At 66.4% G+C, this 56,723-nt stretch carries 53 protein-coding genes (1 of these 53 running past the window's edge); 15 read left to right on the forward strand and 38 right to left on the reverse strand.

Annotation, left to right across the window (positions count from 1 at the left end; genetic code table 11):
- Positions 1 to 482, forward strand: a 482-nt coding sequence (locus IP86_RS26230) for a DUF6101 family protein (RefSeq protein ID WP_245290744.1), incomplete at its 5' end; no start/stop codon positions are given.
- Positions 483 to 803: 321 nt separating this feature from the next.
- The gene (locus tag IP86_RS26235) at positions 804 to 3,368 is read left to right on the forward strand and encodes an HWE histidine kinase domain-containing protein (RefSeq protein ID WP_245290745.1); all 2,565 of its coding nucleotides are present in this window, start codon (positions 804 to 806) and stop codon (positions 3,366 to 3,368) included.
- A 15-nt stretch (positions 3,369 to 3,383) separates the two neighbouring features.
- Here the strand turns inward: IP86_RS26235 and ubiA are convergent, their stop codons facing one another.
- Both ubiA and IP86_RS26245 read right to left on the reverse strand, forming a co-directional pair.
- Entirely contained in the window at positions 3,384 to 4,337 is a 954-nt protein-coding gene (gene ubiA, locus IP86_RS26240) for a 4-hydroxybenzoate octaprenyltransferase (protein ID WP_054165389.1), read from the reverse strand.
- Positions 4,334 to 5,038 (reverse strand): hypothetical protein, encoded by a 705-nt coding sequence (locus IP86_RS26245; protein WP_082364271.1) that lies wholly within the window; start codon positions 5,036 to 5,038, stop codon positions 4,334 to 4,336. The genes ubiA and IP86_RS26245 overlap by 4 nt, the downstream gene beginning before the upstream one ends.
- A 233-nt stretch (positions 5,039 to 5,271) precedes the next feature.
- Between IP86_RS26245 and IP86_RS26250 the strand changes: the two genes are divergently transcribed.
- Positions 5,272 to 6,033, forward strand: coding sequence for a 16S rRNA (uracil(1498)-N(3))-methyltransferase (locus IP86_RS26250; protein WP_054165390.1), 762 nt, complete (start codon positions 5,272 to 5,274; stop codon positions 6,031 to 6,033).
- A gap of 58 nt (positions 6,034 to 6,091) precedes the next feature.
- On the opposite strand, the gene IP86_RS26255 is transcribed toward IP86_RS26250, so the two are convergent.
- Positions 6,092 to 6,415, reverse strand: coding sequence for a helix-turn-helix domain-containing protein (locus IP86_RS26255; protein ID WP_156332627.1), 324 nt, complete (start codon positions 6,413 to 6,415; stop codon positions 6,092 to 6,094).
- Positions 6,416 to 6,611: 196 nt separating this feature from the next.
- Between IP86_RS26255 and IP86_RS26260 the strand changes: the two genes are divergently transcribed.
- The 5 genes from IP86_RS26260 to IP86_RS26280 all read left to right on the forward strand — a co-directional run bounded on the left by IP86_RS26260 (position 6,612) and on the right by IP86_RS26280 (position 11,755).
- Positions 6,612 to 7,757: an ATP phosphoribosyltransferase regulatory subunit gene (locus IP86_RS26260; protein ID WP_054165391.1), complete on the forward strand. Its 1,146-nt coding sequence runs from the start codon at positions 6,612 to 6,614 to the stop codon at positions 7,755 to 7,757.
- The gene (hisG, locus tag IP86_RS26265; protein WP_054165392.1) at positions 7,754 to 8,731 is read left to right on the forward strand and encodes an ATP phosphoribosyltransferase; all 978 of its coding nucleotides are present in this window, start codon (positions 7,754 to 7,756) and stop codon (positions 8,729 to 8,731) included. The genes IP86_RS26260 and hisG overlap by 4 nt, the downstream gene beginning before the upstream one ends.
- Positions 8,732 to 8,843: 112 nt before the next feature.
- The gene (locus tag IP86_RS26270; RefSeq protein WP_054165436.1) at positions 8,844 to 9,887 is read left to right on the forward strand and encodes a glycosyltransferase family 2 protein; all 1,044 of its coding nucleotides are present in this window, start codon (positions 8,844 to 8,846) and stop codon (positions 9,885 to 9,887) included.
- Positions 9,884 to 10,765: a ChbG/HpnK family deacetylase gene (locus tag IP86_RS26275; RefSeq protein WP_054165393.1), complete on the forward strand. Its 882-nt coding sequence runs from the start codon at positions 9,884 to 9,886 to the stop codon at positions 10,763 to 10,765. Before IP86_RS26270 ends, IP86_RS26275 begins: the two co-directional genes overlap by 4 nt.
- 117 nt (positions 10,766 to 10,882) lie before the next feature.
- Positions 10,883 to 11,755: a DUF2076 domain-containing protein gene (locus IP86_RS26280; protein WP_054165394.1), complete on the forward strand. Its 873-nt coding sequence runs from the start codon at positions 10,883 to 10,885 to the stop codon at positions 11,753 to 11,755.
- Positions 11,756 to 11,832: 77 nt separating this feature from the next.
- On the opposite strand, the gene IP86_RS26285 is transcribed toward IP86_RS26280, so the two are convergent.
- Positions 11,833 to 12,624 (reverse strand): L,D-transpeptidase, encoded by a 792-nt coding sequence (locus tag IP86_RS26285; protein ID WP_054165395.1) that lies wholly within the window; start codon positions 12,622 to 12,624, stop codon positions 11,833 to 11,835.
- Positions 12,625 to 12,915: 291 nt separating this feature from the next.
- Between IP86_RS26285 and IP86_RS26290 the strand changes: the two genes are divergently transcribed.
- Positions 12,916 to 13,701, forward strand: coding sequence for a protein phosphatase CheZ (locus IP86_RS26290; RefSeq protein ID WP_054165396.1), 786 nt, complete (start codon positions 12,916 to 12,918; stop codon positions 13,699 to 13,701).
- 90 nt (positions 13,702 to 13,791) lie between these two features.
- On the opposite strand, the gene IP86_RS26295 is transcribed toward IP86_RS26290, so the two are convergent.
- Together IP86_RS26295 and IP86_RS26300 are read right to left on the reverse strand one after the other, a co-directional pair.
- Complete coding sequence (locus tag IP86_RS26295; protein WP_054165397.1) at positions 13,792 to 14,997, reverse strand: MFS transporter; 1,206 nt, start codon at positions 14,995 to 14,997, stop codon at positions 13,792 to 13,794.
- A gap of 55 nt (positions 14,998 to 15,052) precedes the next feature.
- Positions 15,053 to 15,574, reverse strand: a complete 522-nt coding sequence (locus IP86_RS26300; protein WP_054165398.1) for a hypothetical protein — start codon at positions 15,572 to 15,574, stop codon at positions 15,053 to 15,055.
- Positions 15,575 to 15,882: 308 nt separating this feature from the next.
- On the opposite strand from IP86_RS26300, the gene groES reads away from it, so the two are divergent.
- The 4 genes from groES (at position 15,883) to IP86_RS26320 (ending at position 21,189) form a co-directional block, all read left to right on the forward strand.
- Positions 15,883 to 16,179 (forward strand): co-chaperone GroES, encoded by a 297-nt coding sequence (gene groES, locus IP86_RS26305; protein WP_054165399.1) that lies wholly within the window; start codon positions 15,883 to 15,885, stop codon positions 16,177 to 16,179.
- Positions 16,180 to 16,209: 30 nt separating this feature from the next.
- Complete coding sequence (gene groL, locus IP86_RS26310) at positions 16,210 to 17,856, forward strand: chaperonin GroEL (RefSeq protein WP_054165400.1); 1,647 nt, start codon at positions 16,210 to 16,212, stop codon at positions 17,854 to 17,856.
- A 532-nt stretch (positions 17,857 to 18,388) separates the two neighbouring features.
- Positions 18,389 to 19,585, forward strand: coding sequence for a hypothetical protein (locus IP86_RS26315; RefSeq protein ID WP_054165401.1), 1,197 nt, complete (start codon positions 18,389 to 18,391; stop codon positions 19,583 to 19,585).
- A gap of 89 nt (positions 19,586 to 19,674) precedes the next feature.
- The gene (locus tag IP86_RS26320) at positions 19,675 to 21,189 is read left to right on the forward strand and encodes a phytoene desaturase family protein (RefSeq protein ID WP_054165402.1); all 1,515 of its coding nucleotides are present in this window, start codon (positions 19,675 to 19,677) and stop codon (positions 21,187 to 21,189) included.
- Positions 21,190 to 21,543: 354 nt separating this feature from the next.
- On the opposite strand, the gene IP86_RS26325 is transcribed toward IP86_RS26320, so the two are convergent.
- A complete protein-coding gene (locus IP86_RS26325) occupies positions 21,544 to 21,891 on the reverse strand; it encodes an META domain-containing protein (protein ID WP_054165437.1) in 348 nt (115 codons plus the stop codon).
- Between the two features lie 205 nt (positions 21,892 to 22,096).
- A complete protein-coding gene (locus IP86_RS26330) occupies positions 22,097 to 23,761 on the reverse strand; it encodes an L-lactate permease (RefSeq protein WP_054165403.1) in 1,665 nt (554 codons plus the stop codon).
- Positions 23,762 to 24,017: 256 nt separating this feature from the next.
- Here IP86_RS26330 and IP86_RS26335 point away from each other — a divergent pair, with 256 nt between their 5' ends.
- Positions 24,018 to 25,769, forward strand: a complete 1,752-nt coding sequence (locus tag IP86_RS26335; protein ID WP_054165404.1) for an ABC transporter ATP-binding protein/permease — start codon at positions 24,018 to 24,020, stop codon at positions 25,767 to 25,769.
- Between the two features lie 401 nt (positions 25,770 to 26,170).
- Here the strand turns inward: IP86_RS26335 and IP86_RS26340 are convergent, their stop codons facing one another.
- The 25 genes from IP86_RS26340 to IP86_RS28350 all read right to left on the reverse strand — a co-directional run bounded on the left by IP86_RS26340 (position 26,171) and on the right by IP86_RS28350 (position 51,978).
- Entirely contained in the window at positions 26,171 to 27,196 is a 1,026-nt protein-coding gene (locus IP86_RS26340; protein ID WP_054165438.1) for a TorF family putative porin, read from the reverse strand.
- Positions 27,197 to 27,628: 432 nt separating this feature from the next.
- Positions 27,629 to 28,669 (reverse strand): hypothetical protein, encoded by a 1,041-nt coding sequence (locus IP86_RS26345; RefSeq protein ID WP_156332628.1) that lies wholly within the window; start codon positions 28,667 to 28,669, stop codon positions 27,629 to 27,631.
- A gap of 71 nt (positions 28,670 to 28,740) precedes the next feature.
- Positions 28,741 to 30,054: a glycolate oxidase subunit GlcF gene (glcF, locus tag IP86_RS26350; protein WP_054165406.1), complete on the reverse strand. Its 1,314-nt coding sequence runs from the start codon at positions 30,052 to 30,054 to the stop codon at positions 28,741 to 28,743.
- Positions 30,051 to 31,292 carry an FAD-binding protein gene (locus IP86_RS26355; RefSeq protein ID WP_054165407.1) on the reverse strand — a complete coding sequence of 414 codons (1,242 nt, stop codon included), beginning with the start codon at positions 31,290 to 31,292 and terminating at the stop codon, positions 30,051 to 30,053. Before IP86_RS26355 ends, glcF begins: the two co-directional genes overlap by 4 nt.
- Positions 31,293 to 31,456: 164 nt before the next feature.
- The gene (locus IP86_RS26360) at positions 31,457 to 32,950 is read right to left on the reverse strand and encodes an FAD-linked oxidase C-terminal domain-containing protein (RefSeq protein WP_054165408.1); all 1,494 of its coding nucleotides are present in this window, start codon (positions 32,948 to 32,950) and stop codon (positions 31,457 to 31,459) included.
- Positions 32,951 to 33,088: 138 nt separating this feature from the next.
- Positions 33,089 to 33,763, reverse strand: coding sequence for a TetR/AcrR family transcriptional regulator (locus tag IP86_RS26365; RefSeq protein WP_054165409.1), 675 nt, complete (start codon positions 33,761 to 33,763; stop codon positions 33,089 to 33,091).
- A 189-nt stretch (positions 33,764 to 33,952) separates the two neighbouring features.
- Positions 33,953 to 34,270, reverse strand: coding sequence for an AzlD family protein (locus IP86_RS26370; protein WP_054165410.1), 318 nt, complete (start codon positions 34,268 to 34,270; stop codon positions 33,953 to 33,955).
- Positions 34,267 to 35,004: an AzlC family ABC transporter permease gene (locus tag IP86_RS26375; RefSeq protein WP_054165411.1), complete on the reverse strand. Its 738-nt coding sequence runs from the start codon at positions 35,002 to 35,004 to the stop codon at positions 34,267 to 34,269. The genes IP86_RS26370 and IP86_RS26375 overlap by 4 nt, the downstream gene beginning before the upstream one ends.
- Before the next feature lie 144 nt (positions 35,005 to 35,148).
- The gene (gene ftsH, locus IP86_RS26380; protein WP_054165412.1) at positions 35,149 to 37,065 is read right to left on the reverse strand and encodes an ATP-dependent zinc metalloprotease FtsH; all 1,917 of its coding nucleotides are present in this window, start codon (positions 37,063 to 37,065) and stop codon (positions 35,149 to 35,151) included.
- Positions 37,066 to 37,255: 190 nt separating this feature from the next.
- Complete coding sequence (tilS, locus tag IP86_RS26385; RefSeq protein WP_054165439.1) at positions 37,256 to 38,317, reverse strand: tRNA lysidine(34) synthetase TilS; 1,062 nt, start codon at positions 38,315 to 38,317, stop codon at positions 37,256 to 37,258.
- A 49-nt stretch (positions 38,318 to 38,366) separates the two neighbouring features.
- Positions 38,367 to 39,407 (reverse strand): tol-pal system protein YbgF, encoded by a 1,041-nt coding sequence (ybgF, locus tag IP86_RS26390; protein WP_054165413.1) that lies wholly within the window; start codon positions 39,405 to 39,407, stop codon positions 38,367 to 38,369.
- Positions 39,408 to 39,587: 180 nt separating this feature from the next.
- The gene (gene pal / locus IP86_RS26395) at positions 39,588 to 40,085 is read right to left on the reverse strand and encodes a peptidoglycan-associated lipoprotein Pal (protein ID WP_054165414.1); all 498 of its coding nucleotides are present in this window, start codon (positions 40,083 to 40,085) and stop codon (positions 39,588 to 39,590) included.
- A gap of 275 nt (positions 40,086 to 40,360) precedes the next feature.
- Positions 40,361 to 41,092 carry an N-acyl amino acid synthase FeeM domain-containing protein gene (locus IP86_RS26400; RefSeq protein ID WP_054165415.1) on the reverse strand — a complete coding sequence of 244 codons (732 nt, stop codon included), beginning with the start codon at positions 41,090 to 41,092 and terminating at the stop codon, positions 40,361 to 40,363.
- 144 nt (positions 41,093 to 41,236) lie between these two features.
- On the reverse strand, positions 41,237 to 43,570 hold the full coding sequence (locus IP86_RS26405) for a putative bifunctional diguanylate cyclase/phosphodiesterase (protein ID WP_054165440.1): 2,334 nt from the start codon (positions 43,568 to 43,570) through the stop codon (positions 41,237 to 41,239).
- Positions 43,571 to 43,737: 167 nt separating this feature from the next.
- Complete coding sequence (tolB, locus tag IP86_RS26410) at positions 43,738 to 45,093, reverse strand: Tol-Pal system beta propeller repeat protein TolB (RefSeq protein WP_054165416.1); 1,356 nt, start codon at positions 45,091 to 45,093, stop codon at positions 43,738 to 43,740.
- 23 nt (positions 45,094 to 45,116) lie between these two features.
- Positions 45,117 to 46,097, reverse strand: coding sequence for a cell envelope integrity protein TolA (gene tolA / locus IP86_RS26415; RefSeq protein WP_054165417.1), 981 nt, complete (start codon positions 46,095 to 46,097; stop codon positions 45,117 to 45,119).
- A gap of 48 nt (positions 46,098 to 46,145) precedes the next feature.
- On the reverse strand, positions 46,146 to 46,613 hold the full coding sequence (locus IP86_RS26420; protein WP_054165418.1) for an ExbD/TolR family protein: 468 nt from the start codon (positions 46,611 to 46,613) through the stop codon (positions 46,146 to 46,148).
- A gap of 34 nt (positions 46,614 to 46,647) precedes the next feature.
- The gene (gene tolQ / locus IP86_RS26425) at positions 46,648 to 47,361 is read right to left on the reverse strand and encodes a protein TolQ (protein WP_054165419.1); all 714 of its coding nucleotides are present in this window, start codon (positions 47,359 to 47,361) and stop codon (positions 46,648 to 46,650) included.
- Between the two features lie 288 nt (positions 47,362 to 47,649).
- On the reverse strand, positions 47,650 to 48,552 hold the full coding sequence (locus tag IP86_RS26430; RefSeq protein WP_054165420.1) for a sigma-70 family RNA polymerase sigma factor: 903 nt from the start codon (positions 48,550 to 48,552) through the stop codon (positions 47,650 to 47,652).
- Positions 48,536 to 49,000: a carboxymuconolactone decarboxylase family protein gene (locus IP86_RS26435; protein ID WP_054165441.1), complete on the reverse strand. Its 465-nt coding sequence runs from the start codon at positions 48,998 to 49,000 to the stop codon at positions 48,536 to 48,538. Before IP86_RS26435 ends, IP86_RS26430 begins: the two co-directional genes overlap by 17 nt.
- Before the next feature lie 129 nt (positions 49,001 to 49,129).
- Positions 49,130 to 49,600 (reverse strand): DUF2852 domain-containing protein, encoded by a 471-nt coding sequence (locus tag IP86_RS26440; RefSeq protein ID WP_054165421.1) that lies wholly within the window; start codon positions 49,598 to 49,600, stop codon positions 49,130 to 49,132.
- 143 nt (positions 49,601 to 49,743) lie between these two features.
- Positions 49,744 to 50,448: a TetR/AcrR family transcriptional regulator gene (locus tag IP86_RS26445; protein WP_054165422.1), complete on the reverse strand. Its 705-nt coding sequence runs from the start codon at positions 50,446 to 50,448 to the stop codon at positions 49,744 to 49,746.
- Positions 50,449 to 50,648: 200 nt separating this feature from the next.
- A complete protein-coding gene (locus tag IP86_RS26450; RefSeq protein WP_054165423.1) occupies positions 50,649 to 51,062 on the reverse strand; it encodes a YciI family protein in 414 nt (137 codons plus the stop codon).
- Positions 51,050 to 51,241: a hypothetical protein gene (locus IP86_RS29200; protein ID WP_197279995.1), complete on the reverse strand. Its 192-nt coding sequence runs from the start codon at positions 51,239 to 51,241 to the stop codon at positions 51,050 to 51,052. The genes IP86_RS26450 and IP86_RS29200 overlap by 13 nt, the downstream gene beginning before the upstream one ends.
- Positions 51,242 to 51,801: 560 nt before the next feature.
- A complete protein-coding gene (locus IP86_RS28350; RefSeq protein WP_082364275.1) occupies positions 51,802 to 51,978 on the reverse strand; it encodes a DUF2934 domain-containing protein in 177 nt (58 codons plus the stop codon).
- Positions 51,979 to 52,251: 273 nt separating this feature from the next.
- On the opposite strand from IP86_RS28350, the gene IP86_RS26455 reads away from it, so the two are divergent.
- A complete protein-coding gene (locus IP86_RS26455; protein ID WP_054165424.1) occupies positions 52,252 to 53,040 on the forward strand; it encodes an SDR family NAD(P)-dependent oxidoreductase in 789 nt (262 codons plus the stop codon).
- 241 nt (positions 53,041 to 53,281) lie between these two features.
- On the opposite strand, the gene IP86_RS26460 is transcribed toward IP86_RS26455, so the two are convergent.
- The 5 genes from IP86_RS26460 to IP86_RS26480 form a co-directional block, all read right to left on the reverse strand.
- A complete protein-coding gene (locus tag IP86_RS26460; protein ID WP_054165425.1) occupies positions 53,282 to 54,538 on the reverse strand; it encodes an RNA polymerase sigma factor in 1,257 nt (418 codons plus the stop codon).
- On the reverse strand, positions 54,535 to 54,903 hold the full coding sequence (locus IP86_RS26465) for a YciI family protein (protein WP_054165426.1): 369 nt from the start codon (positions 54,901 to 54,903) through the stop codon (positions 54,535 to 54,537). Before IP86_RS26465 ends, IP86_RS26460 begins: the two co-directional genes overlap by 4 nt.
- A 144-nt stretch (positions 54,904 to 55,047) precedes the next feature.
- Complete coding sequence (locus tag IP86_RS26470) at positions 55,048 to 55,482, reverse strand: VOC family protein (protein ID WP_054165427.1); 435 nt, start codon at positions 55,480 to 55,482, stop codon at positions 55,048 to 55,050.
- A 310-nt stretch (positions 55,483 to 55,792) separates the two neighbouring features.
- Positions 55,793 to 56,368 carry a TetR/AcrR family transcriptional regulator gene (locus IP86_RS26475; RefSeq protein ID WP_054165428.1) on the reverse strand — a complete coding sequence of 192 codons (576 nt, stop codon included), beginning with the start codon at positions 56,366 to 56,368 and terminating at the stop codon, positions 55,793 to 55,795.
- 168 nt (positions 56,369 to 56,536) lie between these two features.
- Positions 56,537 to 56,723 carry the 3' end of a nuclear transport factor 2 family protein gene (locus IP86_RS26480; RefSeq protein ID WP_054165429.1) on the reverse strand. The gene runs 281 nt beyond the window's last position, so the window shows 187 of its 468 coding nt (coding positions 282-468); its start codon lies beyond the right edge, outside the window; it ends in the stop codon at positions 56,537 to 56,539.

Genomic DNA, 56,723 nt, shown 5'->3' on the forward strand with positions numbered 1-56,723 from the left:
CGAGCCGTGCTCTGCGGCTCGACCCTCTCACACTGCCGATCCGCTACGACGCGCACGATATTCGCGCCGACGGCGGCGTCCGGCAAATCGAATTGCATCGTGAACGGGTGATCCTGCACCGCGCCGTGGCCGGCATGCGGATGGCCATCAAGGTGCAGGTCAGCGACTTCCGCGGCATCGTCTGCCGCGGCCTCGACGACGCCCGCATCCTGATGCTGGTGCATCGCGATCCGTCGCTGTCGGTGCCGCTGTATATCAGCGAGGATGCCGAGGAGATCGAGCGCGTGCGGGAGCTGTGGAGCGAGATCCTGTCGCTGCCGCTGCTCCCGGACGACACGCCGCGGCTGCCGGCGCCCCGTCGCCGCCGCCGCTGCGTCATCAGTCGGCGCCGTCCGCGCTTCCTCGTTCGCCGACGCGTCGGCGCGCTACTCGAGCCGGCGCGCTGCTACGCGGGTGAACGCGAGATCATCGCGCGTAGCTGAGACGTTTTACGATTAGAAGCCGCGCCGAGTTCCTGAACGGAACCAGCGCGGCTTTTTTGTGCTTGCTGCCGCAACGGCTTGGCGGGAACTTCCCCCCGGCCTCTGCCGTTATCAGCCGCGATCAAATCTCGGCCTCCGTCGGCGCATTGCTGCTGCGGGTTGTTTACCTTGCGCCACGTCGCCAGATGGGAGCGTCGGCAGTCGCCGAACATCCGAGTGCGGGGCCTCCCACCCAAGAGGCACTGAATCAGACAAACGACGGCAGGCGAGGACGCACGGGCAATGTGCGAACCCGTCGGCGTGGGCATGCAAAGGTTGAGTGTGGCGGACAGCACGGACCATTTCGACGTCGACCTGACCAACTGCGATCGCGAACCGATTCACCAACTCGGCGCCATCCAGCCTTTCGGGTTCCTGCTCGCGCTCTCCACCGATTGGCTGGTGCAGCGTGCCTCGACCAATGTGGTCGACTTCTTCGGCATCCCTGCGGAGGAGATGCTCGGCACCCACGCGGCCGATCATCTCGGTATCTCCACGGTCCACACGCTGCGCAATCGATTGACGCTGCTGCGCGGTCTCGACGCGGTCGAGCGCGTGTTCGGCTACGAACTGCCCGGCAAGGGCAAGCGCTACGACTTCGCGGTTCACGTCTCCGGCCGCAGCGTCATCGTCGAAGCCGAGCCCTGCGTCGAGGAAACTCAGCCCGACACCGCGAGCACCATCCGAGCGATGATCTCGCGGCTCGACGCCACCACCGACGAGAAATCCTTTCTGCACGAGGGCGCCCGCCAGGTTCGTGCGCTGACCGGCTTCGACCGCGTCATGGTGTATCGCTTCGATGCCGACGGCTCGGGCACCGTGGCGGCGGAATCCGCGCGCGCCGGGATCGGCAGCTTTCTCGATCTGCGCTACCCTGCGTCCGATATCCCCGAACAGGCGCGGCAGCTTTATCTGCGCACGCCGTTCCGGATCATCGCCGACGTCGACGCGGTGCCGGCGCCGGTCTATCCGCGGCTCGACGAGCGCGGCAATCCGATCGACCTGTCGCTCTCGGTGCTGCGCTCGGTGTCGCCGATCCATATCGAGTATCTGAAGAACATGGGCGTCCGCGCCTCGATGTCGATCTCGATCGTGATCGAAGGCAAATTGTGGGGCCTGTTCGCCTGCCACCACTACGATGGCCCGCGCCTGCCCGGCTTCGAGCGTCGCTCGATCGCCGAACTGTTCGGCCAGATGTTCGCGCTGAAGCTGGAGGGCCGCGAGCGCAAGGCGATGGCCGGCTATGAGAACAACGCGCGCGCGGCGAGCGACCGGCTGCTCGCCGCGATCGCCGGTGATTCCACGCTGCTGGAAAATCCCGACTGGCTCGGCTCGATGCTGCACGACACCGTGCCGAACGACGGCATCGCGATCTGGATGGACGGCCGCGTCGCCCAGTACGGCCTCACCCCGCCGGCCGGCGAACTCCGCACCATCGTGCGCCGCCTCAACGCCATGGCGGCGGGCCGGATCTACGCGACCGATCACCTGGCCGCGACGATTCCCACCGCCCAGGCCTATGACGACGTCGCCGCCGGCGTGCTGGCGATTCCGATCTCGCGCACGCCGCGCGACTACGTGCTGCTGTTCCGTCAGGAGAAGATCCGGACCGTGACCTGGGCGGGCGATCCGCAGAAGCCCGCCAGCTACGGGCCGCACGGCGCCCGGCTGACGCCGCGGCAGAGCTTCGAGGCGTGGAGCCAGGAGGTGCGCGGCCGTTCGCAACCGTTCTCCGAAGCGGAACTGCGCGTCGCCGAGATGCTACGGATCTCGCTGATCGAGATCATCCTGCGTATCACTGACGAAGCGCAGGAAGAGCGCCGCCGCGCCGCCGAGCGACAGGACCTGCTGATCGCCGAGTTGAATCACCGCGTCCGCAACATCCTCGCGCTGATCCGCGGCCTGCTGCGGCAGTCGCGCGAACCCGGCGAGTATCACCCGGCGCTCAACATGCTGGACGGTCGGATCCAGAGTCTGGCGCGCGCGCACGATCAGATCACCAAGGACAATTGGAGCCCGGCGCCGCTCGGCCTGCTGATCGAGACCGAGGCCGCCGCTTATCTGGGCGGCAAGAGCGACCGCGTGGAAGTCGCCGGCCCCGACGTGCTGCTGCAGCCGCAGGCCTTCACCACGCTGGCGCTGGTGTTCCACGAGCTGATGACCAACTCGGCGAAATACGGCGCGCTGTCGGACAGCGGCCGCGTCACCGTCGATTGGCGGTTCGACATGGATGGCGATCTGCGGATCGAATGGCGCGAGCGAGGCGGTCCGCCGGTGCGGCCGCCGAGCCGCGAAGGCTTCGGTTCGACCATCATCAACCGCTCGATCCCCTACGATCTCGGCGGCGAGGCCCGCGTCCGCTACGAGTTGATCGGTCTCGAAGTCGACCTCTGCGTGCCGGCACGGCACGTCAGCGAGCACAGGCATCCCAAGCCGGTGGTGGTGCAGAGCGCCCCGCCGATTTTCGCGGACGGCACCGAGCAAAAGCCGCTGCTCAGCGGCGCCGCGCTGCTGGTGGAGGACAGCCTGATCATCGCGATGGACGCGGAGGACATCCTGCTGCGCCTCGGCGCCGCGCGCGTCGCCACGGCGGCGACGGTCGCGCAGGCGCTCGCCGAAATCGATCGCGATACGTTCGAGATCGCGCTGCTCGACGTCAATCTCGGCCAGGAAAGCAGCCTGCCGATCGCCGAGCGGCTGGCCGAACGCGGCGTGCCGTTCATGTTCACCACCGGCTACGGCGAACAGATGCAGCGGATCGAGCAGCACAAGGACGTCGTGGTGGTCAACAAGCCCTACGACCTGACGGGCATCGGCGCTGCGGTCGGCAAGGTGCTGCGGAAGTAACTGCGTCGTCTCGGCTTACGCCGTCATGGTCCGGACGACCGCGTCGCCGACCAGGCCGATGAACAGCAGCAGCCCGGCGTCGCGGTTGGACTTGAACAGCTTCAGGCACAGCGGCGAGTTGCGGATATCGAGCCGCACGATCTGCGAGGCGAGGTGCGCGGCGAACACCGCGAGCCCGATCCAGGCGAACCAGCCCGACCCTGCGAGCCACAATGCGGTGCCGATCAGCGTCACCGCGATCCCATACAGCACCGACAGCGCCGTGTGGGTCTTGGCGCCGAACAGCAGCGCGGTCGACTTGATGCCGACCAGCAGGTCGTCCTCGGCGTCCTGATGCGCGTACATGGTGTCGTAGCCGACCACCCAGGCGATCGATCCGGCGTACAGCGCGAAGGGAACGAGATCGAGCCGCGCGAAGGTGACGGCGAAGCCCATCAGCGCGCCCCACGAGAACGCCAGACCGAGCACGATCTGCGGCCAGTAGGTGATCCGCTTCATGAACGGATAGGCGGCGACGATGATCAGCGAGGCGATTCCGGTGGCGATCGCGAAGGCGTTGAACTGCACCAGCACGGCGAGGCCGATCAGGCACAGCGCCACCATGAACACGGCGGCCTGCTTGGCGGTCACCTGACCGGACGGGATCGGCCGCGACCGGGTGCGCTCGACTTTGCCATCGAGATCGCGATCGGTGATGTCGTTCCAGGTGCAGCCGGCGCCGCGCATCACGAAGGCGCCGACGAAGAACAGCGCACAGACCAGCGGCAGATGGCTGAGGTCGCGGGCGATGCCGGCGGCCAGCGCGGCCGCCCACCAGCACGGCATCAGCAGCAGCCACGAGCCGATCGGACGATCGAACCGGGCGAGACGGAGATACGGCCGCGACCATTCCGGCGCATGGCGATCGACCCAGTTGCCGGTGGAGTCGGCAACCGGCGCCGTCGCGCCGGTGATCGGGATGCCGGTCATCGCTGCAGCACGTTGCCGTTCAGCGTGTCGAAGGTGGTGCCGCCGAACTTCTTGGCCGAGGCGTTGGCCTCGGGGGCCGCCGTGGAGGAGCCGAGCACGTCGGCGAGGCTCGGACCGGCGGGACCACGCTGCTGCTGCTGGGCCGCGATGTCGCAGACCTTCTTCTGCATGCCGCTGGTGTTCTGATGGCCCTTCTTCAGCTGATCGGCGATCTCGCCCGGGATGCCGCAGCGTTTCGCATTGGTCACCACATAGCTGATCATCTTGGTTTCCGAGGCCGCAAAGGCGGTGATCAGCTTACAGGCCTCGGCCGCCGGCGCCTTGCGCTTGCCAGCCGCCTGAATCGCGGCGCCGCGCTTCTCGGCTTCCTGACGCAGCTTGACGAATTCGTTCATGCAGGCTTCGCCGCCGGCCTGCTGCCCCATCGGGGCGGCCTGCGGCGGCGGTGCGAAGCCGCCTCCGCCCCCGGCAATCGGCGCTGCGCCGGCGGCCGGGAAGGCGCCCGACGCTCCGACCGGCGGAAATGGCGAGGGCTCGGCCGCGGCGGGAGCCGCAGACTGGTTCGGAAGCGGCGCCGGGAACGGCGAGGACGCCGCCTGGTTCGGCAGCGGCGCCGGAAATGCGCTTTGCGCGTGAACCGGCAGGCTGTGCATCGTGAAGACGGCGGCGACCGTCGGCACAATCAAACGGCGGATGATCAAGGCTGCTCCTCCGGCAAGGTTCGATGGTCCCCAAGTGTCCCCAAAAATCGGAAAGGATCTCGGACGAGACCCCGACGAATCCGTCAGGCGCGGTGCCAAATGGCCGCCCCGCGCCTTTTACGATTCCCGTCAGGCCTTAACAACCCGTGGAATAGGGCGGCAGCGCGGCGCTTCGCCACGTTTAGCTGCTGATTTTGCTGGACCTTTGGACTAGAACGGCGCTGAGAAACGCCATGTCACGCTATGAATTTCGCAGCCCCCGGCTGTTTGTCGACGCCGACCTCGCCGCCGGGACCCGCGTGCCGCTGGGGCGCGACCAGAGCAATTACCTTGGCAACGTGCTCCGGCTCGGCGCCGGCGCCCCCGTGCTGGCCTTCAATGGCCGTGACGGCGAGTGGCGCGCCGCGGTGGCGGGCCGCAAGCGGCCGGAGGAACTGGAGGTCGGCGAACGGACCCGACCGCAGGACCGGCTGCCCGACGTGACCTATGCGTTCGCCCCGCTGAAGCATGCGCGGCTCGACTATATGGCTCAAAAGGCTGTGGAAATGGGCGCAGGCCGGCTGCAGCCGGTGCTCACCCAGCACACCCAGGTGCATCGCCTCAACACCGAGCGGATGCGGGCCAATGTGATTGAGGCCGCCGAGCAATGCGGCATCCTCAGCCTCGCCACCGTCGAAGAGCCGGTCGCCCTCGACCGGTACCTGGCGGCGCACGCCGACGGCCCGCGCCTTCTGGTGTTCTGCGACGAGGACGCCGAGATCGCCGATCCGGTCGCCGCATTGCAGGGCGCCCGCGCCGCAGCGGCCGCGGGGGTCGATCTCCTGGTCGGCCCGGAAGGCGGCTTCTCCGCCGACGAGCGCGACCTGCTGCTGCGCCAGCCCCGGATTCTCCGCCTGGCCCTCGGCCCCCGGATCATGCGAGCAGATACCGCCGCAGTGGCGGCGCTGGCGCTGGTGCAGGCGATCGTGGGGGATTGGGGGGAATTGTCCCAGTAAGTGAGGAAGTGCAATGCACGAGCGGCGGCAACTTCCTCTCTTGAGGAACGTCTTCTGACTACAGAGGCTGAGGCTCTCGATTCTTGCCACCCAGCTTCTCCCAAGCGTGGAAGCGATGAGTGGCAGCCCCGTAGCTGATATCCAAAGCCTCAGACACGGCATAACGGGTGCGACCGGCATCAAACATCCGATATGCGACCTCCACACCGCGCGGCGTCAGATTGACCCCATTTTTGTTCAGCGGACTCTTCGGATCCAATTCATCCTCAGGCTCCGCAGGCGCCGGTCCTCGGAGGATAGACTCTACGCGATCGAGATTGGCTCTAGCCTCGGCGACGAGCGAAAGGACCGCGTCAATTTCCATAGCGGAAGGAATGTTCATGTTCATCTCCATTATACAACCAATGATAGCTATATAGACTATATATACATACATAATCAATATGCATTCTTATGATACGTACACCCCCTTTTGTAGCGTTGGCTCAATGACGGTCGAAACTGTCATTCCGCCATGCTAAGGGCTCCGCCGACACCGTTTTGACCCTCCCCTGCCCGGGATCGCAGGAAATTCGACAATGACCAAGACCGCCGCCGCTGGCGCGACCGGATCCGCCGCGTGGGCGGAGGCGCTGCTGCAATCGTTCGCCCAGGCCGGCTATGTCCGGGCCGAGCCGCCGATCCTGCAGCCCGCCGACCCGTTTCTCGACCTCTCGGGCGAGGACATCCGCAAGAGCCTGTATCTGACCACGGACGCCAGTGGCGAGGAGCTTTGCCTGCGGCCCGACCTGACGATCCCGGTGGCGCGCGACTATCTGGCGTCGACCGAGGCCGGCCGCCCTGCCGGGTTCTGCTATCTCGGGCCGGTATTCCGCCAGCGCAGCGGTAAGCCGACCGAATTCCTCCAGGCCGGCCTGGAATCCTTCGGCCGGCAGGACCGCGCCGCGGCCGATGCCGAGATGCTGGCGCTCGGCCTCGAAGCCACCGCCGCATTTGCGGTCGGCGAAGTCGACATCCGCACCGGCGATGTCGCGCTGTTTGCGGCGCTGATCGATGCGCTCGACCTGATGCCGGTGTGGCGCCGGCGGCTGATGAAGGATTTCAACCGCAAGGTCAGCCTCACTCAGGATCTCGAGCGGCTGACGCTCGCACCCTCCGGCGGCAACGAATACGAGGGCGTGCTGGCGGCGCTGGCGGGCTCCGACCGCAAGGCGGCACTGGCGCTGGTCACCGACCTGATGTCGATCGCCGGCGCCACCACGCTCGGCGGCCGCTCGGTTGCTGAGATCGCCGACCGCTTCCTCGAACAATCGACGCTGAAGAGCGGCGCGCTGCCCCGCGACGCGCTGCAGAAGATCCAGCGCTTCCTGGCGATCAGCGGCGCCCCGACGGACGCGCTGAAGCAGCTCCGCGCCCTGGCGGCCGACGCCAAGCTGGCGATCGATCCGGCGATCGATCAGTTCGAGGCCCGCATCGGCTTCATGGCCGAGCGCGGCATCGATCTCGCCAAGGTGCGGTTCTCGACCTCGTTCGGCCGCGGCGTCGATTACTACACCGGCTTCGAATTCGAACTGCACCGCCTCGGCAACGGCGAAGACCCGCTGGTCGCCGGCGGCCGCTATGACGGGCTGATGAGCCAGCTCGGCGCCGCCGATTCGATCCCCGCCGTCGGTTTTTCGATCTGGATCGAGGCGATGACCCAGACCACCGGAGGTGCCGCATGAGCGCGCCGTTCGTTCTTGCCGTCCCCTCCAAAGGCCGTCTGCAGGAAAACGCCGAAGCCTTCTTCGCCCGCGCCGGCATGGCGCTGACCAAGCCGGGCGGCGCGCGCGACTATCGCGGCACGATCGCCGGCCTCGACAATGTCGAAGTGGCGTATCTGTCGGCCAGCGAGATCGCCGCCAATCTGGCGCGCGGCGCGGTGCATTTCGGCGTCACCGGCGAAGACCTGCTGCGCGAAAACATCGCCGAGGCCGACAAGCGCGTGCTGCTGATCGACGGGCTCGGCTTCGGCTACGCCAACGTCGTCGTCGCGGTGCCGCAGGCGTGGATCGACGTCCGCACCATGGCGGATCTCGACGACGTCTCGACCGGCTTCCGCGCCCAGCACAATCGCCGGATGCGGGTCGCCACCAAGTACATCAACCTGACGCGTGGCTTCTTCGCACAGCACAACATCGTCGACTACCGCATCGTCGAGAGCGCCGGGGCCACCGAGGGCGCGCCCGCGGTCGGCACCGCCGAGATGATCGTCGACATCACCACCACCGGTGCGACGCTCGCCGCCAACGGCCTCAGGGTGCTGGACGACGGGGTGATGCTGCGCAGCCAGGCCAATCTGGTGGCTTCGCGCGAAGCCGACTGGTCGGACGCGGCCCGCGAGACTGCGCGCGTGATCCTCGACCAGATCGCCTCGCGTGCGCGCGCCAGCAAGTACAAGGAAGTCCGCACCCGCTTCGCCGGCTGCAACGACGCGCTGCTGGCCGAGGCGCATCAGCGCTTCGGCGTGGTGTCGCCGTTCGGCGGCCCGACGTCGTCGGGCATGCTGACGCTGCACTGCCCGCCGGCGCAGCTCTACGGCCTCGGCAGCTTCCTGCGCGAGCACGGCGCCGACACCGTGTCGGTCGCCTCGCTGGACTACGTGTTCGACAAGGACAATCCGCTGTTCAGCAAACTTGAAGCTTTCCTGCGTCAATAATGCCGGCCGCGCGGTTCCGCCGCCGATGGCGACAGAGCCGCGTGGTCACCATATGATGCTGGATAGTCAGACCTCCGACGAACTGGACACAGAGCGAAGCCGGAACCGACCGATGAAGCTGGGGAGCGACCTGTCAGGCCTGAACGCCGGTGCGAACTCCGTCGCGCTCGGGCTGTCGATCGTGGTGCCGGTGTTCAACGAAGCCGGCGGGCTGCAGGCGCTGCACGAGCGGCTGGCGGCGCTGTCCGCGACGCTGCGCAAGCGCTACGGCCTCGTCTGCGAAGTGGTCTATGTCGACGACGGCAGCGCCGACGCGACGCTGAGCATCGCCCGCAATCTTCCGGCCGACGGCATCGACGTCCAGGTGGTGTCGCTGTCGCGCAATTTCGGCAAGGAGGCGGCGCTGCTGGCCGGCCTCGACCACGCCCGCCGCGGCGCCGTGCTGTTCATGGACGGCGACGGCCAGCATGCGCCGGAGCTCGCCGAGAAGCTGGTGTCGCACTGGGTCGACGACGGCTACGACGTCGTCTACACTGCCAAGGCGCATCGCGATAACGAGCCGCGGCTGCGCCGCGCAGCGGTGCGCAGCTTCTACGCGCTGATCAATTGGGGCGCACGGCAGCCGATTCCGGAGGACGCCGGCGACTTCCGCCTGCTGTCGCCGCGTGCGGCGGCGGCGCTGAAGCAGCTTCCCGAGCGCAACCGCTTCTTCAAGGGCCTGGCGAGCTGGATCGGCTTCCGCCAGTTCCGCGTCGACTACGAACCCGAGCCGCGCTCGCACGGCTTCAGCACCTTCAGCACCGGCCGGCTGATCGGCCTGTCGATCGAAGGCCTGACCTCGTTCTCGGTGGCGCCGCTGCGGATCGCCAGCCTGCTCGGCGCCCTGCTGGCGCTCGGCGCGTTCCTGTTCGGCTTGTCGATCCTGTGGGAGACCTGGGCCAACGGGAAATCGGTGCCGGGCTATCCGTCGCTGATGGTCGGCATGATGACGATCGGCGGCGTGCAGCTGCTGATGATCGGCATCGTCGGCGAGTATATCGGCAAGATCCTGTCCGAGTTGAAAGCACGGCCGATCTACTTCGTGGCCGAGCACAGCGTCCGGCAGTCGGGCCCGAGCGAAGGCGCCGCACATTCCGAACAATCCGCCGCCGAATGAGCGAGGCTGCGCCGCGGCGGATCTGGCTGTGCGCCGACGACTACGGCATCAGCCCCGGCGTCAATCGCGCGATCCGCGAACTCATCGCTGAGCGCCGACTCAACGCCACCTCAGTGATGATGGTGGGGCCGGCAATCGATCGCGAAGAGGTTCAGGCTCTGCAGGCAGTGGCAGAAGCGGCCGATTGCGCGATCGGGCTGCATGCGACGCTGACGGCGCCGTTCTCGCCGCTGACCATGCACTATCACCCGCTGCACGGCGGCATCTTCCTGCCGCTCGGCCGCAAGCTGCGCGGCAGCCTGCTGCGCCGGCACGACCGCGCTATCATCGCCACCGAACTCACCGCACAGCTCGAAGCCTTTGCCGATCGGTTCGGCCGGATGCCGGACTACGTGGACGGCCATCAGCACGTCCAGCTGTTTCCGCAGGTGCGTGACGCCTTCGTCGGCGTGGTCAAGGCGCTGGCGCCGCACGCCTGGGTCCGGCAATGCGGCCGAGTGCAGCCGCTGGCGCAGCGGCTCGGCGCACCGAAGGCACTGCTGCTGGATACGCTGAGCGGGCCGTTCCGCAAGCGTGCGGCACATGCCGGCCTCACCACCAATCCGGGGTTTGCGGGCGCCTATGATTTTTCCCGCGAGACCGACTTCGCGGCGCTGATGGCGTCGTTTTTCGACGGGCTGCCGGACGGCGGCCTGCTGATGTGCCATCCCGGTTTCGTCGACGATCTGCTGATCAGCCTCGATCCGTTCACCGATCAGCGCGAGCGCGAACATGAGTTTCTTGCCAGCGATCGCTTTCCCGCCCTGCTCGCGGCGCACAATGTGACGCTGCTGCGACGTTCCGACGCCGCCGCGGCACCGTCTCCTACCGAAAATTAATCCGGCCCAGGGCTTATTGCTGCCCAGCCACCTCCCTACATTTTTCAGCACTCATGCCTGCTGCGCCGCATCGTGCGGATCGCGCCGCTTGAGCAACGGATCCTGAGGGAGACCATCATGACACCGCAAGAACGTCAGCTTGTGGACGATCTGTTCGAACGGCTGGCCCGCCTCGAATCCGCGCCGCGCGATCCGGATGCGGCGGCTGCGATCTCGCAGGGGCTGCGGCTTGCGCCCAATGCGGTCTATGGCCTGGTGCAGACGGTGCTGGTGCAGGACGAAGCGCTGAAGCGCGCGCACGAGCGTATCCAGGAGCTGGAAGCCGGCGACCGCCAGCCGGACGGCAACCACGGCGGCGGCTTCCTCGACACCATGCGCGATGCGATCTTCGGCCAGAACCCCGGCCAGCCGCAGCAGCGCGGCTCGGTGCCGAACGTGCCCCCGCCGGGGGCCGGCGCTCGCCCGGCCTGGAATACCGGGCAGGTGCTCGGCCAGCAGCAGATGGGCCAGCCGGCACCCGGACAATACGCGCCGGGCCAGTATGCACCTCAGCAAGGCGGCTACGGCGGACCGTTCGGCGGCGGTGCCCCCTCGCCGGTTGGCGGCGGTGGCGGCTCGTTCCTCGGCACGGCGGCGGCGGCGGCAGCGGGCGTGGTCGGCGGTTCACTGCTGCTCTCCAGCATCCGCGGCATGATGGGCGGCGGCGGTCATCAGAGCATGGCCGATCAGTCCGGCCTCGGCGGCCTCAATCCGTGGGGCGGCAGCGGCGATCAGTCCGGCGGCAACCTGGCTCAGCAGGCCGGTCTCGGTGACATCGGCTCGCAGCGCGGCGGCGTCGATGACGGCTCGCGCTACGGCGCGATGGACCCTGCACAGAACGACGATTCCGATCGCGGCGGCGACTACGACCGCATGGCCGATGCCGGCTACGATCAAGACGACATGGACGACGGCTTCGACGATGGCGGCGGCGACAGCGACTTCGCCTGAGCCTCAATAACGACTACTTGACGCAACGGCCGCCCATCGGGCGGCCGTTGTCGTATCAGCGACAGATGAGCGGGCGCTCAGATCACTACGACGCGTGCGCCGACATTGACGCGGCCGTAGAGGTCGATGACGTCCTCGTTGCGCATCCGGATGCAGCCGGACGAGACGTTGGTGCCGATGGTCCACGGTTCGTTGGAGCCGTGGATGCGATACAGCGACGAGCCGAGATACATCGCGCGGGCGCCGAGCGGATTCTCCGGGCCGCCTTCCATGAAGCGCGGCAGATCGGGACGGCGCGCCAGCATTTCCTTCGGCGGCGTCCAGGACGGCCATTCGCGCTTGGCCGAGATGGTCTTGACGCCCGACCAGGTGAAGCCCGGCCGGCCGACGCCGATGCCGTAGCGCAGCGCCCGGCCGTCGCCCTGCACCAGGTACAAGAACTTGTTGGGCGTATCGACCACGATCGTGCCCGGCTTCTCCGCGCCGTGATACTCGACCACCTGCTTCTCGTATTTCGGATCCATCGCCGGCCGCGCCGGGTCGATCTCCTCGGGTTGCCGCGCCCCCTGCATCTGCGGGTCCATCGGCGGCAGGCCCTGGCGACGCTGTTGATAGTAGGACGGCTCCGGCTCGTAGTATTGCGGCCGCGATGGCTGATCGCCGTCGCTGAACAGAAACTCGATGAAGCCGCCGCCCATGTTGCCGCGCTGGGCGGACGCGGTCCGCACCGGCACCGGCTGCGGCGCCTGCGGCGCGCCGTAGATCACGGTCGGGGCGGAGGATTGCATCTCGTAGGCCGAGGCGATCGGCAGCCCGGCGGCGAGGCACGACACACTGGTCAGCAAGGTAAGCGTGGTTTTCCTGAACATCGACGTACTCTGAACTGTTTCGTCGGAATGCGCCCAAAGGCGCCGGTGAACGCAACGGATCAGAAACCAAAACCGGATCGGTTTGGTAAACGAAACCGCCTCGAGGATTCACCACGACGCGAAACAGCCGCAAAGCTGCGCTTAACGTTTATTTTCGGTGAAGGCCGAAGCACGATGGTTAACGTCGAGTATTTGCGCTTGCGATCTCAACCAACTGTTAGTTCCAACCGGCAACGCACCGTTAAAGAGATGGCACTACAAAGAAGTATTGCCTGAAAACGGGATGAGCCGATGTCAATCCAACGCAAGCGCTTCCGGATCGAAGAACTCACGCTCGGTAGCGCTCCGCCGCTTGCACCGATCGACTGTGACTCCGGTCCGACTCACCACGATATCATGTCGGAACTCCGCGCGATCCGCGCCCAGATCGTCGGCGGCGGCCAACCGATCGTCGCCAGCGGCATCGGCACCCAGGAGATCGAAGCGTCCACGGCGGACGAGGTCGCCGAGGCCCGCGCGCTGCTGGCGCAGTATCGCGCCCAGATTGAACAGTGCGAGAAGCTCAAGGTCGAACTCGACCTGATCCACAACGCGATCGACCAGACCAAGCGCGAGATCGCGGTGCTGCACACCAAGAGCTTCAGCGGCGAGGAGATGGCCAGGGTCAACGGCGAACTCGGCGCCGTGGTCGGCGGCACCGAAGAGGCGACGCAGCAGATCCTCGAAGCCGCGGAGGCGATCGACCAGGCCGCCACCGCACTCGGCAAGGTCACCTCGGCCGATCAGCAGAAGGCGCTCAGCGAAGAAATCCAGGAGCGGGTGATCTCGATCTTCGAAGCCTGCAACTTCCAGGATCTCACCGGCCAGCGCATCAGCAAGGTGATGCAGACCATGAAGTTCATCGAGCACCACATCGTGGTGATGATGGACATCTGGGGCGGCGTCGATGCCATCAAGGCCCACGTGCCGCCGGTGGTCGACAATCGCGAAGGCGACGCCAAGCTGCTGAATGGTCCGCGCGCGCTCGGCGACGAAGGCCACGCCTCGCAGGACGACATCGACGCGATGTTCAACTGATCGGTCGCGATCGATCTCGCAGGTTCAAGAGCCCCGACTTCGCCGAGCGGAGTCGGGGCTCTTCTGTTTTTCAGGGACTGTCGAGAGCCGCTATCGATCCGCCGTCCGCGGCGCGCGGATCAGCATGAAGCAGCCAACGCCGATCAGCGCCGCCACCATGCCGAACTCGATCACCGCCGCGTCCGAGAACCGCTCCACCGCCGCGGCGACGACGAAAGGCGCGGAGGCCTGCACGAACAGCGCCGGCCGCGCGATCCGCCCGATCACCCGGCCGTAGCCCTGGGGCCCGAACATCAGCAGCGGCAGGCTGCCGCGTGCGATGGTCATCACCCCGTTGGCGGCGCCGAACGCGATGCAGAACAGGCCGGCGACGCCGACCGACACGCCGACGAAGGCCAGCGTCGCGAACGCCGCGCCCATCAGGGCGAGAGCGCCCCGCGCGATCCACAGCGGATGGGTACGGCCCGCCAGCAGGAAATCGATCAGCCGCGCGGCGACCTGCGCCGGCCCGAACAGCGCACCCAGCGTGACCGCCGTGGCGCCGCTGAGCCCGCCGCGCTCCAGCATCGCCAGCAGATTCGAGGTGACGCCGGACAGGATTAGCGCGTGCAGCGCGAAGCCCATCGCCAGCAGCAGAAACGGGCGCCCCTCCGGCCGCAGCGGCTGCTGCGGCACCAGATGCGGCCCGGGCGGCACCGCTCCCTCCGCCCGTGCCGCTGCGCGCGGCAGGGCGAAGCCGTGCAGCGGCGCGACCACAAAGGCCATGACGGCCGCGAACACCAGATAGGTCCCGCGCCAGCCGAAATGCTCCAGCAGCAGATGCGTCGCCGGCCAGCCGATGGTCGAGGCGAAGCCTCCCGCGAAGGTCACGAAGATGATCTGCCGCCGCGCCGAACTGCCGAACAGCCGGGCGAGCGTCGCGAAGGCCGGATCGTACAGGCTCGACGCCATGGCGGCGCCGAGCAGCACCCAGCCGGCGAAATACAGCGGCCACGCATCGGTGACGGCCAGCAGCAACAGACCGAGCGCGCCGATCAGCGCCCCGGGCGCCATCACCACATGGCCGCCGTGGCGATCGATCAGACCGCCGACGATCGGCGACACGATCCCGGAAATCACCAGCGCGAGCGAGAAGCCGGCCATGCCGAACGCCAGCGACCAGCCGCGGTCGGCGACGAGGTGCGGCATGGTCAGAACCGGCGGGTAGATCAGAATGCCCCAGCCGAGGATCTGGGTCACCGCCAAGACCACGACCGCGCGTCCGGGGCCGGCCAACAGGCCGCGCAGGGCGATCATGACGTCATGGCGTCAGCCAGTCTCCGGGGCCGCTTCGGCCCTCTTTATTCGGCGATCAGGCGCGCGGGGAGCAGCGCACATACACCATGTTGCCGTAGCGGGTGGCGGCGTCCTTGTCGAGGAACCGCGTCACCAGAACCCGGCCGTCAAACGAGACGATCTCGCGGTCCTGCTCGCCGATCGGCCCGGCCGGACCGATATAGTTCTTGCCGCCCGGCGAACCCTTGAGGCGCAATTCCTGCGGCGTCGCCTGGTCGGCCAGATGCATGATCACGCCGCCGGTGGCGCCGGCGCCGATCACATAGGGATTCTTGCACTGCGACAGCGCCGCCTTTTCGGTGCGGGCGCGGTCGGCCGGGTTCTGGTACGATGCCAGCCCCCAGCGCCCGACGATCTCTTCGGAACGAATGGTCGCCGGAACTTCCGGCGGCGGCGCCGGCTCCGCGATCTCGGCCGGCTGCGAGCCGCCCCCGAATCCGCCGAACCCACCGAAGCTGCCGCACGCGCCCAGGCCGAGAGCCATCAGGGACGCCATCGCCAGATTGAAAGGCGCGCGTGCGTTGCTTGAATTGATCATAACTTCTCCCCGAGACAACATCCCCATGCGCCCCTTCGCCACACAACCGCAAAATGCCGCTTCAGGCAATGCGTTCGAAAAAGATCCCGCGCATCGATTCAGGCGCGAGAATCCATCATTCGCCTCACCAAGCTCTTAAGCTTTGAAGGCGGCGCCCTCAGCTTGACAGGAACTGCATCAAGCCATATTCGGGACGCACAATTAGCACTCTCGCAGCACGATTGCCAACACGCGGACTACTCTTGAACCGCGCACCGACTCGGCACGGCAAGCCGAGCACCTCCAGCACACAGCACAGGATCTCTTCCATGGCTAAGCTCAATTTTCGTCCACTCCATGACCGTGTCGTGGTGAAGCGCATCGACGCCGAGACCAAGACCAAGGGCGGCATCATCATCCCGGACTCCGCCAAGGAGAAGCCGCAGGAAGGCGAAGTGGTCGCCGTCGGCCCGGGCGGCCGCGACGAAACCGGCAAGCTGACGCCGATCGACGTCAAGGCGGGCGACCGCGTGCTGTTCGGCAAGTGGTCGGGCACCGAGATCAAGCTCGACGGTCAGGAACTCCTGATCATGAAGGAGTCGGACATCATGGGCGTGGTCGGCTGATCCGCCTCTATCAGACATCAGGAGAGTTGAATGGCAGCCAAAGACGTTAAATTCGCCGGCGACGCACGCGACCGCATGTTGCGCGGCGTCGACGTTCTCGCCAACGCCGTGAAGGTCACGCTGGGTCCCAAGGGCCGCAACGTGCTGATCGAGAAGAGCTTCGGCGCTCCGCGCATCACCAAGGACGGCGTTACCGTCGCCAAGGAGATCGAGCTCGAGGACAAGTTCGAGAACATGGGCGCGCAGATGCTGCGCGAGGTCGCCTCCAAGACCAACGACCTCGCCGGTGACGGCACCACCACCGCGACCGTGCTGGCCCAGGCGATCGTGCGCGAAGGCGCCAAGGCCGTCGCCGCCGGCATGAACCCGATGGACCTGCGCCGCGGCATCGAGATCGCGGTCCAGGCCGTGATCAAGGACATCCAGAAGCGCGCCAAGCCGGTCGCCTCCTCGGCCGAAGTCGCCCAGGTCGGCACCATCTCGGCCAACGGCGACGCGCCGATCGGCAAGATGATCGCCCAGGCGATGCAGAAGGTCGGCAACGAAGGCGTCATCACGGTCGAAGAGAACAAGTCGCTCGACACCGAAGTCGACATCGTCGAGGGCATGAAGTTCGACCGCGGCTACCTGTCGCCCTACTTCGTCACCAATGCCGAGAAGATGACCGTCGAACTCGACGACGTCTACATCCTGCTGCACGAGAAGAAGGTCTCGGGCCTGCAGTCGATGCTGCCGGTGCTCGAAGCGGTGGTGCAGTCGGGCAAGCCGCTGCTGATCATCGCCGAGGACGTCGAGGGCGAAGCGCTCGCCACCCTGGTGGTGAATCGCCTGCGCGGCGGCCTCAAGGTCTCGGCCGTCAAGGCGCCGGGCTTCGGCGATCGCCGCAAGGCGATGCTGGAAGACATCGCGATCCTGACCGCCGGTCAGCTGATCACCGAAGAACTCGGCATCAAGCTCGAGAGCGTCACGCTCAAGATGCTCGGCCGCGCCAAGAAGGTGGTGATCGACAAGGAGAACACCACCATCGTCGGCGGCGCCGGCAAGAAGCCCGACATCGAGGCCCGCGTCTCGCAGATCAAGGCGCAGATCGAGGAAACCACCTCGGACTACGACCGTGAGAAGCTGCAGGAGCGTCTCGCCAAGCTGGCCGGCGGCGTCGCGGTGATCCGCGTCGGCGGCGCCACCGAGGTCGAGGTCAAGGAAAAGAAGGACCGTGTCGAGGACGCGCTCAACGCGACCCGCGCCGCGGTGCAGGAAGGCATCGTGCCGGGCGGCGGCGTCGCGCTGCTGCGCGCCAAGAAGGCCGTCGGCCGTATCAGCAACGACAATCCGGACGTCCAGGCCGGCATCAACATCGTGCTGAAGGCGCTCGAAGCCCCGATGCGGCAGATCGCCGAGAACGCCGGCGTCGAGGGTTCGATCGTGGTCGGCAAGATCCTCGAGAACAAGTCGGAGACGTTCGGCTTCGATGCGCAGAGCGAGGACTATGTCGACATGCTCGCCAAGGGCATCGTCGATCCGGCCAAGGTCGTGCGCACCGCGCTGCAGGACGCCTCGTCGGTCGCCTCGCTGCTGGTCACCACCGAAGCGATGGTCGCCGAGCTGCCGAAGGCCGACGCCCCGGCGATGCCGGGCGGCGGTGGAATGGGCGGCATGGGCGGCATGGGCGGTTTCTAAGCCCCCGCCTCGTCCCCCAACGACTGACGCAAGGCCGCCTCCGGGCGGCCTTGTTGCGTTGGGGGAGAGAATTGTCGTCGAGGCGTCCGCCCCACCCTCTCCCGTCATCGCCCGCAAAAGCGGGCGACCCAGTATTCAAGGGCGCCTGCGATGACCAACGAGCTCTCTGCGATACTGGATCCCCGCATGCGCGGGGATGACGGCTGAGATTGGGGCGACCGCTTCGGACAACCGGATCCCCGAGGCCCATGAATTTTCTCCACGACCTCACCCCGTCATTGCGAGCGAAGCGAAGCAATCCATCTCAGTGCAGCGGGCTGGATTGCTTCGTCGCTGCGCTCCTCGCAATGACGGATAGATCGCCTGCGCGGGGATGACGGCTGTGTGGAGGCACCGCAGCGGATTGCCGCCCTCCGCCCCCTCCCGCCATGTTTTTTGGCGAAGCGGCGGCGATTTGCTACTCAGGCCTTGGTTCGGTCCAACTCGAATCAAACAAGGTCTCGAACCTGCGAATCCTGCGAGGAATCACCCGATGCGCGCGCTTCTGTTGAGCCTGCTGATGCTGCTGCCTGCGACCGATTTGGCCCGAGCCCAGAGCAAGGCTGCGCCCAAGGCGGGGGCGACCACCACCGAAACCCGCTATTTCACCGCGCTCGACGGCTTCATGGACGGCGCCGACGTCATCCTCAAGGAAACCCGGCAGGGCAAGGTGGTGACCTCGGCGGTGCTCGACGTCTGTTACGCGCCGACCAAGGGCTCCGACCACAAGGACCGCTTCGTCGCCAATCTGCAGGCCAACGGCCCCGCCCTGACCGGCACCACCCAGACCACCAGCGACAAGGCTCCGGTGACGGTGAAGCTCGCCCGCAAGCAGAACGGCGAGACCGTCGACTTCAAGGGCCAGATCAGCATCGGCACCACGGTGCACGAGATCGCCTCGAACGACAATTCGGACCTCACCGAGAAGGAATATCTCGAGAACCAGGCGAGCGACGAGAGCATCGCGCAGGCGCCGAAGGATTTCACCGAAGTATCGCCCGAAGCCGTCGGCATCCGGGTCAGCCTGGAATCCGCCGCCGATTTCCTGAAGACGCTGAAGGGCCAGAACCTCGAAGTATCGCTGTCGAGCCTCAGCATCGGCTGCGACGCGCTGCGCGCCGGCACGCTGGTGATCAACCTGACGACCGACCCGGCCCATGCCGCTGCGGTGATCGCCAAGGCCAAAAGCTTCCCGGGCGTGACCGCCGCCGGCTGGACCAACGGCATCATCGAACTCGACCGCACCATCCTGTTTCCGGCCGCCGGCTGGCGCGATGGCGACAAGCTGAACCGCGACAAGGTCGCCACCACCGTCGCCGGCGTGCTGGCGCAGACGCTCGGCGCCACGCTGGCGACGTCGGCCTGGAACGACAATACCGGCAAGCTGAAGCTGACCTTCAAGAAGCCCAGCGACCTCGTGCCGTCGCTGCAGCTGACCGAGACAATCGAGGTCGAAGCCATGGTCAGCGCCGACAAGCCGGGCGCAACCGACAAGCTGCTGCTGTGGATCGGTAACCCCACCGACACCACGGCGGACGAAAGCAACGGCGCCAAGCTGAACATTAATGACGATTCAACCGGCGACGAGGAAGCTGAGCCGCGCAGCGACGGCGGCGCGGTCGCGGCGCTGGCCAAGGAGCTGAAGGGGCAGCGTTGGGATTCCGAAAGCTCGACCTGGCAGTCGCCGTAACCGGTGCGGCCGCCCGGCGCGGCGGCCGTTTGACTTGTCGCCGCGTTGCAGCAATGAAGCGGCTTTCTCGGCGGCAGGAACTTGGTTGAATGACCCGCACTGACGTAGTGGTGATCGGCGCCGGCCTCGGCGGCTTGACGGCAGGCGCGATCCTCGCGCGCGACGGACGCCGCGTGGTGGTGATCGAGCGCAGCAATTCGGTCGGCGGCGCGGCGTCGAGCTACAAGGTCGGCGATCTGTTCGTCGAAGGCTCGCTGCACCTCACCGGCGATCCGCATCACCCGCAAGATCCCAAGCACATCGCGCTCGAGCGCGCCCGCGCGCTCAACGCCGTGCAGTGGATCCCGGCCGGTGCGCTGTACGAATTGCGCGGCGGCCCGCTCGGCGCCCCGTTCGTGCTGCCCGACAGTTTCGACGGCGCCCGCGCGGCACTGACCGCGCGTTTCCCCGACGCGGCCGATGCGATCGATCGCTTCCTCGGCGAGATGCGCCGGCTCGCGATGACCGCCGGCGACGGCGGGCTCGACGCGGTGTTCGCGCTGGCGCCCGAGTTTCCCGATTGGTCGGTGTCGCTCGCGGGCAAGCTGCAGGCACTGTTCGGCGATCGTGAAGCGCTGAAATGCGCGATCGCCGGCAACCTGTCCTACGTGCACGACGACACCGCCGCGCAGTGGTGGGTGCCGTTCGCGATCGCGCAGGGCGGCTTCCTGCTGTCCGGCGCGCGGTTCGTGCAGGGCGGATCGCAGCGACTGTCGAGCGCGATCACTCGCTCGATCCGCAAGGCCGGCGGCGAGGTGCTGCTCCGCCGCATCGTCAGCGGCATCGAGATCGGCGAGGCCGGCGCGCCGAGCCGCGTCACTCACACCGCGCGCGACGGCAGCGACCCGCAGACCATCGAGGCGGCCACGGTGATCGGCAACGCCGCCCCAGCGACGCTCGCCGCGCTGATGCCGGAGCCCCAGGCCGCACGACTGACCGCCAGCACCGCGGATCGGCCGCTCGGCCTTTCATTGTTCGCGCTGACGCTCGGCCTCTCTGCGCCGCCGCGCGACTTCGGCGTCAGCAGCTTCGTGACCCAGCTTTTGCCGGAGTGGATGCAGACGCTGGCGTCCTACGCCGAAGGCAAGACCTTGATGGCGGACGAACCCGGTGATCGGATGCCGCCGCTCGCGCTCGCCGACTACGCTGCGATCGACTCCGGCGTGCCGGCGCCGCCTTACGTGCTCTCGGTCGTCGGGCCGGACCGGCTGTTGAATTGGAGCGGCCTGTCGCAGGACGATTATCGCGCCAAGCGCGGACGCTGGCAGCAGGCGATTGTCGACTATCTCGATCGGCTCTATCCCGGCCTGGCCGGAGCCGTGACGGCGAGTTCGTTCAACGTCGCGCTGTCGGTTCAGCAATATCTCGGTGCGCCCGAAGGCTCGGTCTACGGCTTTGCCCCGCTGCCGCCGGACAAGAGCGGCAAACCCTACCGCACGCCCCGCACCGTACTCCCCGGCCTCTACCTCGCCTCCTCCTACTCCGGCCTCGGCGGCCACAGCGGCGCGATCCAGTCGGCGGCATTGTGCGCCGATATGATCTTGAGGGATGAGGCGGCTGGCTAGTAGCAGCGATTGGCACTCACCTCGCGTTCGTCATTCCGGGGCGCGCGCAGCGCGAGCCCAGAATCCATACTGCCGGCGGTTGATGTAAGGCACAGCGGCCGTCACGCTGTGCTCCAACGTTGCGACAGGGGATATGGATTCCGGGCTCGCTCACTACGTGAGCGCCCCGGAATGACGAACGCTGCGGTGATTGCCTTGGAGGCGCCTACAACGATCCGTCATTGCGAGGAGCGAAGCGACGAAGCAATCCAGCCCGGTGCACTGCGCTGGATTGCTTCGCGGAGCCTGTCATCGGGCGGCGCTATGCGCCGACCCGTTGGCTCGCAATGACGGGGAGAGTTCTGCGTCGCGCCGTTAGTTCGTATTCAGCCGAAACCGCAGCGTCTCGCCGCCCGAGAACGTGAGGTAATCGCCCTGCCTTGCCCATGTCGTCGCGGCCGAGAGTGCCGCGACCAGGGCGTCGTCGGCCTGGGCGCGGTCCGGCGGACAGGCGCGGTTGTCGATCGTGCCGGGCACGAAGATCACGGTGTTGCCGGCCACCGAGAACTGCCCCGTCCCGCCCTTGCACCATAACTCGATGCGCGCCTCGCCCTTGTCGCCGATCTCGATGTTCGGAATGCGTTTGGAACCCGGCTTCGGCGGCGCTTCGAGCGTCATCTCCAAACCGAACGGAAATTCACCGGCAGTCTGTGCCGCCGCCATCCCGGCCGATGCCGCCAGGAACGATGTGGTCAGTGCCGCGAAGGTCAGCAGTGAAGTCGGTCGCATCTTGCCTCGTACAATGTGGATGCCGCCCGGACTCTCTATCCCGCCCGCAGGCGGGTTGACCAGATCCATGACGACACCCTGAAAACGCCGAACCCCGCGGCTTGCGCCGCGGGGCCCGCAACTTCGCCGCTCCGGATGGCTATTTCAGGACCATCGCGGTGAACGGATAGACGTAGGCCTGCAGCATCACCAGCACGCCGACCAGACAGGCCAGCGTGATCGAATGCAGGAACACGTAGCGCAGGATCGAGCCTTCGTGGCCGTACCAGTTGGTGGCGGTCGAGGCGACGACGATCGACTGAGCGTCGATCATCTTGCCCATCACACCGCCCGACGAGTTGGCGGCGCTCATCAGGATCGGCGACAGACCGAGCTGCTCCGAGGTGATCTTCTGCAGATTGCCGAACAGCACGTTGGACGCCGTGTCCGATCCGGTCAACGCCACGCCGAGCCAGCCGAGCAGCGTGCCGAAGAACGGATACAGCACGCCGGTCGCCGCGAAGGCGAGGCCGAGCGTGGCGTCGACGCCGGACAACCTGGTGAGCGTGCCGATCGCCAGCATCGCCGAGATGGTGATCAGCGAGATCGCGCACAGCCGGATGGTGCGGCCGTATTCGACGATCATCTTGGCCGGCGAGATCCCCATCAGCACGCCGGAGATCAGCGCCGCCAGCAACATGCCGGTGCCGGTGAACGACAGATAGGTAAAGCTGAACACCGCGGCTTCCGGCGTCGGCTTGGCGGCGACCGGCGGCACCTTGTTGATCATGTTGTGCAGCTCGGGCACCGGGTAGTTCCAGACGAAGATCGCGTTGGCCCAGCTCTTGAACATGCCGGTGCCCCAGATCAGCATCACGATGCAGACGATGATCCACGGCAGCAGCGCGCCCCACAGCTGTGGCTGGGTCAGCTTCGTCGTATCCATCGGCTTCGGCGGCTTCATGGTGGCGGCCGACTCGTCATTGCCGCGCAGCTTCGGCGACAGCCACAGTTCCTTCGGCTGCCACACCTTGAGGAACAGGATCAGGCAGCCCATCGAGATCAGCGAGGCGCCGATGTCGACGATCCACGGATTGATGTAGTTCGAGATCACGAATTGCGGGATCGCGAAGCCGACGCCGGTGACCAGGATCGCCGGCCAGATCTGCATCATGCCGCGGAAGCCGGCGAACGCCCAGATCAGCCAGAACGGCACCAGCAGCGAGAAGAACGGCAGCTGCCGGCCGACCATCGCGCCGAGCGTATAGGGATCGAGGCCGGTGACCGAGGCGAGGCCCTGGATCGGCGTGCCGAGCGCGCCGTAGGCGACCGGCGCGGTGTTGGCGATCAGCGACAGGCCGGAGGCGGCGAGCGGCGAGAAGCCGAGCCCGATCAGGATCGCGGCAGTGATCGCCACCGGCGTACCGAAGCCCGACGCCCCCTCGAAGAACGCCCCGAACGCAAACGCGATCAGCAGCAGTTGCAGCCGGCGGTCGGTGGTGACGCCGCCGATCGCACGCTGCAAGAGTTCGAACCGGCCGGTCTCGACCGTGATGCGATACAGGAAGATGACGTTGAGGACGATCCAGCCGATCGGGAAGAAGCCGGTGACGACGCCGAGCAGCGAGGCGCGGACCGACATGTTGGCCGGCATCGTGAACACGAAGATCGCCACCAGATTGGCGAGGATCAGCGCAATGATGGCGGCGAGGTGTGCCTTCACTTTGCCACTGGCGATCAGCACCAGCAGCGTGACCACCGGGATGGCCGCCGCCAGGGTCGACAGCGCGGCGCTCCCCAGCGGGTTATAGATTTGGTTCCACATCCGAATTCCTCCCTTCGAGATCGAGCGGCCGGCTATTGACTGCCGGTATCGAGAAGGGAGCGACGCACGCGATGTAGTGAGCGACAGCGAACGGGCGCTCACAACCTCGCGAAATCAGCCAGCCACCATCCCCCACCTTTGGCTTCATGCTAGGGTGCGACAAGAGGGCGCGACAAGCCGTTGTAGTTCGTTTTACCTACAACTTTCGTCTAGCACGTCTCCGCTCGGAGGCGCCGCATCCGGAGAAACCGTTCCTGTGACCAATATCCGATCCACCCTCGCCACCGTTTGGCGGATCGCCGCGCCCTACTTCAAATCCGACGACAAACGCATGGGATGGACGCTGTTGACCGCGGTCGTGGTCATTGAGCTCGCCGTCGTCGGCCTGTCGGTGCTGTTCAATCGCTGGAACAACGTCTTCTACAACGCCCTGCAGGAGCGGGACTTTAATGTTTTCGTCTATCAGCTCAGCTACTTCTGCGCGCTGGCGGCGATCTGGATCGCGCTGAAAGTCTACCAGCTCTACCTCAACCAGTGGCTGCAGATCCGCTGGCGGCGCTGGATGACCGAGCGCTATCTCGGCGACTGGCTGCACGACGCCAATCACTACAAGATGCAGCTGCTCGGCGACGCCGCCGACAACCCGGACCAGCGCATCGCCGAAGACACCCAGATGTTCGTCGAACGGACGCTGCTACTCGGTGTCGGCCTGCTCAACGCGGTGGTGACGCTCGCGTCCTTCGTGGTGATCCTGTGGGGTCTGTCCGACGAAGCGCCGCTGCACGTGTTCGGCCGCGATATTCCGATCCCGGGCTATCTGGTGTGGGGCGCGCTGATCTACGCGATCCTCGGCACCGCGCTGACGCACTGGATCGGCTCGCCGCTGGCCGATCTCAACTTCCGCCAGCAGCGGTTCGAAGCCGATTTCCGCTTCAACCTGGTGCGCGCGCGCGAGAACGCCGAGCAGATCGCGCTGTTGCGCGGCGAGCCCGCCGAGCGCGGCAAGCTGGCGTCGCGGTTCGGACTGGTGGCCGAAAACTTCATGCGGATCATGAGCCGCACCAAGAAGCTGACGGCGTTCACCGCCAGCTACTCGCAAGCCTCGATCATCTTCCCCTATATCCTGGTGGCGCCGGCCTATTTCGCCGGCAAGGTGCAACTCGGCGGGCTAATGCAGACCGCCTCGGCATTCGGCAGCGTGCAGGACTCGCTGTCGTTCTTCATCACCGCATATCGCACTTTGGCCGAATGGCAGTCTGTGGTCGCCCGTCTCGACGGCTTCGAGGCCGCGATCCACAACGCCAACGCACTCCGCGCCAATCCCGGTGTGGCCCGCGTCGCCGAGCACAGCCGCGGATCGATCGATCTCGACGATCTGAAGCTCAGCCTGCCCGCCGGGCAGCCGCTGATCACCGCCGACGACTTCCGCATCAGCGGCAAGGAACGCACCCTGATCGCCGGCCCGTCGGGCTCCGGCAAGTCGACGCTGTTCCGCGCCATCGCGGGCATCTGGCCGTTCGGCTCCGGCTCGATCGCGATTCCGGCCGATGCCAAGCTGATGATGCTGCCGCAGCGGCCGTATTTCCCGGTCGGCGAACTGCGCGCCGCAATCGTCTACCCATCCGGAGCAGACGCATTCAGTCCTGCTCAGGTCGGCGAGGTGCTGAAGGAGGTCGGCCTGCCGGGGCTCGCCGATCGGCTCACCGAACATGGCCACTGGAACAGAACGCTGTCCCTGGGCGAGCAACAGCGCCTCGGCATCGCCCGGGCACTGCTGCATGCACCGCACTACCTGTTTCTCGACGAGGCCACCGCCTCGCTCGACGAACCGTCAGAAGCCGCGCTGTATCGCCTGCTCGACCGCAAGCTGCCCGACACCACCATCGTGTCGATCGGCCATCGCTCGACGCTGGACGCGTTCCACCAACGCGATGCCGTACTGACCCGCTCGGGCGACATCTTCACGCTGCAGGACAAGGCAAAAACGACGGTGCCGGCGCAAAGCTGAGGCGGCAAGCGGCAAGCGGCAAGCGGCAAGCGGCAAGCGGCAAGCGGCAAGCGGCAAGCGGCAAGCGAGATCGCAGCGACTCCCCCCTGGCGCAACTGTCATCACCCGCGAAAGCGGGTGATCCAGTATTCCAGTGCGCGCGCGGCGAGTCCTGCTCCCCATCAACGAACGCCCTGGGATACTAGGTCGCCCGGTCAAGCCGGGCGATGACGGTATGGGGTGCGGAGCCCCTCACCTGATCTGTGCGTTGATAGTCCCCCGCTGAGGCCCATTCTCCAGCACTCGCCGCCTTGGCCGCCCCACGATCTCGCCAGCCGCTTCGCCGCCCCGCGATGCAGTCCGCCTAAACGAAAAGGGCGGCAGATCGCTCTGCCGCCCTCGCGCCCCAGATCGGGAAAGGCTTACTTCAGGTTGCTCTGCAGCGTTACGTCAGCCGAGAGCTTGGCGATGAAGGTCGCGCCGCACCACTTGGAGCCGACGCCCGACGGATTGATCGGCGAGAAGTCACCGCTCGGAGAAGCGGTGTAGTCGCTGGTGAAGGCGTTGCAGTCGGCCTTCGACAGGTCGGTGTCCGAGTAACGGAGGTCGAGCGTGAACACCTTGTAGGTGAAGCCGACGCCGATGTTCCAGGTGTTGTAGTCCTTGTACTTGATGCCAGCCGGGAACGGTCCGCCGCCGGTCGGGCTCGCGATGGTGGTGCCATAGAACGAGTCGCTGGTGCCGAGCCACTGACGGCCGAACTCGCCCGACACGTAGCTGCCGACGCCGCTGGCGCCGAAGAAGGTGCTCGGCGCGACCACCTTGGCGGTCACCGACGCGTAGTTGCCCCAGGCGCCGCTGTTCAGGTAGCTCGGGGTGTAATATTCGTTGGCGCCGATCGTGAACATGTCGTTCACGGTCCAGTTCACCTTGGCGTAGCCTTCGAAGAAGCTCACGTCCTTCTTCAGCACGTTGCCGTTCGAGATGTAGTTGGTGTCGAAGCCCACGGGGCAAACGCCGCCGCCAGCAACGCCGCCGGTCAGCACGCCTTCGGCGCACTTTCCACCCGGATACAGGTAGCCCCAGACACCGAAGTCGAATGCGAAGGCGCCGAAGGTAGGGCGGATACCGCCGTAGATGTCGACTTCAGCAGCGGCGCGGTTCGGGAACGAGATGCTCTCGAACGACGTACCGACGTAGAGCTGCAGGTCCTTGGTGACGTTGTAGCGCGGCTCGAAATAAGCGGTGACCGAAGGGTTGTGGTTCGACTGGGTGATGCCGCGGAACACGTAGTCGCTCATGACGCCAGCGCCGAAGGCGATATCCCAGGGGTCGAACGCGGCGACCGGCGGAGCCTTGGTGTAGACCTTCGCGGCCAGATCGGCGGCCGAAGCCGACGTGACACCCACAGCGAGGATGGCCGCGGCCGACAGAATTGTTTTCTTCATGATGATCCCCATCGCTTTAAAGCCAGCCCGACCAGAGTCCAAGAAAAGACACGATATCGACCTGCTCAGTAACTCCCGCACAATCTGCGGCGAGTGCGCGGAACCGTGAAGCAAAAAACACATGCAGCTGCCGGTTTTTTGAGCAATTTTGCCCATCCTAATACGAGTAGTTGTGGGGTGTGGCAATTTGACAACTACTTTGCAACCGGTTCTTACCTAGTTCCCAAAAACTCAGCTCTCCAAGCAACACTTTAGGCGGATACCACTCGTCACGGACGGTCGTGATCCGGCCGCAGGTCGGATCGATTCGGGGAATTGAGGACAGCCGTCCGCATCGAATTAGAACTCAGGCGGAGCCTGAGGTGGGCGAAAAGCAAAGACCGCGGGAATCCCCCGCGGTCTGCTCGGATCGGATCTGGCTGCGCGCAGCGCTTACACGGAATCGGGCGTCCGGGGCTGCCCGTCATGCGGATGCTCGGCGTCGGTCTCGACGTCCTCGCCATCGTCGGCGGCCGGGGAAGCTTCGACTGGCACATTGTCCTCATGCGCGGCATCCTCGGATGCCGGAAACGGCTCGGCCGCCTCGTCGTCCGCGGCCTCGTCGTCCGCAGGTTCAGGCAACGGAGCCGATTCGGCGTCCGCGTCGTCGCCATCGGCGGACTCAGCGGGAGTTGCATCGGGCGCAGCCGATGCGGACGCGGAGCTTTCGGGCTCCGGCGCGGGGATCGAGGAAGCCGGCTTCTTCGCCCGCGGCTTGCGAGGCTTGGCGACCTTCGTCACCGCCGGCGCCTCAGCCGGAGCAGCGGCATCGATCGCCTCGAGGACTTCGCTCGACGCCTCCTGCGGCGCGGCGACCGGCTCCTGGACCGTTTTCGGTTGTGGAGCAGGCTTCTTCCGCGCGGGAGCTTTAGGGGTTGCGGCCGGCGCCTTGGCGACAGCTTTGGCCGGCGCCTCCGCAGCCGGCGTCGTGGTTTTCGCCGCCTTCGCCGGAGCCTTGGCAGGAGCTTTGCCACGAGCCTTGGCCGGAGCTTTGCTCGGCGACGGCCTGACCGGAGCCTTGGCCTTCAGCGCCTTGCTGGCCGGGGCTTTCTTCGTTACGGCGCTCTTGGCGGGTGCTTTAGCTTTGGCTGACGTCTTGGCACGCGCCTTGGCGGGGGCGCCAGCGGACGTCTTGCCAGCGGATGTCTTGCTCGCGGCTTTCTTGGCGGGAAGCTTCTTTGGGGCGGCCTTTTTGGCGGCGCCCTTCTTCGCGGAGGATGTTGCGGGCGACTTTCCGGGCTTGCCGGCCGATGTCTTCGCCGCCGGCTTGACGGCCTTTCCGCCAGCTTTTTTGTCGGATTTTTTCTTGTCGGACTTCTTGGCGTCCTTCTTGGTCTTCTTGCCGCCCAGCAGGAGTTTCGCCTTGTCGGACTTTTTGGCTTTCTTGTCCTTCTTGCCGGCCTTGTCCTTCTTGGACTTCTTGTCCTTCGCCATCATCGTCCTCCTGTTGTGCGGATCGCCCCGTCGTCGGCAATCACGCCATCCGCCAGCAGGCCTGCATGCGGTCAGTTCTTCGCAGGCCGGGGACCGCCAGTCGCCCAGTCGAGCAGTTCAATTGTGTGCACTACAGGGACATCCGTTCCGCTGGCGATCTGCACCATGCAGCCGATATTGCCCGCGGCGATCATGTCCGGCTTGACGGAAGCGATGTTGGCGACCTTGCGGTCGCGCAATCTGGTCGCGATGTCAGGCTGGAGAATGTTGTACGTGCCCGCCGAACCACAACACAAATGACTCTCCGGGATATCTTTCACCACGAATCCGGACTTGGAAAGCAATTCTTTGGGCAGCCGCGTGATTTTCTGCCCGTGCTGCAACGAACATGCGGAGTGATAAGCCACCACAAAATTGTCATGCGTCGGCTGCTGCATCAATTCCAGATCGCCGATGTATTCGCTGATGTCCTTGGCCAGCGCCGATACCCGCGCCGCGGGCGCCGCGAATTCCGGATCCTCGCGCAGCATGTAGCCGTAGTCTTTGATCACGGTGCCGCACCCCGACGTCGTCACCAGAATGGCATCGAGACCTCCGCGATCGATCTCCCGCAACCACGCCTTGATGTTGGTGCGCGCGTAGTCGAGCGTCCGGGTGTCGCGGCCGAGATGGTGGATCAGGGCGCCGCAGCACGCCTCGTCCGCCGCCAGCACCACCTCGATGCCGTGGCGGGTCAAGAGATTGATCGCAGCGCGATTGATCCGGGGCGCCAGCACCTGTTGGGCGCAGCCGTGCAGCAACGCCACCCTGCCGCGCTTCGGCCCGAGCGCCGGGAACGTGGTGCCGGAATCCGGGCCGCGCTCCGGCAGTTTCTTCGGCGCCAACGCCAGCATCGCCTTGATCCGGCCGAGCAGCGTCGGACGGGCCAGGTCGTGCGAGCTCGGCAGCAGCGCCGCGAACGGCTGCACCAGCCGCGCCGCCCACATGCCGACCCGGAACGCGCCCGGATGCGGCATCATCCAGGACAGCGCCTCGCGGACCACCCGGTCCCAGAACGGCCGCTGGTAGTCCCGCTCGATCCGCACCCGCGCCTGATCGACCAGATGCATGTAGTTCACGCCCGACGGGCACGTCGTCATGCAGGACAGGCACGACAGGCAGCGGTCGATGTGCTTGACGACATCCGCGGTCGGCGGCTTGTCGCTCTCCAGCATCTCCTTGATCAGGTAGATGCGGCCGCGCGGGCTGTCGAGTTCGTCGCCCAGCAGCACATAGGTCGGACAGGTCGCCGTGCAGAAGCCGCAATGCACGCAGGCGCGGAGGATCTTGTCGGCCTCTGCGATATCCGGGTCGGCGAGCTGGGCGAGAGAGAAATCGGTTTTCATACTGCAGGTCCGCGCGACAACCGGCCGCGATTGAGAACGTTCCTCGGATCGAAGCTGTGCTTCACCCGCTGGCCGAGCGCTGCAAGCCCGGCGGGCTGCGGCGGGAACACGTCGACGGCGGCGCGCACCTCCTCGCCGGCCCGGATCAGCGTGGCGTGGCCGCCGACCTTCTCGACGCGCTGGCGCAGCGCCTTGGCGTGAGCATCGGCGGCCGGCGGCAGCGCCGCCCAGATCAGGCCGCCGCCCCAATCGTAGATCACCTCGCCGCCGCTCTCCCGCTGCAGCGCCTCGCCGAACGCACCGCCCGACGCCGGAGGACAGACGATCCGCCACACCGGCCACAGCGCACGGGGCCCTGACGCCGCGAACAGCTCGACGTCGCGCACCGCGCACCACAGCGCAGCCGAGGTATCGTCGGTGATCAGTTCGGCGTTGCCGTAGCTCGCCAGCATCCGGCGCAGCGACTCGGCGCGATGGCTGGCCGACGAGGTGATGCCCTCGAGCCTCAGCAGGGTCAGCGCCTGATCCGGTTGAGCCAAATCGCCGAGCGCGCCGCCGGCGGTGCGCAGCGCCGAACCCGGCAGGTGTGCGGCGCCGCTGACATCGTAAGGCGACCCCATGGCCGCAGTCATCGCCTTGTTGGCCGCGACGTCGTCGAGGCCGCGCAGCAGCAGCGTGCGCTCGCATTCCGGCCGCGGCGTCACCTTCAGCGTCACTTCGGTGCTCACCGCCAGCGTCCCCCAGGAGCCGGCCAGCAGCTTGCACAGGTCGTAGCCGGTGACGTTCTTGACCACCTTGCCGCCGGCCTTGAAGCTCTCGCCGAAGCCCGACACCGCGTTGGCGCCGAGCAGATGATCGCGCGCGCCGCCGGACTTGATCCGGCGCGGCCCGGCGAGGCCGGCGGCGATCATGCCGCCGACGGTGCCCTCGGTTTCGACGGTGCCGAGCAGCAGCGCGGTGTTCATCGGCTCGAAGGCGAATTGCTGGTTTTTGGAGTCGATCAGCGACAGCACGTCGGCGAGCGGCGCGCCCGCCTGCACGGTGATGATCAGTTCGTTCGGCTCGTAGGCGACGACGGCGTTGAGCGCCGACAGATCCAGCACCGCGTTGGTGGCCATCGGCTGCCCGACCCGCCGCTTGGTGCCGTGGCCGACGATCTCGAGCGGTTGCTCGTTGGCAATGGCGGCGCGCACCACCTCTTCGACGTCCTGCGCGTCACGTGCTTTCAGCGTATCCACGGGCGGAAGGTGTCCTTCAAAATTGGGGCAAAGCCTCGACCGTCATTGCGAGGAGCGATAGCGACGAAGCAATCCACGCCGCGCGCGGGGCGCTGGATTGCTTCGCTTCGCTCGCAATGACGGGGAGAGCCTGTGCTGCGTGCATCGACAAACTAACGACTATTTCAAAACCGCGGGATATCCGGGAACGGCAGCTTGCCGCCGTGCACGTGCATGCGGCCGAGTTCGGCGCAGCGGTGCAGGGTCGGAAACACCTTGCCCGGATTGAGCAGACCGTCGGCGTCGAACGCGCATTTCAGACGCTGCTGCTGATTGAGGTCGATGTCCGAGAACATCTCCGGCATCAGGTCGCGCTTCTCGATGCCGACGCCGTGCTCGCCGGTCAACACGCCGCCGACCTCGACGCACAGCTTGAGAATGTCGGCGCCGAACGCCTCGGCGCGGTCCTGCTCGCCGGGCTGATTGGCGTCGTACAGAATGAGCGGGTGAAGATTGCCGTCGCCGGCGTGAAACACGTTGGCGACGCGCAGGCCATATTTCTCCGACATCTCGTTCATCCGCCGCAGCACCAGCGGCAACTGCGCGCGCGGGATGGTGCCGTCCATGCACAGATAGTCTGGCGAGATGCGACCGACGGCCGGGAACGCCGCCTTGCGGCCCGACCAGAACAGCAGCCGCTCCTGCTCGGACGTCGAGATCTGGCAGGTGGTCGAGCCGCAGCCGAGCGCGATGGTCTCGACCCGCGTGATCAGTTCGTCGACTTCGACCTGCGGGCCGTCGAGCTCGATGATCAGCAGCGCCTCGACGTCGAGCGGGTAGCCGGCATGCACGAAGGCTTCGGCGGCGTGGATCGCCGGCCGGTCCATCATCTCCATGCCGCCGGGAATGATCCCGGCCGAGATGATATCGGCGACGCACTGGCCGGCGGCTTCGACATTGGTGAAGCCGACCATCAGGGCGCGCGCCGTCTCCGGCTTGCGCAGGATGCGCACGGTGACTTCGGTGACGACGCCGAGCAAACCTTCGGAGCCGGTGATCACGCCCATCAGGTCGTAGCCGGCGTTCTCGGCGCATTTGCCGCCGATCCGCAGGACTTCGCCGTTCATCAGCACGATCTCGCAGCCGAGCACGTTGTTGGTGGTCATGCCGTATTTCAGGCAGTGCACGCCGCCGGAATTCTCCGCGATGTTGCCGCCAATCGAACAGGCGATCTGCGACGACGGGTCGGGCGCGTAGTAGAAGCCAGCGTGATCGACCGCTTGGCTGATCGCCAGATTGGTGACGCCGGGCTCGACCACGACGGCGCGGTTGTCGAAGTCGATCTCGCGGATGCGCTTGAACTTGCCGAGACCGAGCAGCACGCCGTCGGCGAGCGGCAGCGCGCCACCGGACAGCGACGTGCCCGAGCCGCGCGGCACCACCTTGATGCCGTGCTGGTGACAATAGCGCAGCACTTCGGAGACTTGCTTGGTCGTGCTCGGCAGCACCACGACCATCGGCGGCTGACGATAAGCCATCAACCCGTCGGACTCGTAGGGGCGCATCTCGGCGTCGCTGGAAATCACGCCCTCCCCCGGCACGATCTTGCGCAGAGCCGCAATGATCTCCTCGCGACGCGCCAGCACGGCCTGATCCGGCTCCGGCATCAGAATGGTCATGTGGAACTCCTGCAGCCTGCCGTAGAGTGGAGCGGACGTAGCACCGCGCCAGCTAACCGCCGTTGCGAGGATCGGCGGCCCCACACATCCCTACTTAGAGCATTTCCATTCGGCAAACGGATTCGGTTTTCGAAACCGCTAGGCGCCGACCAGGGTCCGCGACGGCACCACCGCCTGAACCACCAGCCCGCGAGCGCGGGCGTCCATCACGCCGACCGCGCGGAGCGCCAGAAGGGTGACGGTTTGCACTGCATCACGTAGTTTGGCCGGATCGTCGAGGTTGTCAGGCGCCAGCGGCCCGACCAGCGACTCGTGGACGGCGCCGAGCAACGCTGTCGCGGCCAACGCCGTGTCCTGCGCCGGCAGATGGCCGGCGCGCACCGCGGCGGCGATCCGTAGTTCGATCTCGCCGGCAATCTCGCGGCGGCTCGCGAGCCGCGACGCTGTGACATCGACATCGACCGGCTCGGCCAGGATGCCCCAGGCAAGTTTGCGGTGCGACAATACATGGACCGCCACCGTGGTCACGGCTGCCGCGAGCGCCGAGGAGGGCCCGGGCGCCGCATCGGCAGCACGACGGATCGCGGCGAGTTCGTCGCGTGAAACCTCGGCGATCAGTTCGGAAATCAGATCGGCCTTCGACGGGAAGTAACGGTAGACGGTTCCGGCCGCAACCTTGGCGCGGTTGGCCACCGGCGCAATCTGTACCGCCGCCATGCCGCCTTCCGCAGCGGTGTCCCGTGCGGCTGCAATGATCGCGCTGCGCCGTGCAGCCAACCGCTTCACGACCTGGTGGGTTCGCCGGTAAACCATGCGCTTTGTTCCGGAATCGAGCATTCCGATCCCGCAACGGGACCAGAAAATCTCCGCTCATCAAGACGTTGGAGCATGGGCGCGAGCGCCCAACGGCGCGTCTCGCCCAAATCACGGAAAAAAGTGAACACCTATTCAGAGACGATGGCAAGCCCTTACAGGAATGAAGTGAATAGCTCTCCAGAACGGTTAGCCGCCGGCCCCAAGGGCCCTCGCCACCGCAGCTACTAACATACCGGTCGCCACCGCGAGGAAGTCGTTACGGCGGATCACGCTCACCGTGATGGCAGCTGCGAGCGCGACCATCACGATTGGCCCGCCATTGACCGCGACGGGCAGCGCGGCGGCGACGATGATCGACCCGGGCAGCGCATCGAGCATCCGTCGGACCCGAGGCGTGACGTTGACGTAACCCATCAGCCAGAAACCGCCGAGCCGCGACGCCACGGTGACGGCCGTCATCACCGCGAAGGCGATCATCACGTCGCTGCGCAGGAACTCGCTCATGCCGGCAGCTCCCGCGGCGGCGGCTCGTCCATCAAGCCGGCGCTGAGAGCACCCGACAGCGCGCCGGCGATGATGAACCAATAGCCCGGCGTCAACCAATGCACCGTCAGCGCGACCGCGCCCGACACCGCCCAGGGAATCGCGCGCCGCGGCCCTTTCCAGGCCGGCACCAGCATCGCGGCGAAGAACGCCGGCATCGCCAGATCGACGCCGTACCTCCTCGGGTCGGATAGTTGCTCGGCGAGCAGGAAACCGGGAATCGAGGAGACGAGCCACACGACATACAGCACGAGCCCGCCGGCGACATAGAACGCCGCGTTGGCGCCGCCGTGCTCGCGGTAGCGCATCGCTGCCAGCCAGCCGCCGTCGGTGACCAGCAGCATCGCCGGATAGGACTGCCACGCCGGCAGCGTGCCGAACCACGGCCGCATCGACGCGGTCATCAGCAAGAAGCGGATGTTGACCGTCGTGGTGAGCAGCGCCAGCGCCGCGATCGTCGACGGCGTCAGCGTTTCCGGCCAGGACTGCACGGCGACGAATTGCGACAGCCCGCCATAGACGGTCGCCATCATCACTTCGACTTCGGCGAGCGTGAAGCCTTTCTGCGCACACAGCGCGCCGAATGCCATGCCGAAGGCGAGCGTGCCCGGCAGCATCGGCCCGATCGCAACAATGCCGGGCCAGATCGCCTCACGTGACCAATAGGCCGGGGCTTTGGTGATGTGAGGAGTCATGACAGATTCCGAATGACCAACCACGCCTGACCGCTTCGCGTAGTTCGGTCAAGACGTCCGGGTGCAGCCCTGATCGTCGGCCATCCGAGAAACAAAAAACGCGGCGTCGCCGCCGCGTTTTTCAATGCCGTTACTGTCCGGCGATCAAGCCTGGGGCTGCGGCTCCAGGCCGGGATCGGGGCGCGGCCGTGGCTTGCCGGCCGGCGGCACCGCGGAGGTGCGCGGGCCCGACGGCTCGAGCACCGACTCGCGGTTCGGCTTCTTGCCGTTGATCAGATCGGTGATCTCGTCGCCGGTCAGCGTCTCGAACTCAAGCAGGCCCTTGGCCAGCGCTTCGAGGTCGTCGCGCTTCTCGGTAAGGATGCGCTTGGCCTCGTCGTAGCCTTCCGCCACCAGCCGCTTGATCTCGGCGTCGATCTTCTGGATCGTCGCCTCGGAGGCGTTCTGGGTGCGCGACACCGACATGCCGAGGAACACTTCGTCCTGGTTCTCGCCATAGGCGACGGTGCCGAGCTCTTCCGACAGGCCCCAGCGGGTCACCATCATGCGGGCCAGCTTGGTCGCCTGCTCGATGTCCGACGCCGCGCCCGAGGTCACCTTCTCGCGGCCGAAGATCATCTCTTCGGCAACGCGGCCGCCCATCATGATGGCGAGGCGCGAGGTCATCTGCTCGAGCGACATCGACAGCTTGTCGCGCTCCGGCAACTGCATCACCATGCCGAGCGCACGGCCGCGCGGAATGATGGTCGCCTTGTGGATCGGGTCGGTGGCCGGGACGTTGAGGCCGACGATGGCGTGGCCGCCTTCGTGATAGGCGGTGAGGAGCTTCTCCTCCTCCGTCATCACCAGCGACTTGCGCTCGGCGCCCATCATCACCTTGTCCTTGGCATCTTCGAACTCGGACTGGGTGACCATGCGCTTGTTGCGCCGGGCCGCCATCAGCGCCGCTTCGTTGACGAGGTTCATCAGGTCGGCGCCGGAGAAGCCCGGGGTGCCGCGCGCGATGTTCTTGAGATTGATATCCGGCGCCAGCGGCACCTTACGGACATGCACCTTGAGGATCTGCTCGCGACCGACGACGTCCGGGTTCGGCACCACGACCTGACGGTCGAAGCGGCCGGGCCGCAGCAGCGCCGGATCGAGCACGTCGGGGCGGTTGGTAGCGGCGATCAGGATCACGCCCTCATTGGCCTCGAAGCCGTCCATCTCGACCAGCAACTGGTTGAGGGTCTGCTCGCGCTCGTCATTGCCGCCGCCGAGACCGGCGCCGCGATGACGGCCGACCGCGTCGATTTCGTCGATGAAGATGATGCAGGGCGCGTTCTTCTTGGCCTGCTCGAACATGTCACGGACGCGGCTGGCGCCGACGCCGACGAACATTTCGACGAAGTCCGAACCCGAGATGGTGAAGAACGGCACGTTGGCTTCGCCCGCGACAGCGCGCGCGATCAGCGTCTTACCAGTGCCGGGCGGGCCGACCAGCAGCACGCCGCGCGGGATACGTCCGCCGAGGCGCTGGAACTTGCCCGGGTCGCGCAGGAATTCGACGATCTCCTGCAGGTCCTGCTTGGCCTCGTCGACGCCGGCGACATCTTCGAACGTCACGCGGCCGTGCGCCTCGGTCAGCATCTTGGCGCGCGACTTGCCGAAGCCCATCGCCTTCCCGGCGCCGCCCTGCATCTGCCGCGACAGGAAGATCCACACGCCGATCAGCGCGATGAACGGCAGCCACGAGACGAGCAGCGACACGAACCACGGCACGTTGTCGCCCGGCGGCTTGGCGGTGATCGACACCTTGCCGTTGTACAGACGAGTCACCAGCGTCGGATCGTTCGGCGCGTAGGTCTGGAAGGTCGAGCCGTTGGTGAAGGTGCCGTGAATTTCCTGGCCCTGGATCACCACGTCGCGAACGTGGTTCTGGTCGACCTCGCTGAGCAGCTGCGAGAACGAGATGTCCTGAGACGCGGCGCGCTGGCCGGGATTCTGGAAGAGCGTAAACAGCGCCAACAGCAGCAAAACGATAATGACCCAGAGGGCGAAATTCCGCAGATTGGCGTTCATCGGTCTTCCTTATTGGTCGCGCGGATCGCGACCTTTGGCCCAGGTGCGCCGTCAGGGTCTCCCGGACCGGCCAGTGCACAATCTAGGTGTCACATGGCGCGCTGCCAAGAGAAGCATTCAGGACTATTTAGCGCATTTCGGCCCACTTCCGGCTCAAATCCCGGCGAGGACGGGCCTCCGTCGAGCTTGTCTAAGGCGGCGTGGAAAGCCTCTTGCCAGCCCGGTCCCGTCGCGGCGGCGCCGGGGTAATCAGAAGCCGATCCGCCGTCAGCATGATCACGGCGCCGGCAAGCGTCTGTTTCAGCTTGGTTTGCCCGCGCGCTGAAAGAACCGTTACGGCGGCGGCCTGGATGGCGAGGTCCAGCGCTTCGACCTTGCCGAGTTCCGGGCTGCCTTCCCGCCCGGCCCGCGCGAGCGCCCTGAGCAACAGGCGAATCCGGATTTCCGCCGCGAGACCGCAAAAGACAGCGGCGTCGTAGCCGGGTGAAGACTGTCCCCCGCTGCGTAACGCCAGAAATCGCTCGGCGCCGTCCACCAATAGCTCCAGAGCCGCGTCGGCGCGCGCGGCGCGCGCGGCGAACCGCGCGAGATTTCGCGAATCGCAACCCTCGGCGGCGAGCAGCGGCATCAGTTCGCGGAATCGCGGACGCGTGAAGCGCAGGTCGCGATTACTCGGATCGGTGGCGAATTGGACGCCCGCCCGCGCCAGAGTGGCGACCAGACGTTGTTTGGGCACGCTCAACAGCGGACGGGCCAGCACCAGACCTTCGCGCTCCGTCTCGCGCGCCATCGCTGCGAGGCCCGCGATGCCGCTGCCGCGTGACAACCGCATCAGCACGGTTTCGGCCTGATCGTCGCGGGTGTGCGCGGTCATCACGTGACTGGCGCCCGCCGCCTTTGCGGCGCGCGCCAGCAAACGGTAGCGCGCCTCGCGCGCAGCCGCCGGCAGGCCGGAGGTCGGCTTGTCGCCGGTCCAACGGACCGTCCGATGCGGAAGATCGAGCGCCCGGGCGATTTCCTTGACCTCGCGCGCTTCGCGAGCCGCCTCCGGCCGCAAGCCGTGATCGACGGTGACGACCGACAGCGACGGACCGCGCTTGAGGGCCTTGCGCCAGCGCGCCGCCAGCCACATCAGCGCCAGCGAGTCCGGCCCGCCGGAGACGGCAAGCACGAGCGCCGGCGCCGTCTTCCAGTCGGCGAACAGGTGGCTGGCGTCGCGCGCCGAAAGCGGCGCTTCGTCGTTTCCGGACATCAGCGGCACATCCCTGACGACCGGCTCCGGCATCGCCGGAGCTGTCAGTTCAGCATTTCAGCTTCTTCTGCTCGGCTTCGACGCCCCGTCTGACACCGGCGGAAGCCTTCGGATATTTGCGGCCGACCTCGCCGAGCGCGGCGCAGGCGGCTTCCTTCTCCTTCAGCGCGGCCAGCGACTGGCCGAGCCGCAGCAGCGCGTCGGGCGCCTTGCCTGACTTGTCGTATTTGCTGGTCACCGCGAGGAAGGACTCGGCGGCGTCGCGATACATCTGGCGCTGGAAGAAGCTCTCGCCCAGCCAGTATTGCGCATCGGGCGTGAGCGCGTCGTTCGGGTATTTGGTGGCGAAGTTGCGCATCGTCTCTTCGGCGAGCGCATAGTCGCGGCGCTGCATGTAGCCGATCCCGAGGTCGAACTCGTCACGCGGCGTGGCCGACGGCGGCAACGTCGTCAGTCCGGCGGCCGCTCCGCCGCCGCGCGGTGCCTGCTGCGCCGGCGCTCCTGCATCCGGGTAGCGACCGCCATTGCTGTTGGAGAGATCCAGCGGCGCCCCCGGGTCACGCCCGGGGAGATTGCCGCCCTGCTCGGCCGGAATCGGCAGCTGGCCGCCGCCGAGCGCGCGCGGCACGCCGGGCGCTTGCGGATTCTGGCTCGGGTCGAACGCATCACCGCGGCGACGGCCGGTCGCCGCGGGCGGGGCAGCCTGGTCCTGCACGATCGGTGCTTGCGGCTGCTGGCCGTACACCTGGCCCTGTGGCGGCTGGCCCTGCCCATAGCCGGGCGATTGCGGCTGCTGGCTGTAAACCGGCGGCTGCTGCGGAGCGCCCTGCGGAGCTGCCGCGGCCGGGGCCGGGGCGCCCGGCTGAACGCCAGCGCCGCTCTGCAGCTGCCGAACCTGATCTTCGAGCCTGCGGTTGCGGTACTGCAGCTCCTCGTTCTGCCCGGTGAGCGTGCGCAGCCGTTCCTCGAGCTGCTGAATCCGGATCTCCGGATCTACCTCGCCGCCATACTGCTGGGCCAGCGCGGGGGCGGCAAAAGCGAGCGTCGCGATGACGACGAAGCTGCGCGCAGAAACGAAGAATGATGACATGGGGGCCCGACGGTTGGGGATTGCGCGCCAGATTAGTAGCGCCGGATTGATCGCCGGACTACGCCAAAAATGTGACTGGCGCGACGTGATGAGGTCGCACCGCCGGTTAAGGGCACAAAAAGCATCCCCAAATGAAAACGGCGCCCGAAGGCGCCGTGCGTCGATCGGTGGGAGGCGCGATCAGGCGCCGGCATTCAGCACGGTCACCGCACGGCGGTTCTGCGACCAGCACGAGATGTCGTTGCAGACCGCGACCGGGCGTTCCTTGCCGTAGGAGATGGTCCGCATCCGCGACGGATCGATGCCGCGCGACGCGAGGTAGTTGCGGACCGACTGCGCACGCCGGGCGCCGAGCGCGATGTTGTACTCGCGGGTGCCGCGCTCGTCGGCGTGGCCTTCGATCGTGAAGGAGTAACGGTTGTAGGTCTGCAGCCACTGCGCCTGCTTGTCGAGCGTCGCGGTCGCCTGCGGAGAAAGGTCGGTCTGGTCGCTCTCGAAGAACACGCGGTCGCCGACATTGACGACGAAGTCCTGCTGGCTGCCCGGGGTCGCCGCGCTGGCCATCGAACCGTCGGCGCCGAGCCCGGTCTTGTTATTGGCGCAAGCCCCCATCGACAGGGCCACCGCGAGCACCGCGGCCAGCTTCAATCCCTGGAGGATTCGCTTGTGATGTGTCATTCCGGAGCCTCCACGCTCGCGATATTCGGATGCCGTCCGGTCTACAGGGCGATGGTTAAGCGAACGTTCCGTCAACCTTGATGAGACGTTGCCGGCTCCGATCAAATGCCCCCGATCGGCGAAAAGCAATCGCGATGGTTAATGAGCTGTAAATATGGCGCCAAGGTGAAGGTGGCGACAGCTCTGGGCCGGCTCATGGCGTGGAGATGACGATTTTGGTCGACCGCCGACTCTGCCGAGCGCGGCTGACGCGAGAGCGTGCCGGCTTGCGCCGGTCAGGCGGACGGGGCGGCGCGAGGCACCTCGACCAGCCGTCGCGGCGCGGACAGAACGGGAGCGCGTTCGAACAGCCGATGGCGTTCGAACGGGGTCGAACGCAGGAACGGGAAGCGCGCAAACACCTTGTGGTGCGTATTGGGAAAATCGATCTCCATCAGGCTGATCGGCTTTCGCAGGCCCGGATAGTCGCGTGGCGGGCAGATGGTTTTCATGAACACCCGGCGATAGAACGCCTGATGCTCGGCCCGCACCGACGCCAGGCCGATGTCCGCGCGGAAGTGCTCGCAAGCCACATAGGCGAGCCGCAGCGTCAGATACGCGAGTTCCGGCACGCGGTGAGTGCGGTCCGGGTCCGAGACAAAGCGGGTCGGATCGACGATCACCTTCCCGTCGGCCAGCCACGGCTGCATGAAATCCGGAAAGACGTCCATCGACGGAGAGAGGTGATTCTGGGGCGAAGCCACCGTGATCCGCAGCGAGCTCGTCAACATGCCCTCGAAGAACACGCCGAAGATCCACGAATTCGCCTGGCTGTCATAACGATCAGTCACAATGCCGAGGTTGTTCGGCTCGATCGCTCCCTCTTTGAGATAGGCGCGATAGCGAAGCCGGTAGATGGCCTCGCGGTCAGCGGCGGTTTCGGCAAGCCGGTATTCAATCTTGTCGAGCAGTTCGCGGCGCCGGAGCGCGACCCGCCCCTCTTCTTGTTCTGGCCGGGCGACGCTCATCACCTAATCCCCACTACCCAAATGCTGAACCTGAAATTCAACGAGCGAACGCTAACGAATTCTTAACGGCGACGCAAAGCATTTGAATCATTAACGTTAATCATCCGCGTGAAATCGCAGGTCGTGCGTCTGAATTGCGAGACGTTAGGCGATCGAGCGGAAGGGCAGTACGAGCTTCTCGCCGTCCTTGGGACGACGGCCATGCGAAGCGGCGAGCAGCTGGCGGATGCGTGAGGCCTGCACCGGGCGGCTGAACAGATAGCCCTGCCCCTCGGTCACGGTGCCGTCGGCGCTGATCCGTTCGAGCTGTTCGTTGGTTTCGATGCCTTCGATCACCACGGCCATGCCGAGATCCGCGCTGAGCCGGGCGACACCGCGAAGCAAGGTCAGCGGCCTGTCGTTGTCGATGCCTTCGAGGAAGGAGCGATCGATCTTGACCTTCTGCAGCGGGAAGCTGTGCAGATAGCTGAGGCTCGAATAGCCGGTGCCGAAATCGTCCAGCGAAATCCGGACGCCCTCCGCATGAAGCTGAGCCAGCACATCGTGGGTGAACTGCGTGTTTCGCAGCAGCGACGATTCGGTGATCTCGATCTCCAGCCGATTGGCCGGCAGGCCGGAGACTTCGAGCGCATAGCGCACTTCATTGAGAACGTCGCGCTGGTGGAACTGCTGCGACGAGAAGTTGACGGCGACGCTGACCTGCTGCGGCCACATCATGCATTCCATGCAGGCCTTGCGCAGGATCCAGCGGCCGAGATCGACGATCAACCCCATCTCTTCGGCGACCGGAATGATGTCGACCGGCGAGACCGTGCCGCGCACCGGATGGTTCCAACGCAGCAACGCCTCGCAGGTCGTGATCCGCCCGGTCTTCAGGTTCACCAGCGGCTGGTAGTAGAGCTCGAATTCTTCGTTGGCGAGCGCCTTGCGCAGATCCAGTTCGAGGATCCGGCGCGCCTCGACGGTGTGGGCCATTTCCTCGCGGAAGAAGCAGTAGGTGCCCCGGCCATCGGCCTTGGCGCGGTACAGCGCCATGTCGGCATTCTTCAGCAGGATGTCGGCGCGCACCCCGGGGGCGGTCATCGCGATGCCGATCGACGCGCCGATCTCCACCACGTGATGGTCGATCAAATAGCGATCACTGAGCCGATCGACGATCCGGCGCGCCAGCACCGCGGCGTCTTCGTTCGACCTGATGTTCTGCTGAAACACCACGAACTCGTCGCCGCCGAAACGGGCGACGAAATCCTCCGGCCGCAGCATGCCGCGAAGCCGCTCCGCGACCGCGCACAGCAAGCGATCGCCGCAGGGATGACCGAGCGTGTCGTTGATCTGCTTGAACTGATCGAGATCGATGAACAGCAGCGCCGATAACTGCGTCTTGCCCTGGCCATGCTCGGTCGCCAGAATCCGCTCGATCTCGTCGCGGAAATGCACCCGGTTCGGCAGCGCGGTGAGTTCGTCGTAGCGCGCGAGATGGACGATGCGGGCTTCCGCGGTGCGCCGCTCGGTGATGTCCTCGACCAGCACCACCGTGCCGCCGCCGGCCATCGGCTGGAAGGTCCATGACAACGACCGCGGCGTCGCCTCGTCGCCGACCGTGACGATCTCGCCCGCGAGCGAGTTGTCGATTTCCGACAGGATCAGGCGGCCGCTCGATGCGGAGATCGCCCCGATCGTGACGCAGGCCGACACGATCTCGGTCGCGGTCGGCGCGCTGTTCATGAGGCTCTCGCGCAGCTTCATCATCTCGGCGAAGCGCCGGTTCATGACCGCGAGCCGCCCGTCGGGCCGGAACATGCACAGGCCGTGCGGCATGTTGTTGAGCGCGGTGTCGAACTGATTGGCGAGTGCGGCTTCGCGCTCGCGCCCGATCCACGCGTCGAGATAGAGACCCTGCAGGCTGGACGTCACGCGACGGATCGCGATGAAGAAAACCATGCTGAGAACGGCGAGCGCCAGATAATAAACGCCGCCGATGGTCAGCATCGCCAGGATCAGCGGACCGCAGCTCAGCAGCACCTGCAGGTGGAAGATCTTGGGCCGCCCGAAGGTGCGCCCGACGCCCGCCGAGGTGTACGCCACCACCGTGGTGATGCAGAGCATGTGGGCGCCGATGTCGTGCGTATCGAGCAGCACCACCAGCGACCAGAGGCCGAGACAGATGCCGTGCCCGACGGCGCCGACCCGATAACGACTTTCCCAGGCGTCGGCATCCTCCGGCGACAGCGGAGCGTTGCGCTGCCGGTAGCGGCGCATTTGCAGCGCGCGCGCGCACCCGATGAACACGAACAGCGGGACGAACAGCCAGGTCCAGATATTGCCGCTGACGGCGCCGATCACCGATCCGGCGATCGCGGGTCCGAAGGCGCCGATGATCATCGGCGCCGGGTTCATGAACAGCGAGTCGACGAGACCGGCGTGGATCGCCGGCGACATGTCCTGGTCGCGGTCTCGTTTGTGACTGGGAAGCTGCATCAGGTGCAAGCGAGTCCTTTCAGACTCCGCTGTAGCCGAAGCAGATGAAGCCTTTCTGAGCGAACATGCTTAGCGACTCATTGCTGCGATCGCGGCTACGAGACCGACCACGTCAAAGCACCCGGGACGGTTGCGCGCTGCGCAATCCGCCCCGCACGTATCGAGACTTACGACAGCAACGGCGACCAGGCAGGGTCGGAGGCATAGCCCGGCGTGGGAACCCGCAACTCATTGCGGCCCGACACGTCGACCGTGAACAGCGACGGTCCGGCATTGCCGCCGGGATCGCGGAAGAACATCAGCACGCGGCCGTTCGGCGCAAACGTCGGGCCCTCGTTGTGGAACCCGGAGGTCAGGATGCGCTCGCCGGAACCGTCGGGCTTCATGATGCCGATCGCGAACTGGCCGCCGCCCATTTTGGTGAACGCGATGTAGTCGCCGCGCGGCGACCACACCGGGGTCGAATAGCTGCCTTCGCCGAACGAGATCCGCTGCGCCTGCCCGCCATTGGCCGGCATCACATAGATCTGCGGCTTGCCGCCGCGATCCGACTCGAAGCAGAGCCGGCTGCCGTCGGGCGCATAGGACGGCGAGGTGTCGATCGCCGGCGTGTCGGTCAACCGCGTGGTCGATTTGGAGCGCAGATCCATCACGAACAGGTTGGAATTGCCGCCCTGCTGCAGGCTCATGATGATCCGCTGGCCGTCCGGCGAGAACCGCGGCGCAAACGACATCCCTGGGAAGTTCCCAACGATCTCGCGCTGGCCGGTTTCGATGTTGAACAGGTAGACCCGCGGATCGCCCTGGCCGAACTCCATGTAGGTGATTTCCTGGGTCGACGGCGAGAACCGCGGCGTCAGCACCAGATCGCTGCCGCGCGTGAGATAGCGGACATTGGCGCCGTCCTGATCCATCAGCGCCAGCCGCTTGACCCGGCGGTCGGCGGGACCGCTTTCGTCGATGAACACCACGCGACTGTCGAAATAGCCCTTCTCGCCGGTGAGCCGTTCGTAGATCTGGTCGGAGATGATATGGGCGATGCGGCGCCAATATTCCGGCGAGGTGAAGTACTGCTGCCCGGCGAGTTGCTGGCCGGTGGCAACGTCCCACAACCGGAACTCGGCCTTGAGCCGGCCGTCGGACTGCCGCGTCATCCGGCCGGTCACCAGCGCCTGGGCGTTGATGCTGGTCCAGCTCTTGAACTGCGGCGGCACGTCGATGTTGGTGATCTTCTCGAGATACGCGGCCTGGTCGATCGGCGCGAACAGCCCGCTGCGCTTGAGATTGTTGGTGATCACCTGGCTGACGCCGTTGCCGACTTCGGTGTCGGACGGCGTGCCGGCGACGAAATTCGGGATCGCGATCGGCAGCGGCGCGACGTCGCCTCCGGTCACGGTGACGCGCGCCTGGCCGAAGGCGCGGTGGGCGCCGCCGGCGATCAGGCCGGCAGCCGCCAACCCCGACAGAACTTGCCGCCGAGCGATGACGAAGGGCGCGGCGATCGGCTTTCGTGGGTCTGACATCGTTGCTTACTCTCAGCGCAGAGTTACAGGTCTCTGCTATCAAAAACAGGGTTGAAATATCGCCATTCCCCGAAGAAACCGGGTGGCAGCCGATAGGGCGCGCATTCGATGATGGCACGCAGCCCGCTTTCCTGGAACACCCGCTGATACGCGCTGGCCGGCGACGACACCGCCACCGGCATGGCTTCCAGCGTGCCGTCCTGCTTCAGCCGGATGCTGAATTCCGCTTCGACGCGCTGCGCGTCGAGGCCGCCATACGGCTTCTTCCAGCAGCGCAGCACCTGCTCCTTGAACATCGCGCCCCAGGTCGCGGAGTTGTCCGCCGACTTGCCCTTGGCGAGACCGAGCGCGGCGTTGGAATTCAGCGCATCGCCGGTCGCCGACTGACGCGTCGGATCGCGCTTGTCGAGCAGCGCCGCGATCTTCGACTGGTCGAACACTCGCTCGGCCTTCTTGGTCGGCTCCGGCGGCTTGGCGGCGGCTTCCGCCTGCGGCTTCGGCGGCGTCGGCTTCTTCTTCTCTTCCTTCTTCAGTGCCTCGGCGATCGGATCGACCTTGGGATCGGGCTCGGGTTTTTCGGCCTTCTTGGGCTCTTCCTTCGGCTCGGGCTTCTTCTCGGCCTTCTTCGGCTCTTCCTTCTTGGGCTCTTCCTTGACCACCGGCTTCGGCGGATCGGGCTTCTTCTCGACCGGCTTGTCGGGCTTGGGCTGCGGAGTCGGCGCGGTGTCGGTGACCACCGGCGGCTTCTTGTCGTCGATTTTGCCGACGGCGTCGTCCATCGGCTTGGCCTCGGCGACCTTCTCGACCAGCGGCTTCGGATTTTCCTTCTTGCCGGTCTTCATGCCGGCCATCACCTTGGCGAGCTGATCTTCGGAGATGGTGTCGACCGCGACGGAGTCCTGCGGCTCGAGTTCGAAGGCCTTCGACGAAAAAGACAGCATGGCCCAGCCGAGCACGAGGACGTGCAGCGCCACCGAGGCCACCAATGTCTTGTCGATCTTCACCTTCAGAATTCCTGCTCCATCCTCAGTGTCGCTGGTCGCCTTCCCCGTTCACGAGCCCTGCTCCGGCAGAATCACGATGTTCGGCTTGAAGCCGGCTGCCTTGATCTGGCCGAGCAGCTTCATCATGTCCGTGTAGCAGACGTCCTTGTCACCCCTGAGATAGATGACGTTGTCGGTGTCCGATCGCGTCGCCCGGATCGCCTTGATCTTGGCGTCGAGCTCGGCCGCCGGCACTGCGCTGTCGCCGACATACATCTCGACCTGCGAGTTGCAGGCGCCGCCGGTGCGCTTCACCGACAGCGTCAGCGGCGGCGAGTTCGACTGGATCTGCGCGCCGCCGCGCGCGGTCGGCAGGTCGATGTCGATCGAGGTGGTGAGCAGCGGCGCCGCGACCATGAAGATGATCAGCAGCACCAGCATCACGTCGACCATCGGGGTGACGTTGATCTCCGCCATCACCGGACGTTTGCGACTGCCGCGACGTCCGCCGCCGCCCGCAGCTACGTTCATCCCCATGGTCGGATGCTCACTTTGCGCTCAGCTGCCCGGATCATGCGCGCTCGTCGATCTGCCGCGACAGAATGGCGGAGAACTCGTCCGCGAACCCCTCCAGCCGCTGGGTCTGGCGGTTCACCTCGGATGTGAACTTGTTATAGAAAATTGTCGCCGGAATGGCGGCGATCAGGCCGACCGCGGTGGCGAACAGCGCCTCGGCGATGCCGGGCGCGACCACCGCCAGCGAGGTGTTCTTCGACGCGGCGATCGACTGGAAGCTCGACATGATGCCCCAGACGGTTCCGAACAGGCCGACGAACGGACCGGCCGAGCCGACGGTCGCGAGCACCAGCAGGCGGCGCTCCAGCCGCTCGACCTCGCGGGCGATCGAGACGTTCATCACCTTCTCGATCCGCATCTGCAGGCCGGCGAACGACCGGGAATGGCTCTCGAACGAGCGCTTCCACTCGCGCATCGCGGCGACGAAGCAGGCCGCCATCGAGTGCGTCGGCTTGGCCGACAGCGTGCGGTACAGGTCGTCGATGGATTCGCCCGACCAGAACGCCTGTTCGAACCGGTCCATCGCCCGCTTGGTGCGGGAATAGAGCAGCAGCTTGTCGATCGCGATGGCCCACACCCAGACCGAGCAGCCAATCAGGCCGAGCATCACCGACTTGACGATCCAGTGCGCCTGCCAGAACAGCGCGATCAGCGAGACGTCGGCGGAAACCATCGGCATGGCTGACTGGGCAACGTCGGCCGGATTCATGATCGATTATCCTCTCACGCAAGGGTCCGGCGGCAGCCGGCACCGGCTCCGTTCCGCGCAGCACGCGCCGCAGTCCGGCAAGAGCGCCACCGCCAAATTTTGCGTTGTCAATTGGGAGGGCCCGTCCGAAGCCGGGCCCTGCATCCCTTGCCAACGTGTCAAAACGAGGGCTGAAAGCGCATCCTGACGCCCCTAACCAATCGCTAATCAGGGTTAAGAAGGCGTTACCAGTTCCGGGAAAATGCCCGTGGTCACACGGGTCTGTGACTGCCCGGCGGGCGCTGAAGTTCAGTGAAGCGGCGCAGAGTCGGAGTCCGGCAACCGCAGATGGCGGAGCTTGTCGGGATTGCGGACGACGTAGATCGCGACGATGCGGCCATCCTCGATGGCCAGCGCCGTGGTCTGCGGGCCGTCGCGTTCCTGGGTGACGAAACCCGGCAGGCCGTCGATCGTCCGTGTGGCGATCAGCGTCGAGGCGTCGGGCTTCTTGCGGGCGATGCCGGCGAAGAACCGCGCCACCCGGTCGGCGCCGTGGATCGGGTTCAGCGCCGCGCGCCGCTTGCCGCCGCCGTCGCCGGTGAACACCACGTCGTCGGCGAGCAGCGCGGTGAGCGCTGCGAGATCGCCGCTGCGCGAGGCTTCGAAGAAAGCGCCGGCAATGGCGAGGCCGCGTTCCTCGGACACCGGGAAGCGCGGCCGGGCGGCGCGGACGTGGCCGCGCGCCCGCGTCGCGAGCTGGCGGCAGGCTGCGGCATCGCGGTCGAGCGTGCGGGCGATGTCGTCGAACGACAGGCCGAACACGTCGTGCAGCAGGAAGGCGGCGCGCTCCAGCGGCGACAGCCGCTCCAAGGCGAGCATCAAGGTGAGCGTGATATCATCGCCCTCCTCCTCGGCTTCCGGCGCGATCAGCGGCTCGGGCAGCCACGGCCCGACATAGGTTTCGCGCTTGATCCGCGCCGATTTCAGCACGTCGAGGCTGAGCCGCGTCACCACCCGGGTGAGAAAGCCCGCGGGATCGCGCACCGCGGCACGGTCGGTGCGATGCCAGCGCAAGTAAGCGTCCTGCACCACGTCCTCGGCCTCGGCGACCGAGCCGAGCATCCGATAGGCGACGCGGACCAACCGTGGCCGCAGCGGCGCGAAGCTCGCTGCGGCGTCCTCGGTCGTGCTGTGATCAGGAAGCCTTGGCATGAGCGGGGGCGACCGGGTGAACGAAGCGGAAGCCGATCGCGAGCCGATTCCAGGTGTTGATCGCGCCGATCAGCATCGTGAGATTAGCCTGCTCGGCAGGGCTGAACTGCTGCGCCAGCACCTCGTAGTCCGCATCCGGCGCGTGGGTGTCGGCGACCAGCGTCAGCGCCTCGGTCCAGCCGAGCGCGGCGCGTTCGCGGTCGGAGTAGAGCGGCGACTCCTGCCAGGCGTTCAGCAGATACAGCCGCTGCTCGGTTTCGCCATGGGCGCGGGCGTCCTTGCTGTGCATGTCGAGGCAGAACGCGCAGCCGTTGATCTGCGAGGCGCGCATCTTGACCAGTTCGATCAGGCTCGGCTCGAGGCCGCTGTTCTTGATCGCGGTCTCGAGCGCAACCATCGCCTTGTAGGCTTCGGGCGCGGCGGTCGCGGGGTTGAGGCGGGCGTTCATCGTCATCTCCTGCGGTTGGATGAGGATAGGACGAGACAGCGGCGCCGGGTGTGACATTGCCGCGAGCAAAAACAAAGCCGCCCGCCTGAGAGCCAGGCGGGCGGCGATGTCACTGCTGATGAAGCGTGATCAGCTCTGCGGCGGCGCGTCGTTCTGGCCGGCCGGCTTGGTGCGGTGCTGCGCCATGAAGGCGTCGAACTCTTCCTTGTCCTTGGCGTGGCGCAGGCGCTCAAGGAAGTCCTTGAATTCGACCTGCTCTTCTTCGAGCCGGCGGAGCGTTTCCATCCGGTACTCGTCGAAGGCACGGTTGCCGCTCGACGGCGGGCCGAAGCCGAAGCCGTGGCGGTCCATGCGGGCGCGCATCCGCTCCATCTTGTACTGCATGCGCTCCATCTTGTTCGAGAAGCGATCACCGCGATCCCAGCAACCCATGTTTCTGCTCCAGAGTGTGTAGAAGAGAAGTGCCAGTCCGATCGGCCACCAGACGATGAAGCCGGCGACCGTCAGCAGGATCCAGCCCGGACTCCAGGACGATCGTGGCGCGGGCTGGTAGCGCGCCCCTGGGGGCCCCCATCGATCGTAGTCAGCGGCGTTGGCCATGTGTCTCTCCATTCCCGGCGGCGCCGGTGTGAATGTAAATAACATTTACATAGCTAATCCATTCTCTGGTTTTGTCAAGCGAACGCGGAAAACGGTCGGGGCGACAATTGCGCACGGCGCTCACTTCGCAGTAAGCGCGGGCGCTACGGGGCAGCGCCCCAGGGGCCAGAACGCTTTGGTTCTGTTGATTTTTCTGTCTTCGCGCCGAGGTCGGCGGGGAAACCTAGGCCGCGCAGATAAATCAGCACGCCGGCTTCGAGCAACTCTTCGGCCGCCATCGGCAGCTTGCGCCGGGCGGCGTCGCCGCGGGCGAATAGCGAGGCGATGCCGTGGGACATCGACCAGATGTGCAGCGCCATCATCAGCGCCGGCGGCCGGGCGACATTCGGCGGCGTCAGTGCGGCGAGGCGTTCGGCGGCGGCGCGGATGACGTTGAAGGCGCGTTCCGACGATGCCATCAGCAGCGGATTGGAATCGACCGGCACGCCGGATTCGAACATCGCCGAGTAGTAGGCCGGCTCGCTGCGGGCGAACGCCAGATAGGCCGGGCCGACCCGCATGAAGGCGCTGAGCGTGTCGGGACGGCCGTCGTCCCAGGCCTTGGCGAGCACCTGCTCGAACTGCTCGAAACCGCGCTGGGCGATGTTCGACAGCAGTTCGTCGCGGTCGCGGAAGTGCCGATACGGCGCGGCCGGGCTGACGCCGGCCATGCGGGCCGCGTCGGCGAAGGTGAAACCGGCCGGGCCCTTCTCGGCGATCAGCCCGAGCGCGGCCTGCAGCAGGGCTTCCTTCAGATTGCCGTGATGATAGCCGCGCTCGGCGCGGCGGTCTTCCTTGCGCCAGCTCATGTGAAGCGCTTTTACATGAGGGTGTGCGAAAGGTCACGGGCCATCGCGCCGCGCGGAACCGGTTCCAATCGTTCGCAACAAGCGAATTTCCGGCCCAAAAAACCTTGCGGCAAACCTGTGGCAAGGGTGATCCGGCCGCCCGTGTTGCGACAAGGTCGCGGCAGGAGCCGCCTGCCGCGCCGAACCGGTGTTAGGCTACCTTACCGGCGGGTCGCCTGCATGGCCTCGAAGCCGGCGATCTCCGCCTGGATGGTCTCGGGGAAGTCGGCCGCCTCCTGAACCTGCCGGACCTCGATCACCTCGTTGGGACCGGCCGGGCAGCGGGTCGCCCACGCGATCGCTTCCTCGCGCGAGGCGACGTCGATCATCCAGTAGCCGCCGAGGACTTCCTTCACTTCGGCGAACGGCCCGTCGATCACCAGCGGCTTGTCGCCGGCGAAGCTGACGCGGGCGCCCATCGACGGCGGATGCAGCCCGTCGCAAGTAATCAGCACGCCGGCCTGCTGCAGCGCCTCGTTGTACTTCATCATCGCCGCCACGGCCTCCGCCTCCGGCATCTCGCCGGGCGCCGCGCTCTCATAGCCCTTCGGAATCATCAGCATCATGAACCGCATCGTCGTCTCCCCGTGGTGATCAGATCATCAAGGAACGGCTCGCGATCAGTTGAACCGACATCGTGCGACGAAAAAATCATCACAGCTGATGCGGCGCTCATGACGCGCCGCAACAGATACTGCGCGGCAGCGTACAGGCGGCGAACAAATTCCCGCCGCATTGATTGACGAACGTTCATACGTCGATGTTCGCGGAGTGGGGACTCAGTCGAAGAGCGAATAGTCGTCGCGGGGCGTTTCAGCGTAGCAATCTGGTCGGCCGGTCGCGCAGTTTGGCGCGGTCTTCTCACGCGTCGCGCTGCGACGCGGGACCGGTGTTGCTGTGTTCGACGTCCACGCTGTCTTGGGAGGATGGAATGGACGAAGCTACCAAACTCGCCGCGTCGCGCGCGATCGCCCATCTGCTCGCGGTCGCGTCACTGCTGGTGATCGCTGCGGTGGTGTTTTATGTGCGGTGATGCGGGCTGAGGGAGAGTTCGCGCCGACGGTCAGGGCTGAAGTACGACTATAAACACTGTCTTTATCAGCAGGGATAATTCCACTCGTTAGTGGAAGGCTAATTGGCGACGGCTTGGTTCGCCGAAGCTTTGTGGCAAGCCTTAAGCTCACTCAAGCCATCGTCAAACTGGACCAGATTCGCTCAGGCTACCGGAGCTCTAACCAGCTCCGTTCGATCGGGTCGTATGACCCGACCGATAGTCGCCGAGCGACAACCGCACCAACGGCCCGCCCTTCCCGCTCAGCTGTTGATCGTGACGCTCGGGTCCGACTTCAGCTCCTGATAAGTCTCCTGCTCGCCGCGGACTTCTTTTTCGGCTTCGAGCCAGAACTCTTCGCTGCGGCCTTCGGGATAGCCGGCCAGCTCCCACTTCTCGCGGGCGCGGTGGCGGATACGCTGCGTCAGTTCGTCGTCCATGCTGACCTCCGGTGGGAACGCGGTACGTGTAGCGCGTGCGGCATTCTATTTCCGCTTCATGTAATCCTGATGTCGGCGACCCGTTCCAGACCGAAGGCCTGCGGCCGAACGCGCGGTCGCGGGCCGGCCGTGGCGCGCTTTCCCGTCTCCGCCTGCCGACGACAGGAAATTCTCCGCTGCGCCGTAACAACGCAACCTCCGCTCGTTCCGCATGTGCTAACGGGTGAGTTCGCTCACCATCGCGACATTAGCCCGGCAACAACAGGACGATTCATGACTGCCTCTCCGCCCAAAGTCGTACTGATCACCGGCGCCGCGCGCGGCATCGGGCTGGCGACGACCCGCCGTTTTCTCGACGAAGGCTGGCGCGTCGCGCTGCTCGACATGGACGACGACGGGCTGCGCGAAGCGATCCGCACCCTGGCCGAGCCGGAGCGGACGCTGGCACTGCATTGCGACGTCGCCGATGCGGCCTCGGACGCCAGCGACATCGCGGCGATCGGCGAGCGGTTCGGCCGGCTCGACGCGGTGGTCAACAACGCCGGCGTCGCGGTGTTCAAGCCGATGATGGAAACCACCCACGCCGAATGGCAGCGGGTGATCGACGTCAATCTGACCGGGCCGTTCAAGCTGATCCAGGCGGCGGTGCCGCTGATGCGCGACACGGGCGGCGGCGCCATCGTCAACGTCACGTCGATCTCCGGGCTGCGCGCCTCGACGCTACGCTCAGCCTACGGCACCAGCAAGGCCGGGCTCGCGCATCTCACCCAGCAATGCGCGGTCGAACTCGCCGGGCTCGGCATCCGCGTCAACGGCGTCGCGCCCGGCCCGGTCGAGACCGCGATGGCCAAGGCGGTGCATTCGCCGGAGATCCGCGCCGATTATCACGACGCCATCCCGCTCGGCCGCTACGGCCTGGAGACCGAGCTGGCGGACGCCATCTACTTCCTGTGCAGCGACCGCTCCAGCTACATCACCGGACAAATTCTCGCCGTCGACGGCGGCTTCGACGCCGCCGGCATCGGCCTGCCGACGCTGCGCGGCGAGCGGCGGAACGGGTAGTACGCTGATCGCTAACTCAGTGCTCGGGGCTCCCTCACCCCAGCCCTCTCCCGCAAGCGGGAGAGGGAGCGCTCTGTGCATGGGGAGAGACGCCGACTCCATCGGGCGCTTATCACAAATTGCATGAGCGAGTTTGCACGAGATCGCCCAGCGACGCGGCGGGCTCCCTCTCCCGCTTGCGGGAGAGGGCTGGGGTGAGGGCGACGCGCATGCGGCGTTCGCCATTGCCTAAATGACCACACTACAAACTAACCGCCTTCTCCTTCAGCCTATCCAGATGCATGCGGATGTGGCTGGCTTCGGCCGGCGTTCGCGCCAGCGCGATGGCGCGGTCGAAGGCGGTGCGGGCTTCGGCGGCGCGGCCGAGTTGCAGCAGCAGGGCGCCCTTGGCGCCGAAATAGTGGAAGTAGTTGCCGAGGCGGTCTTCCAGCGGCGTGATCATCGCCAGCGCGGCGTCGGGGCCACGGACGTTCGAAACCGCGACGGCGCGGTTGAGCGTGATGACCGGGGACGGCTGCAGGATTTCGAGCGAGCCGTAGAGCAGATCGATCTGCGCCCAGTCGGTATCGGCGAAGCGCGGCGCGCGGGCGTGCAGCGCGGCGATCGCGGCCTGGATCTGATAGGCGCCGGGGCGGCGATGGCGCATCGCCTTGTCGATCAGCGCCAACCCCTCGGCGATCAGCTTCGGATCCCACAGCGCGCGGTCCTGGTCCTCGAGCAGCACGATCTCGCCCTGCGCATCGAACCGCGCCGCGGCGCGCGCGTGCTGCAGCAGCATCAAGGCCGCCAGCCCCATGATCTCGGGCTCCGCCGGAAACAGCCGCAGCAGCAGCCGCGCCAGCCGGATCGCCTCCTCGCACAGCGGCGCGCGCACGCCGGCGGTCTCGCCCGCGGCCGAATAGCCCTCGTTGAACACCAGATAGATCATCGCCGCCACCGAGCCGAGCCGCTCGCTGCGCTCGACCGCGCCCGGCGTTTCGAACGGCACGCCGGCGCGCGCCACTTTCGCCTTCGCCCGGGTGATGCGCTGTTCCATCGCGGCGTCCGACACCAGGAAGGCGCGCGCGATCTGCGACACGGTGAGACCGCTGACGACGCGTAGCGCCAGCGCGACCTGCTGGGTCGGCGGCAGTTCGGGATGGCAGCAGATGAACAACAGCCGCAAAATGTCGTCGCGATAATGCGAGCCGTCGAGCCGCTCGGCGAGTTCGCTCTCGGCATCGCCGAGATCGGAGATCGCGCGGTCGTCGTCGGGCAGCGGCTGCTGCTTCCTGCCGCGGCGCAGATCGTCGATCGCGACGTTGCGGCCGACCATGATCAGCCACGCCGCCGGATCGCGCGGCGGGCCGTTCTGCGGCCAGGCTTTCAGCGCGCGCAAACACGCGTTCTGGAACGCCTCCTCTGCGGTGTCGAGATCGCGGAAGTAACGCAGCAGCGCGCCGATCGCCTGGGGCCGCGCCGCCGTCAGTGCGGTGTCGATCCAGGCGAGATCGGTCATGGCTGCGTGCCCGGCATGAAGGTGCCGATCGGGCGGATCTCGTAGGCGCCTCCCGGATTGGCGCGGCCGAGATCGCGCGCGACATCGAGCGCGGCGTCGAGATCGTCGCACTCGACCACGTAGAAGCCGAGCAGCTGCTCCTTGGTCTCGGCGAACGGGCCGTCGATCACCAGCGGCGGCTCGCTATCCTTGCGCAGCGTGGTGGCCGCCGTGGTCGGCAGCAGCCGCGCCACCGGGCCGAGCCGGCCCTGCTCGGCGAGCTTGCCGTGCACGACCTTGAGCCGCTCCATCACCGCGGCGTCCTCCTCGCGGCTCCAGGAACCGACGAAGTCCTCATCGTGATAGCAAAGGATGGCGTAGAGCATGTGGACGTCGTCTCCCTGTTTGCACGACGATCGCTGCCGCCGTTCGGCGGCAGCATGGCGGACAATGCGGTGGCGGCCAAGGGCGGGCCGCCGCGCCGGACCTGTCGCGTCGTCGCAATCGCTCCGTGCGAGGACGGCGTGCTCTCAGCTCGCCGCCGGCAGCAGGTGGGAGAAGCTCCAGGAATGGCCGAACGGATCGAGGATGCGGGCGTAGCGGGCGCCCCAGAACGCGTCCCACGGTTCCTGCGTGACCGTGGCGCCGGCCGCCTTGGCGCGGGCGATCGCGGCGTCGCAATCCGGAACCTCGAGATGGATGGTGATCGGCGTGCCGCCGAGCTGGGTCGGCGGCTTCACCGGGTCGGTGCCGTTGCAGCTGTATTCGGGGAAATGATCGACCACGAAGATCCGTGCGCCGTCGATCTGGATCTCGGCATGCATCAGCCGCTTGCCGTCCTCGGCCGGCATCCGCACCGTCTCGGTGGCGCCGAGCGCCTGTTTGTAAAAGGCGAGCGCGGCGACGGCGTCGCTGACGACGAGATGCGGGGTCACGGTCTGCGGGGTCATGGTCTGCGGGGTCATGGCGGTGTCCTCGGTGATGACTGACCCACGAAGGACGAACGACGGCGGCGGCGCCCGACAGCGCCGTTGCAGATTTTCCGCCCTCAGGCCAAGCCACGCGCCGCAGCCTGCTCCCTCTCCCGCTTGCGGGAGAGGGCTGGGGTGAGGGCGAGCCGCGCACTGACTCAGCGGTGCGCGGAGAGGAGTGCCCTCACCCGGATCGCTGCGCGATCCGACCCTCGGGTCAAGCCCGAGGGCAGGCTCTCCCCCGCAAGCGGGGGAGGTTGCGCGGTGCGCGGGGAGAGGCAGTTGGAAACAACGAGGTGAGAGACTACGCCAGCAGCCTCACCTTCAGCTCCGCCAGCGCGCGCGGGAAAATCTTGGCGTCGTCGCGGGCGCGGGCCAGCACCAGGGCGCCCTGGATCGACAGCACGGCATCTTCGGCGCGGCGGCGGGCGGCGGCGACGCTGAGGCCGCTCCGGCGCAGCGCTTCGGCGAGCGCGTCCTGCCAGCGCGCGAAGTAATCATTCACCGGCGCGGCGAATTCGTCGCGGGCATGGCCGAGCGCGATGACGCCGACCAGGCAGACGCGGTTGCCGGAGCGGAAATACGTCTCGACGCCGGCCAGCATCGCTTCGATCGCGGCGCGCGGATCGGCCGGATCGCGCAGCGGCGCGAAGATGTTGGTCTCGAACCAGCCGTCGATCTCGGCCAGCACTTCCTGGGCCATCTGCTTCTTGCCGCCGGGAAAGAAGTGATACAGGCTGCCCTTGCCGAGCCCGGTCGCCTCGGTGATCAACGCCAGCGACGCGCCCTCGTAGCCATGCGCGCGAAACACCTCGCCGAGCAGCGGCAGCAAGGCGGCGCGGTCGGTAGTTGGCTTGGTGGTTGGGCGTGGTGTCTTCACAGGGGCCTACTATCGATTACGCATGAGCCTCTCCCCGTCATGGCCGGGCTTGTCCCGGCCATCCACGGCTTTGCACCCATCGAAGGCTGTCAGGCGTGGATGCCCGGGACGAGCCCGGGCATGACGGCGGTTGGTGTTGCGCGGAGTATAATAACGAGAGCGTCGCGCTCAAAATGGTTCCGCCGCGAGCCCCGGCACATCGGCCGGGCGCGGGCCCGGAGCCGGCCAGTGAAAGCGGCGGTCGGTTTCCTTGATGGTGATGTCGTTGATGCTGGCCTCGCGGCGGCGCATCAGGCCGGCCTCGTCGAACTCCCATTGTTCGTTGCCGTAGGAGCGATGCCACTGGCCGGCATCG

Origin of the sequence: Rhodopseudomonas sp. AAP120 (assembly GCF_001295845.1) — a bacterium.
GTDB lineage: Bacteria > Pseudomonadota > Alphaproteobacteria > Rhizobiales > Xanthobacteraceae > Rhodopseudomonas.

Coding starts and splice junctions, on each gene's coding strand:
- ubiA (WP_054165389.1), bottom strand. CDS start 4,337: ATGACCGGCATCCCGATCACCGGCGCGACGGCGCCGGTTGCCGACTCC.
- IP86_RS26250 (WP_054165390.1), top strand. CDS start 5,272: ATGTCACGCTATGAATTTCGCAGCCCCCGGCTGTTTGTCGACGCCGAC.
- IP86_RS26255 (WP_156332627.1), bottom strand. CDS start 6,415: ATGAACATTCCTTCCGCTATGGAAATTGACGCGGTCCTTTCGCTCGTC.
- IP86_RS26260 (WP_054165391.1), top strand. CDS start 6,612: ATGACCAAGACCGCCGCCGCTGGCGCGACCGGATCCGCCGCGTGGGCG.
- hisG (WP_054165392.1), top strand. CDS start 7,754: ATGAGCGCGCCGTTCGTTCTTGCCGTCCCCTCCAAAGGCCGTCTGCAG.
- IP86_RS26270 (WP_054165436.1), top strand. CDS start 8,844: ATGAAGCTGGGGAGCGACCTGTCAGGCCTGAACGCCGGTGCGAACTCC.
- IP86_RS26275 (WP_054165393.1), top strand. CDS start 9,884: ATGAGCGAGGCTGCGCCGCGGCGGATCTGGCTGTGCGCCGACGACTAC.
- IP86_RS26280 (WP_054165394.1), top strand. CDS start 10,883: ATGACACCGCAAGAACGTCAGCTTGTGGACGATCTGTTCGAACGGCTG.
- IP86_RS26285 (WP_054165395.1), bottom strand. CDS start 12,624: ATGTTCAGGAAAACCACGCTTACCTTGCTGACCAGTGTGTCGTGCCTC.
- IP86_RS26290 (WP_054165396.1), top strand. CDS start 12,916: ATGTCAATCCAACGCAAGCGCTTCCGGATCGAAGAACTCACGCTCGGT.
- IP86_RS26295 (WP_054165397.1), bottom strand. CDS start 14,997: ATGATCGCCCTGCGCGGCCTGTTGGCCGGCCCCGGACGCGCGGTCGTG.
- IP86_RS26300 (WP_054165398.1), bottom strand. CDS start 15,574: ATGATCAATTCAAGCAACGCACGCGCGCCTTTCAATCTGGCGATGGCG.
- groES (WP_054165399.1), top strand. CDS start 15,883: ATGGCTAAGCTCAATTTTCGTCCACTCCATGACCGTGTCGTGGTGAAG.
- groL (WP_054165400.1), top strand. CDS start 16,210: ATGGCAGCCAAAGACGTTAAATTCGCCGGCGACGCACGCGACCGCATG.
- IP86_RS26315 (WP_054165401.1), top strand. CDS start 18,389: ATGCGCGCGCTTCTGTTGAGCCTGCTGATGCTGCTGCCTGCGACCGAT.
- IP86_RS26320 (WP_054165402.1), top strand. CDS start 19,675: ATGACCCGCACTGACGTAGTGGTGATCGGCGCCGGCCTCGGCGGCTTG.
- IP86_RS26325 (WP_054165437.1), bottom strand. CDS start 21,891: ATGGCGGCGGCACAGACTGCCGGTGAATTTCCGTTCGGTTTGGAGATG.
- IP86_RS26330 (WP_054165403.1), bottom strand. CDS start 23,761: ATGTGGAACCAAATCTATAACCCGCTGGGGAGCGCCGCGCTGTCGACC.
- IP86_RS26340 (WP_054165438.1), bottom strand. CDS start 27,196: ATGAAGAAAACAATTCTGTCGGCCGCGGCCATCCTCGCTGTGGGTGTC.
- IP86_RS26345 (WP_156332628.1), bottom strand. CDS start 28,669: ATGGCGAAGGACAAGAAGTCCAAGAAGGACAAGGCCGGCAAGAAGGAC.
- glcF (WP_054165406.1), bottom strand. CDS start 30,054: ATGAAAACCGATTTCTCTCTCGCCCAGCTCGCCGACCCGGATATCGCA.
- IP86_RS26360 (WP_054165408.1), bottom strand. CDS start 32,950: ATGACCATTCTGATGCCGGAGCCGGATCAGGCCGTGCTGGCGCGTCGC.
- IP86_RS26365 (WP_054165409.1), bottom strand. CDS start 33,763: ATGGTTTACCGGCGAACCCACCAGGTCGTGAAGCGGTTGGCTGCACGG.
- IP86_RS26370 (WP_054165410.1), bottom strand. CDS start 34,270: ATGAGCGAGTTCCTGCGCAGCGACGTGATGATCGCCTTCGCGGTGATG.
- IP86_RS26375 (WP_054165411.1), bottom strand. CDS start 35,004: ATGACTCCTCACATCACCAAAGCCCCGGCCTATTGGTCACGTGAGGCG.
- ftsH (WP_054165412.1), bottom strand. CDS start 37,065: ATGAACGCCAATCTGCGGAATTTCGCCCTCTGGGTCATTATCGTTTTG.
- tilS (WP_054165439.1), bottom strand. CDS start 38,317: ATGTCCGGAAACGACGAAGCGCCGCTTTCGGCGCGCGACGCCAGCCAC.
- ybgF (WP_054165413.1), bottom strand. CDS start 39,407: ATGTCATCATTCTTCGTTTCTGCGCGCAGCTTCGTCGTCATCGCGACG.
- pal (WP_054165414.1), bottom strand. CDS start 40,085: ATGACACATCACAAGCGAATCCTCCAGGGATTGAAGCTGGCCGCGGTG.
- IP86_RS26400 (WP_054165415.1), bottom strand. CDS start 41,092: ATGAGCGTCGCCCGGCCAGAACAAGAAGAGGGGCGGGTCGCGCTCCGG.
- IP86_RS26405 (WP_054165440.1), bottom strand. CDS start 43,570: ATGCAGCTTCCCAGTCACAAACGAGACCGCGACCAGGACATGTCGCCG.
- tolB (WP_054165416.1), bottom strand. CDS start 45,093: ATGTCAGACCCACGAAAGCCGATCGCCGCGCCCTTCGTCATCGCTCGG.
- IP86_RS26420 (WP_054165418.1), bottom strand. CDS start 46,613: ATGGGGATGAACGTAGCTGCGGGCGGCGGCGGACGTCGCGGCAGTCGC.
- tolQ (WP_054165419.1), bottom strand. CDS start 47,361: ATGAATCCGGCCGACGTTGCCCAGTCAGCCATGCCGATGGTTTCCGCC.
- IP86_RS26430 (WP_054165420.1), bottom strand. CDS start 48,552: ATGCCAAGGCTTCCTGATCACAGCACGACCGAGGACGCCGCAGCGAGC.
- IP86_RS26435 (WP_054165441.1), bottom strand. CDS start 49,000: ATGAACGCCCGCCTCAACCCCGCGACCGCCGCGCCCGAAGCCTACAAG.
- IP86_RS26440 (WP_054165421.1), bottom strand. CDS start 49,600: ATGGCCAACGCCGCTGACTACGATCGATGGGGGCCCCCAGGGGCGCGC.
- IP86_RS26445 (WP_054165422.1), bottom strand. CDS start 50,448: ATGAGCTGGCGCAAGGAAGACCGCCGCGCCGAGCGCGGCTATCATCAC.
- IP86_RS26450 (WP_054165423.1), bottom strand. CDS start 51,062: ATGCGGTTCATGATGCTGATGATTCCGAAGGGCTATGAGAGCGCGGCG.
- IP86_RS29200 (WP_197279995.1), bottom strand. CDS start 51,241: ATGAACGTTCGTCAATCAATGCGGCGGGAATTTGTTCGCCGCCTGTAC.
- IP86_RS28350 (WP_082364275.1), bottom strand. CDS start 51,978: ATGGACGACGAACTGACGCAGCGTATCCGCCACCGCGCCCGCGAGAAG.
- IP86_RS26455 (WP_054165424.1), top strand. CDS start 52,252: ATGACTGCCTCTCCGCCCAAAGTCGTACTGATCACCGGCGCCGCGCGC.
- IP86_RS26460 (WP_054165425.1), bottom strand. CDS start 54,538: ATGACCGATCTCGCCTGGATCGACACCGCACTGACGGCGGCGCGGCCC.
- IP86_RS26465 (WP_054165426.1), bottom strand. CDS start 54,903: ATGCTCTACGCCATCCTTTGCTATCACGATGAGGACTTCGTCGGTTCC.
- IP86_RS26470 (WP_054165427.1), bottom strand. CDS start 55,482: ATGACCCCGCAGACCATGACCCCGCAGACCGTGACCCCGCATCTCGTC.